Below are 57,671 nucleotides of genomic sequence, written 5' to 3'. Positions count from 1 at the left end.
GTCGGCGAAGTGCGGCTGTTCACGCTGTCGGTGCTCGCGTTCACGATCGCGTCGGCGCTGTGCGGCCTCGCGAACAACTTCGAGACGCTGATCGCGTTCCGGTTGCTGCAGGGCCTCGTGTCGGGGCCGATGGTGCCGCTGTCGCAGACGATCCTGATGCGCAGCTACCCGCCCGCGAAGCGCGGGCTCGCGCTCGGGTTATGGGCGATGACGGTGATCGTCGCGCCGATCTTCGGCCCGCTGCTGGGCGGCTGGATCAGCGACAACTACACGTGGCCGTGGATCTTCTACATCAACCTGCCGATCGGCGTGTTCTCGGCGGTCTGCGCGTACTTCCTGCTGCGCGGCCGCGAGACGAAGACGTCGAAGCAGCGGATCGACGCGGTCGGGCTCGCGCTGCTCGTGATCGGCGTGTCGTGCCTGCAGATGATGCTCGACCTCGGCAAGGACCGCGACTGGTTCAACTCGTCGTTCATCGTCGCGCTCGCGCTGATCGCGGTCGTGTCGCTCGCGTTCATGCTGGTGTGGGAGGCGACCGAGAAGGAGCCGGTGGTCGACCTGTCGCTGTTCAAGGACCGCAACTTCGCGCTCGGTGCGCTGATCATCTCGTTCGGCTTCATGGCGTTCTTCGGCTCGGTCGTGATCTTCCCGCTGTGGCTGCAGACGGTGATGGGCTACACGGCCGGCAAGGCCGGCCTCGCGACCGCGCCGGTCGGGCTGCTCGCGCTCGTGCTGTCGCCGCTGATCGGCCGCAACATGCACCGGCTCGACCTGCGGATGGTCGCGAGTTTCGCGTTCATCGTGTTCGCGGGCGTGTCGATCTGGAACTCGACGTTTACGCTCGACGTGCCGTTCAACCACGTGATCCTGCCGCGGCTCGTGCAGGGGATCGGCGTCGCGTGCTTCTTCGTGCCGATGACGACGATCACGCTGTCGAGCGTCTCCGACGAGCGGCTCGCGAGCGCGTCGGGGCTGTCGAACTTCCTGCGCACGCTGTCGGGCGCGATCGGCACCGCGGCCAGCTCGACGTTCTGGGAGAACGACGCGATCTACCACCACGCGCGGCTCTCGGAATCGGTGAGCATCTACGCGCAGAACACGACCGACTACCAGGGCGCGCTGGCGCAGCTCGGCATCGTCGGGCAGACGGCCAATGCGCAGCTCAACCAGCTCGTCACGCAGCAGGGCTTCATGATGGCGACCAACGACTTCTTCCTGCTGTCGGCGTTCATGTTCGGCGCGCTCGCGGCGCTCGTGTGGATCACGAAGCCGAAGAAGGGCGCGGGGCCGGCGATGGGGCATTGAACGCGTGGCGGGCGGCCATTGCGCCCGTCCGTTCCGCTTGACCGCCCGGCGCCGCGCCCGTCACTCCCGCGCCCGCAACCCGCCGAACGCCAGATCGTCGACGGGCGCGACCGGCAGCGTCGCTCGCGCGACGTCGAGCCACGCGCGCGCCGCGTGCGACAGGTAACCCTTCTTCAACCAGCCGAGCGCGATCGCCCACGTGATTTCCGGCTCGACGATCGGCCGGCACGTGAACTGGTCCGCATCGAGCCGTCGGCAATACGGCTCGGGCAGCAGCGCGATGCCGACCCCCGCATGCACGAGCGCGGCCATGAAATCCCAATGGCCGCTGCGGCTCACGATCGACGGCGTGAAGCCGACCTTCCGGCACGCATCGAGCACCGCGTCGTGCAGCGCGAGGCTTTCCGCATAGAACACGAACGACTCGCGCGCGAGATCCGCGAGCGGCACGGCCGCGTGATCCTCCCAGCGCGACTCGCGCGGCGCGACGAGCCATAGCGGCGCGCGCACCATCGGCAGCCGCTCGAACGTGCCGGGGTCGACCGGCTCCAGCAGCCCGCCGAGCTCCAGCTCGCCCGACATCAGCGCGGCCTCGATCATCCGCGCGCCCTGCTCGAACAGCTTCAGCTCGATGTTCGGATAACGCTGCTTGTACGCGGCGATGATCGGCGTGAACAGCGAGCCGCCCAGCGGCGGGACGCCGATCGTCAGCTCACCGCGCCCGAGCGTGCCGAGATCGTTCAGCTCCGACTGCAGCTGCGCCTGCGCGGCGAGCACGTCCTGGCCGCGCTGGAACACGATGCGCCCCGCATCGGTCAGCACCATCTGCCGGCCGTCGCGCAGCAGCAGCGGCGAGCCGATCTCGTCCTCGAGCGCCTTCACCATCTTGCTGATGGTCGGCTGGGTCACGAACAGCCGGTCGGCCGCCGCGGTGAAGCTCTGCTGGCGGACCACCTCGACGAAGTACCGCAGCGCGCGCAATTCCATCGAAAACTCCCCAAATTGGTGCAACGATCCAAACTGAATTCCAAACTGGAATGTAAAGGATAGAGACAAGTCATTTTATTTATGGTTAGGGGAAACCCTATACTCGCATCATCAACGGAATATCTGTATGGAGCCTGCCATGACCAAGCCGACCGCTACTGCCGCCGCCCGCCCCGCCGCCCCGGGCAGCATGACGCGCGCGGGCCGGATCGCGCTGCAGGCCGCCGCGCTCGGCGCGCTGTGGATGGCCGTCGACTGGGCCGTGCGGACGATCGGGCTGCCGATTCCGTCCGGCGTGGTCGGCCTCGCGGTGCTCCTCGTGCTGCTGTTCTCGGGCCGTGTCGCGCCCGCGTGGGTGAAGGACGGCGCGAACTGGCTGCTGTCCGACATGCTGCTGTTCTTCGTGCCGGCCGCCGTCGCGGCCGTCCAGTACGGCGGGCTGTTCCGCGAGGACGGCTGGCGCATCGCGCTGGTGATGCTCGCGGGCACCGCGTTCGTGATGGTCGCGGTGGCCGTCGCGGTCGATCTCGCCGCGAAGCTCGAGCGCCGGCTGGCCGTGCAGCGCGTGTTCGCCGAACGCCGCCGTGCGCGCCTGAGCGCCGCGCCCGCCCACTGAGCCGGAGCCGCGCATGCCTGCCTTGCTGTCCAACCTGTCCGCCGACCACGTGAATACCGCGATCTCGTTCGGCTGCTTCGTGCTGACGGTCGTGCTGTATGTCGCGTCGAAGCGGCTCTACGCGTACAAGAAGACGCTGCTGTTCTCGCCGCTCGTGTTCGTGCCGGGCGTGCTGGTGCTGCTCGTCCTGCTGACCGGCATCCCGTATTCGGTCTACTTCCGCGACACGCGCTGGCTGATGTGGCTGCTCGGCCCGGCGACGATCGCGTTCGCGGTGCCGATCTACGAATATCGCGACCTGATCCGCCGGCACTGGCTGTCGCTGTCGGTCGGCGTCGCGGTCGGGATCGGCGCGGGCGTATGCGGGTCGCTGCTGCTCGCCAAGCTGCTGCACCTGTCGCCCGAACTGCAGCGCTCGCTGATGACGCGCTCGGTGTCGACGCCGTTCGCGCTCGCCGTGTCCGACAAGATCCATGCGCCGAAGGACCTCACGGCGCTGTTCGTGATCGCGACCGGTATCTGCGGGATGCTGCTCGGCGAGATCGTGCTCGCGCTCGTGCCGATGCGCACGCGGCTCGCGCGCGGCGCGCTGTTCGGCGCGGCCGCCCATGGCGTGGGCACCGCGAAGGCGCGCGAGATCGGCAGCGAGGAAGGCGTCGTGTCGAGCCTCACGATGATGATCGCCGGCGTCGCGATGGTGCTGATCGCGCCGCTGCTCACGCTGCTGCCGATCTGACGGCCCGCGCCGGGCGGCCGACGCCCGCCTGGCATGCCGGGCCGCCCTCGGCCGCGCCCGGCATGACGCGTGGCGCCGCCGCCCGCACCCTGCATCGAGCCGACACCCGGCCGACAATCGGCTGAGATAGCCGCAAATCCCCCCTCTTTTCCGCCCATCGGGCTCGGCCCGGATGCCGAACAATGCATGCTACGAGACATCACGCACGCATTCACATGGCCTCCACGACCGCAAACCCGACCGCCGACAAGCCGGCTTCCTCCGGCAAGTTCAAGCGCATCGCGCTCATCGCCGTCATCGCGCTCGGCGCGGCCGCGGCCGCTGCCGGCGGCATGTACGTGTTCCTGAGCAAGGAAGGCGTCGGCCATGCGAGCGCGCCCGCCGAGCCGGCGCCGCTTGCCGCGCCGGTGTTCTTCCCGCTCGACCCGCTGACCGTGAACCTGCAGTCGGACGACGGCGCGCAGCATTACCTGCGCGTCGGCCTGTCGCTGAAGCTCACCGACCCGAAGGCGCAGGAGCAACTGACCGCGCGGATGCCGGAGATCCGCAGCCGGATCCTGCTCGCGCTGTCGAACAAGCATCCCGAGGAACTCGCGACGCCGGACGGCAAACGTTCGCTCGCGAAGGAACTGCGGGACCTGATCGAGCAGCCGACGCAGCCGGGCAACCAGCGCGCGAAGGTCGACGACGTGTTGTTTACCGAATTTGTCGTCCAGTAACGCGGCCGCGAAAGGAGCGCGCATGGGCCACCAGGAGTTCATGTCCCAGGAGGAGGTCGATGCCCTCCTCAAGGGCGTCACGGGCGAAGCCGATACGGTCGACGAGCAGCGCGACACGTCGGGCGTCCGTCCCTACAACATCGCCACGCAGGAGCGAATCGTCCGCGGCCGGATGCCCGGCCTCGAGATCATCAACGACCGCTTCGCGCGGTTGCTGCGGATCGGCATCTTCAACTTCATGCGGCGCACGGCGGAAATCTCCGTGAGCCAGGTGAAGGTGCAGAAGTACAGCGAGTTCACCCGCAACCTGCCGATCCCGACGAACCTGAACCTCGTGCACGTGAAGCCGCTGCGCGGCACGTCGCTGTTCGTGTTCGACCCGAACCTCGTGTTCTTCGTCGTCGACAACCTGTTCGGCGGCGACGGGCGCTTTCACACGCGCGTCGAGGGCCGCGATTTCACGGCCACCGAGCAGCGGATCATCGGCAAGCTGCTGAACCTCGTGTTCGAGCACTACGCGACCGCGTGGAAGAGCGTGCGGCCGCTGCAGTTCGAATTCGTGCGCTCGGAGATGCACACGCAGTTCGCGAACGTCGCGACGCCGAACGAGATCGTGATCGTCACGCAGTTCTCGATCGAGTTCGGGCCGACCGGCGGCACGCTGCACATCTGCATGCCGTACTCGATGATCGAGCCGATCCGCGACGTGCTCAGCTCGCCGATCCAGGGCGAGGCGCTCGAAGTCGACCGCCGGTGGGTGCGCGTGCTGTCGCAGCAGGTGCAGGCCGCCGAGGTCGAGCTGAGCGCGAATCTCGCCGAGATTTCGTCGACGTTCGAGAAGATCCTGAACCTGCGCGCGGGCGACGTGCTGCCGCTGGAGATCGACGACACGATCACCGCGAAGGTCGACGGCGTGCCGGTGATGGAATGCGGCTACGGAATTTTCAATGGTCAATATGCATTGCGCGTGCAGAAGATGATCAGCGCGGGCGATACGATGAAGGAAGGTGGATATGAGTGAGCTGAACCAGACGCCCGAGGACGACGTGCAAGCGATGGCCGATGCGGCCCTGGCGGCATCGGCCGCCGCCGCTCAGGCGGCACCGGCCGCGGCGGAGGAGGATCCGGGCATCGACGACTGGGCCGCCGCGCTGGCCGAGCAGAACCATCAGCCGGTGCAGCCGGGCGCGACGGGCGCCGGCGTGTTCCAGCCGCTGTCGAAGGCCGCGGCGAGCTCGACGCACAACGACATCGAGATGATCCTCGACATCCCGGTCAAGATGACCGTGGAGCTCGGCCGCACGAAGATCGCGATCCGCAACCTGCTGCAGCTCGCGCAGGGTTCGGTGGTCGAGCTGGACGGCATGGCCGGCGAGCCGATGGACGTGCTCGTGAACGGCTGCCTGATCGCGCAGGGCGAGGTCGTGGTCGTCAACGACAAGTTCGGCATCCGTCTCACCGACATCATCACCCCGGCCGAACGCATCCGGAAGCTGAATCGATGAACGTCGCGAAGCCCGGCCGCCGCGTGCGCATCGCGATCGCGGCGGCGGCTGCCGTCGTCGCGTCGTTCGCTTGCGCGCCGGCCGGCGCCGCCGACATGAACGCGGTGAACCACGCCGGTTCGATCGCGTCGAGCGTGATGGTCGGTTCGGCCGCGCCGTCGCTCGGCATCGGCGCGGTGCTGCAGACGCTCGTCGGGCTCGCGGTCGTGATCGGTCTCGTGTTCGCGTGCGCATGGCTCGCGCGCCGCTTCGGCTTCCAGCCCGCGCGGCGCGGCGGCCCGCTGAAGGTCGTGTCGAGCGTCGGGCTCGGCGCGAAGGAAAGCGCGACGATCGTCGAGATCGGCGACACCTGGCTCGTGCTCGGCGTCGCGCCGGGCAACGTGCGGCTGCTGCATACGCTGCCGGCCGGCACGGCGGCGGCCACCGCGACGGCGGCATCGGCATCGGCCGACGCACCCGCCGGCGCCGCACCGTCCGACGCCGGCCTGCCCGGCACGTTCGGCTCGCGGTTTCGCGACGCGCTCGCGGGCGAAGCCGCGAAACGCCTCGGTCGCGGCAAGGACCGCTGACATGGCGCCGCGCCCTCTTTCCGTTTCCGCATTCCGATGAAACACGAATTCCTGCGTCGCGCGGCGCGCTTCGCGCCCGCGTTGATCCTCTGCCTGGCCCCCGCGCTCGCGTGCGCGCAGGCGAACGGCCTGCCCGCGTTCAACGCGAGCCCCGGCCCGCACGGCGGCACCACCTATTCGCTGAGCGTGCAGACGATGCTGCTGCTCACGATGCTGTCGTTCCTGCCGGCGATGCTGCTGATGATGACGAGCTTCACGCGCATCATCATCGTGCTGTCGCTGCTGCGCCAGGCGCTCGGCACCGCGACGACGCCGCCGAACCAGGTGCTCGTCGGCCTTGCGATGTTCCTCACCTTCTTCGTGATGTCGCCGGTGCTCGACCGTGCGTACAACGACGGTTACAAACCGTTCTCCGACGGCTCGATGCCGATGGAGCAGGCCGTGCAGCGCGGCGTCGCGCCGTTCAAGACCTTCATGCTGAAGCAGACCCGCGAGACCGATCTCGCGCTGTTCGCGAAGATCTCGAAGGCCGCGCCGATGCAGGGGCCCGAGGACGTGCCGCTGTCGCTGCTGGTGCCCGCGTTCGTCACGAGCGAGCTGAAGACGGGTTTCCAGATCGGCTTCACGGTCTTCATCCCGTTCCTGATCATCGACATGGTCGTCGCGAGCGTGCTGATGTCGATGGGGATGATGATGGTGTCGCCGTCCACCGTGTCGCTGCCGTTCAAGCTGATGCTGTTCGTGCTGGTCGACGGCTGGCAGCTGCTGATCGGCTCGCTCGCGCAGAGCTTTACGTAAGCCGCGGAGGAATCGCGCGATGACCCCCGAACAAGTGATGACCCTCGCGCACCAGGCGATGATGGTCGGCCTGCTGCTCGCCGCCCCGCTGCTCCTGGTCGCGCTCGCGGTCGGCCTCGTCGTGAGCCTGTTCCAGGCCGCGACGCAGATCAACGAGGCGACGCTGTCGTTCATCCCGAAGCTGCTCGCGGTCGCCGCGACGCTCGTGATCGCCGGCCCGTGGATGCTGACGACGATGCTCGACTACCTGCGGCAGACGCTGCTGCACGTCGCGACGCTCGGCGCCGGCTGAGCCGCGCTCAACCCCCGGCGGCGATGTTCTCGGTCACCTACGCGCAGCTCAACGGCTGGCTCATCGCCTTCCTGTGGCCGTTCGTGCGGATGCTCGCGCTCGTCGCGACCGCGCCGGTCGTGGGCCACGCGGCGGTGCCCGTGCGCGTGAAGATCGGCCTCGCCGCATTCATGGCGCTGGTCGTCGCGCCGACCCTCGGCGCGATGCCGGACGTCACTGTGTTCTCCGCGCAGGGCATCTGGATCGTCGTCACGCAGTTCCTGATCGGCGTCGCGATGGGCTTCACGATGCAGATCGTGTTCGCGGCCGTCGAGGCGGCCGGCGACTTCATCGGGCTGTCGATGGGCCTCGGCTTCGCCACCTTCTTCGATCCGCACACGAGCGGCGCGACGCCCGTGATGGGCCGCTTCCTGAACGCGGTCGCGATGCTCGCGTTCCTCGCTCTGGACGGCCATCTGCAGGTGTTCGCCGCGCTCGCCGCGTCGTTCCAGTCGCTGCCGGTGTCGGCCGACCTGCTGCATGCGCCCGGCTGGCGCACGCTCGCCGCGTTCGGCACGGTCGTGATCGAGATGGGGCTGCTGCTCGCGCTGCCGGTGGTCGCGGCGCTGCTGATCGCGAACCTCGCGCTCGGCATCCTGAACCGCGCGGCGCCGCAGATCGGCGTGTTCCAGATCGGCTTTCCCGTCACGATGCTGGTCGGGCTGTTGCTCGTGCAACTGATGGTGCCGAACCTCGTGCCGTTCGTGTCGCACCTGTACGACATGGGGCTCGACGCGATGGGGCGCGTGCTGATCGGCTGGCGCTAGCCGAGCCCGGCCCCGTACCCGCCCGTTCCGGCCCCCCGTTGCTGGAAAACCCCTAAAGGAACCACCACTCCGCGAAAGGTTGCAGAAGGTTTCGTCTCCCTATACTCGTCGTGACGATGCAGCAAGCATCGCGCCATACGAATACAACGAACGGAGACGACCCGATGCGACCCATCCTGCGCACCCTCGCCGTTGCAGCCAGCCTGAGCTGCGCGCTTGCCGCTGCCCCCGCTTTCGCCGATGACGGCGGCAAGATCACGATCATGGTCGGCGGGATCGCGAAGCTGATCTACCTGCCCGCGCGGCTCACGCAGGAACTCGGCTACTTCAAGGCCGAAGGGCTCGACGTCGAGCTGCTGTCGCAGCCGGCCGGCGTCGACGCCGAGAACGAGTTGCTCGCGGGCGCCGTGCAGGGCGTCGTCGGCTTCTACGACCACACCATCGACCTGCAGAGCAAGGGCAAGGACGTCAAGGCGATCGCCGTGTTCGGCCAGGTGCCGGGCGAAGTCGAGATGGTGTCGACCAAGGCCGCGCCGACCTTCAAGTCGATGGCCGACGCGAAGGGCAAGACGCTCGGCGTGACGGGCCTCGGCTCGTCGACGAGCTTCCTCACGCAATACCTCGCGCTCGCGCACGGCGTGCAGTCGACCCAGTACACGATGCTGCCGGTCGGCGCCGACGCGAGCTTCATCGCCGCGATCAAGCAGGGCCGCATCGACGCCGGGATGACGACCGAACCGACGGTGTCCGCGCTCGAGAAGATGGGCGACGCGAAGGTGCTGGTCGACATGCGCACCGTCGACGGCACGCGTGCGGCGCTCGGCGGCACCTACCCGGCCGCGAGCCTGTACGTGCAGTCGGCATGGGCCGATTCGCACAAGGAGCAGGCGACCAAGCTCGCGCACGCGTTCGCGAAGACGATGCAGTTCATCCACACGCACAGCGCCGAGGACATCGCCGCGAAGATGCCGGCCGACTACCAGAAGGACAAGGCGCTGTACGTCACGGCACTGAAGGCGTCGCTGCCGATGTACACCGCCGACGCGAAGATGCCGGCCGACGGCCCGGCGACCGTGCTGAAGGTGCTGTCGGCGTTCAACCCGTCGGTGAAGGGCAAGCACATCGACCTGGCGCGTACCTACACGAACGATTTCGTGAACGCGAAGTAAGCATCGGCGCCGGCGGCGGCGATCCCGCCGCCGGGCGCTCCCCGTTCCGGCCCGCTGACCGGCCCGGCGTTGCGTCACGACGCGACGCCTTCCTCACCCGCAGGACGAATGAGATGAATCAGGCTGTCTCCCCGAGCACACCGGCGATCGAGTTTCGCAACGTGTCGTGCCGCTTCATTTCGCCGGAAGGCAAGGCCACCGTCGCGTTGCGCGACTTCAGCATGAGCGTCGCGCGCGGCGAGTTCATCGCGATCGTCGGGCCGACCGGCTGCGGCAAGTCGACGACGCTCAACCTGATCACCGGGTTGCTCAAGCCCGTGTCGGGCGAAGTGCGCGTGATGGGCCGCCCGGTCGACGGGATCGATCCGCGCATCGGCTTCGTGTTCCAGGCCGACGCCGTGTTCCCGTGGCGCAACGTGATCGACAACGTCGCGGCGGGCCCGCTGTTTCGCGGCCGCTCGAAGGACGTCGCGTACGCGCAGGCCGAGGAGTGGATCCGCAAGGTCGGCCTCGACAAGTTCACGAAGCACTACCCGCACCAGCTGTCCGGCGGGATGCGCAAGCGCGTCGCGCTCGCGCAGACCTTCATCAACCAGCCGGAAATCCTGCTGATGGACGAGCCGTTCTCCGCGCTCGACATGCAGACGCGCACGCTGATGCAGGACGAGCTGCTGCAGTTGTGGTCGGCGAACAAGGGCTCGGTCGTGTTCGTCACGCACGATCTCGAGGAGGCGATCGCGCTCGCCGACCGTGTGTTCGTGCTGACCGCACGCCCCGCGACGCTCAAGCGCGTGTACGAGATCGACCTGCCGCGCCCGCGCGTCACGTCGGAGATTCGCTACGACCCGCGCTTCATCGAAATTTCCAAGGACATCTGGCACGACCTGCGCGAAGAAGTGCAGATCGGCTGACGCATACGCCGCACGCAAAGAACAGCAAGGACAGGAGCATGACCGACATGACGCTTCCCCCCACCGCCCTTCCGGCGACGACGCTCGAGGACGACGAGCGCGCCGCGCAACGCCGGCTGCGCCGCCGGCGCAACCTGATCGTCGGGCTGCGGATCGCCGTGCTTGTGCTGGTGCTGGGCGGGTGGGAACTCGCCGCACGGCTCAAGTGGATCGATCCGTTCTTCTTCTCGATGCCGTCGCTGATCTTCGAACAGATCCAGGACTGGTTCGTGAACGGCACGTCGCAGGGCCCGCTGCTCACGCAGGTATGGGTCACGCTCGAGGAAACCGGGATCGGCTTCGTGATCGGCTCGGTTGCCGGCGTGATCTGCGGGATCGTGCTCGGCCGCAACAAGCTGATGGCCGACGTGTTCGGCCTGTATATCCAGATCGCGAACTCGATTCCGCGCGTCGTGCTCGGCTCGATCTTCGTGATCGCGCTCGGCCTCGGGATGGCGTCGAAGATCGCGCTCGCCGTCGTGATGGTGTTCTTCGTGGTGTTCGGCAACGCGTTCCAGGGTGTACGCGAAGCCGACCGCTACCTGATCGCGAACGCGCAGATCCTCGGCGCGTCGCGCCGGCAGATCACCACGGCGGTCGTGATCCCGTCCGCGCTGAGCTGGATTCTCGCGAGCCTGCACGTGAGCTTCGGCTTCGCGCTGGTCGGCGCGGTGGTCGGCGAATTCCTGGGTTCCAAGCAGGGCATCGGCCTGCTAATCTCCACCGCCCAGGGTGCGTTCAACGCAAGCGGCGTGTTCGCGGCGATGATCGTGCTGGCCGTGGTCGCGCTGGCCGCAGACTATCTGCTGACCTGGCTCGAGAAGCGGCTCCTGAAGTGGCGCCCCGCCGCGTTCTGAACGCGGCCGCCGGACGCATGACATGACACCCCCGACCGCGCCGGCGCCCCCGGCGCGGTTCGGCATTTCCGAGAAGGAGCGCAACAGGATGGCGCACAGCCTGCGCGGGCGGCTGCTGTGGTGGCTGCTGCTGCCGCTCGCGGCCTTTGTGCTGATCGCGGGCGCGATGTCGTACGACACCGCGCGGCGCACGGCCGGGCTCGTGCAGGACAGCGCGCTCGTCGCGTCCGCGCGCACGATCGGCGAGGACGTCGAGTGGCGCAACGGGCTGCCGGTCGCCGACGTGCCGCCGGCCGCGCTGGAAATCTTCGAATCGCCGTCGCGCGATTCGGTGTTCTACAAGGTGATCGACGGCCACGACCGCCTGCTCGCCGGCACGCCGGCGCTCGACCTGCCCGCGCGCCACGGCGTCGAGCCGACGCTGTACGACACGGCGCTCGACGGCCTGCCGCTGCGTGCGGTGGCCTACGATCGCCAGCTGTACGACGAGGGTCAGGTCGAGACGGTCACGGTCGTCGTCGCGAAGACGACGGGCTCGCGCAACGCGATGGTCGACACGATCTGGCGGCCGCAGCTCGTGCGCCTGTCGCTGATGCTGATGCTCGCGGTGGTGCTCGTCTACCTCGGCCTGACCTTGGAACTGCGCCCGCTGATGAAGCTGAAGGACGATGTCGCCGACCGCGGGCCGATGGAGCTGGAGCCGATCCGCCCCGAGCGGCTGCAGCACGAACTGCGGCCGATCGTCGACGCGATCAACCAGTGCATCGCGCGGCTCAACATGCACACGGCCACGCAGCGCCGCTTCATCGCGGACGCCGCGCACCAGCTGCGCACGCCGATCGCGGTACTCGATACGCAGATCCAGTACGCGCAGCGGCGCGACCACGACGATCCGGAACTCGCGTCGGTGCTCGACAGCATGCAGCGCAGCAGCCGCAAGATGGCCGACGTGACCGACAAGCTGCTGCTGCTCGCGCATGCGGAGGCGACGCCGTCGACGCTCCTGACCCATCGCGTCGACCTCGCGGCGGTGGTGTCGAGCGTGCTGGAGGAAACGATCGTGCTCGCGCAGCGGCGCGATATCGATCTCGGCGCCGATCTCGGCGAACGGCTCGACGTCGCGGGCAGCGACAGCCTGCTGACCGCGCTGGTGATGAATCTCGTCGACAACGCGGTGCGCTACACGCAGCCGGGCGGCTGCGTGACGGTGGCCGCGCGGCGCGACGGCGACGCGATCGTGCTCGACGTGGTCGACAACGGCCCCGGCATCCCGGCCGAGGCGCGGCCGCACGTATTCAAGCGCTTCTACCGCGTGTCGGCCGATACCGAAGGCTCGGGCCTCGGGCTTGCGATCGTCCGCGAGATCGCGCAGGCGCACGGCGGCAGCGCGTCGCTCGCGCCGGGGCCCGGCAATCGCGGTATCGTCGTAACGGTGCGGTTGCCCGCCTATGATTGAAGAGATGTCGTCATGAAACTCCTGCTGGTCGAAGACAACGCCGAACTCGCGCACTGGATCGTGAACCTGCTGCGCGGCGAGGATTTCGCGGTCGACTGCGTCGGCGACGGCGAACGCGCCGACACGGTGCTGAAGACCGAGCGCTACGATGCCGTGCTGCTCGACATGCGCCTGCCCGGCATCAGCGGCAAGGAAGTGCTCGCGCGGCTGCGGCGCCGCAACGACAACGTGCCGGTGCTGATGCTGACCGCGCACGGCTCGGTCGACGACAAGGTCGACTGCTTCGGCGCGGGCGCCGACGATTACGTCGTGAAGCCGTTCGAGTCGCGCGAGCTGGTCGCGCGGATTCGCGCGCTGATCCGCCGGCAGGCCGGCGTCGGCACGACCCAGCTCGTGTGCGGCGATCTCGTCTATGCGTTCGGCACACGCGAATTCCGCTGCGGCGAAGCGGTGCTCGCGCTGCGCCGCCGCGAGCACGCGATCCTCGAAACGCTGATGCTGCAGCAGAACAAGACCGTGTCGAAGGCGCGCCTGATGGACAGCGTGTTCGCGCTCGACGACGAGCCGAGCGCCGACGCGATCGACATCTACATCCACCGGCTGCGCAAGCATCTCGCGGGCAGCACGGCCGAGATCATCACGCTGCGCGGGCTCGGTTACATCCTGCGCATGAAGAGCGCGCAGGACTGACGGGCGTTCGTCCGCAGTCCCGATCATCGATTCGTAGTACGAAATGGTCAGAACGCCTGCCGGCTGCCCGGCGGGTGCGCTTTCTCGCGCCTGCACGATTTGTGATTGTTGCGCGTTCGGTGTTTTCACCGATCCGATTCTTGCGTCCGGGAAAGCGTCGTGAAGGATTGCACGCTCTACGATGCTATGCGTCGGCCCTCTCGCTGTGGCCGGCAAGAGTCGGCATACATTGCGTACTGCCAACGACCAGATTTCAATGCGGCAGCTCGGAGGAGACGATCTTGAAACGAAAAACCCTTGCCCTTTCCATCGCGGCGGCAGGCCTGTGCGCCGGCACCCAGGCGCATGCGCAGTCGAGCGTGCAGCTCTACGGCCTGATGGACCTGAGCTTTCCGACCTACCGGACCCACGCCGACGCGAACGGCAACCACGTCATCGGGATGGGCAACGAAGGCGAGCCGTGGTTCAGCGGCAGCCGTTGGGGCCTGCGCGGCGCTGAAGACATCGGCGGCGGCACGAAGATCATCTTCCGCCTCGAAAGCGAATTCGTGGTCGCGAACGGCCAGATGGAAGACAGCGGCCAGATCTTCGACCGCGACGCATGGGTCGGCGTCGAGGACGAGCGCTTCGGCAAGCTGACGGCCGGCTTCCAGAACACGATCGCGCGCGACGCGGCGGCGATCTACGGCGACCCGTACGGCACCGCGAAACTGACGACCGAGGAAGGCGGCTGGACCAACTCGAACAACTTCAAGCAGATGATCTTCTACGCGGCCGGCCCGACCGGCACGCGCTACAACAACGGCATCGCGTGGAAGAAGCTGTTCAACAACGGCATCTTCGCGAGCGCCGGTTACCAGTTCAGCAATTCGACGCAGTTCGCGACCGGCTCCGCGTACCAGCTCGCGCTCGGCTACAACGGCGGGCCGTTCAACGTGTCGGGCTTCTACAACCACGTGAACAACGGTGGCTACACGAACCAGACGTTCTCGGTCGGCGGCAACTACACGTTCGACATCGTGCGCCTGAATGCCGGCTACTTCCGCTACAACGGCGACCAGGGCGCGCTCGGCCAGCGTCACGACGATTCGTGGACGGTGTCGATGAAGATCGCGCCGAAGGGCGCGCTCGACTACGAGCTCGGCTACCAGCAGATGCGCATCAAGAACGCCGCGAACAACGCCGACGGCTTCACGCCGAACGCGAACCTCGGCGCGTTCAGCCTGACCAACGGCGTCAGCAACGGCTTCAAGGAGACGATCTACGGGTCGGTGTTCTATCACCTGAGCAAGCGCACCGAGGTGTATCTGGCCGGCGACTACATGAAGCTGCATGGCGGCTACACGGTGTCGTCGACGTTCGGCGCGAAGAACCAGCTCGAACTGACGTCGGGCATCCGTACGCGTTTTTGACGTAAAGCGGGGCTAACTGCGCCCCGCTATTCCCTCCGTCCGGGATTCTCCATGCGGGCACGCCGGCGCTTTGCGCCGACCGTGCCCTTTTTTTCGTCCTCTCCACGGCGCCCCGGGATGCCCGGAAAACCGCCGCCGGCCGGCCGTGCGAGAACCGGCCCGAAGCCGCTTGCGGCCCGTGGGGCGGGCGATCGCGGCCGATGCGCTCGCGTTCGGCTCACATCGGCGCTTGACCTGCGCCGACCGACTCGATAGCGTTTCGGGTTTGCCCGGGTGGCCATTGCCGCCGGTGCCGTGAGCGCGCCCGACGTCCTGGCGCGCGCGGCCGGGCTCCGATGGAAAAGACGATGCAGAAACTCGATGCGGCCAGCCCGCAGGCGATGTCGACGGATTTCACCGCCGACAACGTCGCGCGCCTGAAGGCGCTGTTCCCCGAACTCGTGACCGAAGGCCCCGGCGGCGCGTCGGTCGACGTCGACGTGCTGAAGGCGCTGATCGGCGAACGCACGGTCGGCGACGCCGACGAGCGCTACGGCTTTCACTGGCACGGCAAGCGCAGCGCGCGCCAGGCGGCGCTCACGCCGTCGACGGGCACGCTGCGGCCCTGCCCCGACGACAGCGTCGCATGGGACGACACGCGCCACCTCGTGATCGAGGGCGACAACCTCGACGTGATGAAGCTGCTGCACAAGAGCTACGCGGGCAAGGTGAAGCTCGTCTACATCGACCCGCCGTACAACACGGGCAGCGATTTCGTCTATCCGGACGACTTCAGCGACAGCATCCGCCACTACCTGGCGATGACCGGGCAGACCCAGGGCGGCGTGAAGCGCAGCACCAACACCGAGGCGAACGGCCGGTTCCACACCGACTGGCTGAACATGATGTATCCGCGCCTGAAGCTCGCGCACGCGCTGCTGTCCGACGAAGGGCTGATCGCCGTGCACATCGACGAGCACGAAGTGCATGCGCTCGTGCTGATGCTGCGCGAGATCTTCGGCGAGGAGAACGAGCTCGGCGTCGCCGTGTGGGACAAGCGCAACCCGAAGGGCGACGCGCGCGGCGTCGCGTACCAGCACGAATCGCTGGTGCTGTTCGCACGCAACGCCGAGACGCTGCTCGAACAGGCACCGCTCAAGCGCCCGAAGCGCAATGCGCAGCGCATGCTCGACGCCGCGCACGACGCCGTGTACCGCAGCGGCAACCCGAAGGACGCGCAGAAAGCGTACCGCGCGTGGATGAAGGCGCAGACCAACCTGTCCGGCGGCGAGGTGATGTACGACCGCCTGTCGGAAGACGGCCGCGTGTACCGCCTCGTGTCGATGGCCTGGCCGAACAAGAAGAAGGCGCCGGAAGAGTATTTCACGCCGCTGATCCACCCGGTCACCGGCAAGCCGTGCGCGATGCCCGCACGCGGCTGGCGCAACCCGCCCGCGACGATGCAGGCGCTGATCGAGCGCGGCCAGATCGAATTCGGTGCGGACGAAAGCACGCAGCCGCAGCGGATCTACTACCTCGACGAGAACATGTACGAGAACGTGCCGTCGGTGCTGCCGTTCGCCGGCTCCGACGATGCGCTGCTGAAGACGCTCGGGATCCCGTTCGACCTGCCGAAGCCGGTCGATTTCGCGGCAGCCGTGATCGGCTGGTGCACGCGCGGCGACGACATCGTGCTCGACTGCTTCGCGGGCTCCGGTTCGACCGGCCACGCGGTGATGCAGGTGAACGCGACCGACGGCGGCGCGCGCCGCTACGTGCTCGTGCAACTGCCCGAAGCGCTCGACCGCCGCGACAAGACGCAGCAGAGCGCGGCCGATTTCTGCGCGAAGCTGAAGAAGCCCGCGACGCTCGCCGAAGTCACCAAGGAGCGCCTGCGCCGCGCCGCGCAGCAGGTCGCGCGCGACTATCCGGAAAGCTATGGCGACCTCGGTTTCCGCGTGTACCGGCTCGACACGACCAACGTGATCGAGTGGGACCCGCGCCGCGACGACTTCGACCATGCGCTGTTCGCGTCCGTCGAGCACGTGAAGACCGGCCGCACCGAGGACGACCTGCTCGCCGAGCTGACGCTGAAGCTCGGCCTCGACCTGTGCACGCCGGTCGAGCATCACGCGGTGGCCGGCAAGGCCGTGCACCTGATCGGCCGCGCGATCGTCGCGTGCTTCGACGCGCGGATCTCGCGCGACGACGCGGGCCCGCTCGCCGACGGCATCGTCGCGCTGCTCGACGCGACCGGCGCATCGCGCGACGTCACGTGCCTGTTCCGCGACAGCGGCTTCGTCGACGACGTCGCGAAGCTCAATCTCGCCGCGCTGCTCGAACAGCACGGCGTGAAGCGCGTGCGGAGCCTGTGATGCGGCTGCATTTCGAAGCGGATCTCGACTATCAGCGCGAGGCGATCGACGCCGTCTGCGACCTGTTTCGCGGCCAGGAATCGTATCGCGGCGACTTCAGCGTGCTCGCGAACGCCGCGCCCGGCACGACGGCCGCGGCGCAAGGCTCGCTCGGCTTCGCGGTGTCGGAACAGGGGGTCGGCAACCGGCTGTCGCTGACCGACGACGCGCTCGCGCGCAATCTCGCCGACGTGCAGCTGCGCGGCGGGCTGCCGCCGTCCGGCCTGCCCGGCTCGCGCGACTTCACCGTCGAGATGGAGACCGGCACCGGCAAGACCTACGTGTACCTGCGTACGATCTTCGAGCTGAACCGCCGCTACGGCTTCACGAAGTTCGTGATCGTCGTGCCGTCGATCGCGATCAAGGAAGGCGTGCACAAGACGCTCGCGATCACCGAGGACCATTTCCGCGCGCTGTACGCGGGTGTCCCGTACGACTACTTCCTGTACGACTCCGCGAAGCTCGGCCAGGTGCGCCACTTCGCGGCGAGCGCGGCGATCCAGGTGATGGTGATGACCGTCGCCGCGATCAACAAGAAGGAAATCAACAACCTCTACAAGGACAGCGAGAAGACCGGCGGTGAAAAGCCGATCGACCTGATCCGCGCGACGCGGCCGATCGTGATCGTCGACGAGCCGCAAAGCGTCGACGGCGGGCTCGAAGGCCGCGGGCGCGAAGCGCTCGCCGCGATGGCGCCGCTCTGCACGCTGCGTTATTCCGCGACCCACGTCGACCGTCACCACATGGTGTACCGGCTCGACGCGGTCGACGCGTACGAGCGCAAGCTCGTCAAGCAGATCGAGATCGCGTCGGCGATCGTCGAGGATGCGCACAACAAGCCGTACGTGCGGCTCGTCGGCGTGTCGAACCGGCGCGGCGCGATCAGCGCGCGCGTCGAGCTCGACGTGGCGACGGCGGCCGGCGTGAAGCGCCAGATCGTGTCGGTCACCGACGGCGACGACCTCGAACGCCTGACCAAACGCGCGCTGTACGCGGGGCTGCGGGTCGGCGAAGTCCATGCAGTGAAGGGCGCCGAATACGTCGAGCTGCGCCATCCGGAAGGCGAGGCGTTCCTGTCGCTCGGCGAGGCGTTCGGCGACATCGATACGCTCGCCGTGCAGCGCGAAATGATCCGCCGCACGATCCGTGAGCATCTCGACAAGGAACTGCGCCTCGCGGAACGCGGCGTGAAGGTGCTGTCGCTGTTCTTCGTCGATTCGGTCGAGCGCTATCGCCGGTACGACGAGAGCGGGATGCCCGTAAAGGGCGACTACGCGCTGATCTTCGAAGAGGAATATGCGCGCGCGGCACGCGTGCCGGCCTATCGTGCGCTGTTCGACGGCGTCGACGTGGCGCTCGAGGTCGAGCGCGCGCACAACGGCTACTTCTCGATCGACCGCAAGGGCGGCTGGACCGACACGAGCGAGAGCAGCGCCGCGGCCCGCGAGAACGCGGAGCGCGCGTATGGCCTGATCATGCGCGAGAAGGAAGCGCTGCTGTCGTTCGACACGCCGCTGAAGTTCATCTTCTCGCACTCGGCGCTGAAGGAAGGCTGGGACAACCCGAACGTGTTCCAGATCTGCACGCTGCGCGACATCCAGACCGAACGCGAGCGCCGCCAGACGCTCGGCCGCGGGCTGCGCCTCGCCGTCGACCAGGACGGCGACCGCGTGCGCGATGCGGGCGTGAACACGCTCACCGTGATCGCGACCGAGCGCTACGAGTCGTTCGCGGAGAACCTGCAGAAGGAAATCGAGGCCGATACGGGCATCCGTTTCGGGATCGTCGAGGAACACCAGTTCGCGGCGCTGCCCGTGCAGGAAGACGACGGGCCCGCGCATGCGCTCGGCATCGAGCTGTCGCGCGTGCTGTGGACCCATCTGCACGAGCAGGGTTACGTCGACGCGCAGGGCAAGGTGCTCGACCGGCTGAAGGATGCGTTGCGCCAGAGCGCGCTCGTGCTGCCGGATGCGTTCGAGATGCTGCGCGCGCCGATCGTCGCGACGCTGCGCAAGCTGTCGGGCCGCTTCGCGGTGCGCAACGCGGACGAGCGCCGCGAGATCGCGTTGCGGCGCGATGCGTCGGGCAAGGCCGTCGTGTTCGGCGAGGACTTCCGCGCGCTGTGGGACCGGATTCGCCATCGCACCGTATACCGCGTCGAGTTCGACAACGCGAAGCTCGTGCGCGACTGCACGGCCGCGTTGCACGACGCGCCGGATATCGCGCGTGCGCGGCTGCAGTGGCGCAAGGCCGAGATCGACATCGGCAAGGCCGGCATCGAGGCGATCGAGGTGGCCGGCGCCGGCACGGTGCTGATCGACGAAGGCGAGCTGCCGCTGCCCGACCTGCTCACCGAGCTGCAGGACCGCACGCAGCTCACGCGCCGTTCGCTTGCGACGATCCTGGCCGACAGCGGCCGGCTCGACGATTTCCGCGTGAATCCGCAGCAGTTCATCGCGGTCGCGGCCGACGCGATCAACCGCTGCAAGCGGCTCGCGCTCGTCGCGGGCATCGCGTACCGCAGGCTCGGCGAGCGCCACGTGCATGCGCTCGAATCGTTCGAGAGCGAGGCGCTGACCGGCTATCTGCGCAACCTGCGGCCCGATGCGCGGAAGTCGATCCACGAAGCGGTCGTATGCGAGACGGATGCGGAGCGCGCGTTCGCCGATGCGCTCGAAGCGCACGACGGCGTGAAGCTGTACGCGAAGCTGCCTGCGTGGTTCCGCGTGCCGACGCCGCTCGGCAGTTATCACCCGGACTGGGCCGTGCTCGCGGAACAGGACGGCGGCGAGCGGCTGTACTTCGTCGTCGATACGCCGAATGCGGACGGCAACGTGCCGAGCGAGCACGAGCGGGCGAAGCTCGCGTGCGGCGAAGCGCATTTCCGTGCGCTGGTGGACGGCGACGGCGCGGCGCGCTTCGTGCGTGTCAGGCAGGCGGACGCGTTGTTCGAACCTGCGGCGCCGCTGGCAGGCGCCGGGCGCTGAAACGAAGGGCGGCGATGAGCCGCCCTTTTTTATCGACCGGAGGAAAGTGCGCGGGCACCGTTGCGACACCTGCTGCAGGTGTCGAATTTCCGTTTGTTATCCGCGTGAAAGCGAGTCGCATTCTCGCGCGTTTGCCGCGCGGTTACGGCTGGTTGCAAATCGGGTCGGCACGATGTTTTCGCGCGACAGCCGCGTGGCGCCGCCACCATGAAAAAAGGGCGCCGAGGCGCCCTTCTGCCGCATTCTCGTGCCGCGCTTACAGCGTACGGCCGAATGCGTTGTGATGCGAATGATGCGTGGACGTCGACGCATGGGTGGTATGGCCATGCGCATGCCCGCGCGCGTGACCGTGGCCCGGCTGCACGCCGGCGCGATCGGCGATCGTATCGGAGCGGTCGGCCGCGCGCGACAGGCCCTTGTCGCGGTCGCCCGCATGCATGCTGTTCGAGTTGCCGAACGCCGAGCTGCTCATGTGGCCGCCGGACATGCCGCCCGCGTTGCCGCCCGAGCCGCCTGCGCCATGACCGCCGCCGTTGCCCCCGCCATTGCCTCCGGCCGCCGCATACGCGGAAACCGTGCCGAGCGCGAGCAGCGCGGCCGTCAGTACGGACAGATATCGTTGATGTTTCATCTTGTGCTCCCTGGAGCGCGTTCGTGTGATTGCATTCTAAGAACGCGCGGCCTTCGCGCCACACGACGTTGTAAATGATCGTAACGATGCGCGCGGCATGCATTCGTCAGATCAATCCGGACGACACCGCGATCCGGTCATGCGTGAACGGGGAAACGAAGCGGGCGGGTGCGGCGCCGCAGCGCCGCCCCGGTGACGATGGCGCTTACTGCGCCGGCTGCATGCCCTGCATGGAGGCCTTGTGCTGCGCGGCCTGCTCTTCCGCGTGCTTCTTGGCCATGTGGTGGCCGACGATACAGCCGCCGACCGCGCCGACGACGGCGTGGTGCCCGGCGTAGTGGCCGGCAACACCGCCGACCACCGCACCCTTCATGCAGCCCGCCGCGTGCGCGCTGCCGATCGTTGCGAGCGCAACGATGGCGGCGGTCGCGCACAGCCTGATGTGTCGAATAGGCATCATGTTTTCATTCTCCCCTTGTTGTGATCAGCCGAACCGCTTAATCCCAGCGGCCGCCGCGCCAGCCGCCGCGATCGTGCCACTCGTGCTCGCGCCATTCACGGCGGCGCCACTCGTGTTCGCGCCATTCGCGCGCACGCCAGCCGTCATCGCGATAGCCATAGTCGCGATAGCCGACCGGCGCATACATGACCGGCGGAGGCGGCGCCACGTAGACCGGTGCCGGCGCCGCGTAGACGCCCGGCACGCCGATGCCGACCGACAGGTCGACGTGGGCCGATGCGACGCCCGAAGCTGCCAGCGCCGCTACACCGAGAACTGCACCGAGAATAAGTTTCTTGTTCATCTCGCGACTCCCTGCACGTGTCGTGCGTCATGTGAATACGGTTCGGAGTCTAGGCACGCGGTGCGGACACAGGTGAAACGGGTATGCGAGACCGGTAACGGACGATTACGGCCCGCCGCAAAGCCTTGCGGGACAAGGCGGAGGCGGCACTCCACGCACCGTTGCAACGGCGCATCGAGTCGGTAAAAGGGGGATTTTCGGCACGAAACCGGGCGGTCGGAACGCGCCGGCGTGCGCGGGAAGCGAACCGCCCGCACTGTGCGCGAGCGGTTCGCGAGAGCGGGCGTTACGCGCGGATATCGTCGACGCTGCGCAGCCAGTGCACGCTGAACAGGTTGTCGGCGTCAGTCCACACGGTATCGGGCTCGAATCCCGCGCGGCGCGCGATCGCGTGGAAGCCGTCGATCGTGAACTTGTGCGAGTTCTCCGTGTGGATGCGCTCGCCGGCTTCGAAGCGGAACGCGTGGCCGCGCACGTGCACTGTTTGCGCGATGTCGCTGACGAGGTGCATCTCGATGCGCTGCCGCTCACGGTCGTAGAACGCGCAATGGGAGAACGCGTCGACATCGAAATTCGCGCCGAGCTCGGTGTTCGCGCGCACCAGCAGGTTCAGGTTGAACTGCGCGGTCACGCCCTGCGCGTCGTTGTACGCGTGATGCAGCGTGCGCTCGTCCTTCACGAGATCGGCGCCGACCAGCAGGCCGCCGCCGCGCAGCAGCCGCGCGGCGTCGCGCAGGAACGCGTCGGCCTCTTCCGGCGAGAAGTTGCCGATCGTCGAGCCCGGAAAGAAGCCGATGCGCCGCCGCGGCGTCGCGGTCAGCTCGGCCAGCTGCTCGGCCTTCGTGTAGTCGGCCGCGATCGGCGCGACGTCGAGCCACGGATAGGCCGAACGCAGCCGCGCGGCCGCGCCGTGCAGGTAGTCGGCCGAGATATCGACCGGCACGTAGCGCGCCGGCGCGTTCGCGTAGTTCCCCGCGAACGCGTCGAGCAGCACGCGGATCTTCTCGAGCGAGCCCGCGCCGAATTCGACGATGTCCGCATGCGGGCCGACGCGCCGCACGATCTCGGCCGCGCGATCGCGCAGGATGCCGAGCTCGGTGCGCGTCGGATAGTACTCGGGCAGTTCGCAGATGCGGTCGAACAGCTCGGAGCCGGCCGCATCGTAGAAGTATTTCGGCGAAATGCTGCGCGGCGTGCGCGACAGTCCGTCGATCAGGTCGCGCTCGAACGCGCTCGGCCGCGAATCGCGGGCGGGTTGCTGGCCACCGCTCGTGGCCGTGAGGTCAGACGTCTCGCGCAAGTCGCACCCCCGTGAATTGCCAGCGCGCGGCCGGCGGAAAGAAATTGCGGTACGTCGGCCGTTCGTGCCCGGGCGGCGTCGCGATGCTGCTGCCGCGCAGGACCTGCTGGCCGACCATGAACTTGCCGTTGTATTCGGCCGCGACACCCGCGAGCGGCCGAAAGCCCGGATACGGCTCGTAGGACGAACGCGTCCACTGCCACACGTGCCCGAGCATCTGCGTGATGCCTTCCGCCGCGAACGCCGCTTCCCATTCGAACTCGGTCGGCAGCCGCGCGCCGGCCCATTCCGCATACGCGGCCGCTTCGTAGAAGCTCACGTGGCACACCGGCGCGTCGGGCGCGAGCGGTTCGACGCCGTGCAGGCCGAACGTGCGCCGCACGCGCGTGGCTGCCGCGTCGTCGTCGTCCGGCATCCAGTACGCGGGCCCTTGCCACCCTTCCCGCTGCACCGTCGCCCAGCCGTCGGACAGCCAGAATTCGGGGCGCATGTAGCCGCCGTCGGCGACGAACGCCGCGAATTCCGCATTCGTCACGAGGCGGTTCGCGATTTCGTATGGCCGCACGAGCGCGGTGTGGCGCGGGCGTTCGTTGTCGAACGAGAACGCGTCGCCGTCGTGGCCGATCTCGACGAGCCCGCCCGGCTGATGCAGCCAGCGCGGCGCACCGGCATCGCCCGCGGCCATCGCCTGGTTGCCGTCCGTCCCGTTGCGCGGCCGGAACGCCGGCTTCAGCGGGTTGCACGAGAACGCATGCAGCATGTCGGTGACGATCAATTCCTGGTGCTGTTGCTCGTGATGCAGGCCGAGCACGACCTCGGGCGCGATCGCCTCGAGCAGCGCCGGATCGGCGCCGGCCAGCGCACGCAGCATCGCGTCGTCGACGTGCTGCCGGTACGCGTGCACGTCGTCGAGCGACGGACGCGTGAGCAGTCCGCGCTGCGGCCGCGGATGGCGCGGGCCGAGCGCTTCGTAATAGGAATTGAACAGGAACTGGAATGCGTCGTTGAACGGCGCGTAGCCGGGCACGCGTCGCATCAGCACGACGGTTTCGAAAAACCAGGTCGTATGCGCGAGATGCCATTTCGTCGGACTCGCATCCGGCATCGACTGCACGGCCTGGTCTTCGGCGGACAGCGTCGCGGTCAATGCGACGCTATGGGCGCGCACGTCCTGGAAACGGCGCTGAAGCTGTGATGCAAGGAGGCTCATCGGTTAACCGTCCACGTCGCGATTCGCTGCGTTGCGTTGCCGGAAAAAGGAAAGCCTTGCGCGTGATGCGCGCGGCTGACGTGCGACCTGCTGCTGCGTCGTCGGGCAGCCGGCGCGCGCGCCGGGCCGCAGATGCGGCGTCACTTCATCTGCCCGTGCAGAACAGTATGGGCCAGAAATGTGAATGCTGCGAATCGGGATGTCGATGCAGCGCGTTCGAAAGAAAAATGAAAGTGTTGACCGTGCGCGTGTCGCATGTGTGGCAAGCCGACGATGCCTGTCGGGGCGGGCGGATGAAGGCGTTCGTAACGCGCTTGCCGGCGCGCGCGGCTACTGACGGCCCATGACATCCGTGCGGCGATCGCGAGTGACGGCTCCGCGACGCGCAGTTTGTCTGACGAACGCGACTGCGCGCCGTCATCGGTGCGGCAACCGCCCCTCCCTTCATCCGCGATCCGCATCCACGCGCGCTTCGAAAAAAATTTTTGCGTCGATGTCACACATGCGGGGGGCTCGCTCGTCATATCACCGGAACCCACACGAAAGGAGAAGGAACCATGACTGCGAAACTCAATCCGTTTGCCGCCGCTCCCGCACTGATGAAGAACTGGATGACCGTGTCGGTCGCCGCCGCGAAGAGCCTCGAGCCGACGCTGATCGAGCTGGTCAAGATCCGCGCATCGCAGATCAACGCGTGCGCGAACTGCATTAACATGCACACCGTCGAAGCCCGCGAGCAAGGCGAGACCGAGCAGCGCATCTATCTGCTGTCCGCGTGGCGTGAAGCGCCCTGCTACACCGACCGCGAACGCGCGGCGCTCGGCTGGACCGAGGCACTCACGCGGCTGTCCGAGGGCCACGCGGCGCACGAAGCGGCGTATGCGGCGCTGAACGACCACTTCAGCCAGGAGGAACAGGTGAAACTCACGCTGATGATCAACGTGATCAACGGCTGGAACCGGCTTGCCGTCGGCTTCGGGCTGTGGATCGATCCGGCCGACGCGAAGGCCGCCACCGCGCAGATGGTGGCCTGATGACGAACCTCGATCCGGCCAAGGGCAGCCCCGAAGAACGGGCCGACGCGGCGGCGAGCTTCGACCCGCTGCGTCGCACGCTGATCCGCGTCGCGTACCGGATGCTCGGTTCAGTCGCGGATGCCGAGGACATGGTGCAGGAAGCGTTCATCCGCTGGATGGACGTCGACCGCACCGAGGTGCGCGTACCGGAGGCGTTCCTGCGCCGCATGGTGATGCGCATGTGCCTCGACCAGCTGAAGTCCGCGCGGCACCAGCGCGAGACCTATATCGGTCCGTGGCTGCCCGAGCCGGTCGTCGAGGAAGATGAACAGGAGGATGTCACGCTGCCGCTGATGCTCGCGCTCGAACGGCTCTCGCCGCTCGAACGCGCGGCATTCCTGCTGCACGACGTGTTCGGCCTCGAATTCGACGAAGTCGCCACGACGATCCAGCGCGACCCGGCCGCGTGCCGGCAGCTCGCCGCGCGGGCACGCACGCATGTGCGCGAGGCGCGGCCGCGTTTTCATGTCGAGAAGCAGCGCGGGATCGAGCTGGCCGAAGCATTCTTCGCGGCGTCACGCAGCGGCGACATGCGCGCGCTCGGCGCGATGCTCGCCGAGGACGTGAGCCTGCATTCGGACGGCGGCGGCAAGCGCACGGCCGCCGGCAAGCCGGTGTTCGGCTTCGAGCGCGTGATGAAGGTGCACGAATATCTGGCCGAGCTGTTCGCCACGCACGCGTCGAAACTCGTGCGGGCCGGGTTCATCAACGGGCTGCCGGGTTTCGTCACGCTGGAATCCGACGGCGAGCTGCAGACCACGGCGCTTGAGATCGAGAACGGGAAGATCGTCGCGATCTATGTCGTGCGGAATCCTGACAAGTTGAAGCATCTGCATTGATGGCGGCGGAATCGTGCGCCGCGTGCCGTGCGGATGCACGGCGACGGCGCCCTCCGCCCGCTTCTTTCCGCCCTGCTTTCCCGGTCGCCGGTTACCGCAGTCAATACGTCCCGACCACAAGGGTGCGGACCATGATCATCAGGAAACCGAGCAGCGGCGTCGCGACGGCGAACCCGGTTGCCGCGAGCCAGTTCGTGCCGCCTTGCGCCTCCAGCAGCGCGAGAAACGATTCGCCGGACGTCGCGTTCGGGCGCAGCTTGTCGATCTTGCGTTCGACGTGTGTCTTGTAGATGCCGTTCCCGTACCAGCCGAGCGAGACCGCGATCGCGATCGTGACCGGGTCGAGCGTGCTCGATTCGAAGTATTTCGGGAAGTACAGCAGTTCGACCAGCGTGATGCCGAGCGTGACGCCCAGCACGGCGGCCGCTTGCCAGTACATGCATCGATACGCCATCCAGACCGGACCCAGGAAGCACGCTGCCCAGTTCCAGGACTGCCGGCTCTTGCGCGATTCGGCGATCGTCCATTTCCGCTCGTACCAGGCGGCTTTCTTGCCGACGTAAGCGGCAATTTCGTCGTTGCTCGCCGACGGCGTGGTGGTCGTGACCTCGGACATGGTCGTTTGCTCTCAATCGCGCGGATCGCGCGTCGTTGTTCTGATGCGGTTTGGGTGCGCTGGAGATCGGGAGGCTTGCCGCGCAGCGCGCTTCGATGCGCACACGATTCTACTCGGTGTGTATTGCGGGTCGATATGCAGGTGAGGATGCGATGCCGTGGATCGCACAACGCATCGGGGCAACATGCGCTGTTTCGGCCGGAAAAAGAAAAACGCCACGCGAGGTTGCCGCGTGGCGTTTGTATGTTTGGCGAGCCGCATTACCTGTAGGCAATGTGTGCTGCCGGACCCCTTCATTTTGTTCGTTGGTAGGCTCGATTGGATTCGAACCAACGACCCCCACCATGTCAAGGTGGTGCTCTAACCAACTGAGCTACGAGCCTAAGAAGCCGCGAATTATAGAGAGGGTTTTTGAGGAGCACAAGCCCCTTCGTGAAAATTTTTTGAATCGGGGGTGCGTGTGCGGGTGGATGGTCTTGTTGGTTGCTGCGCGTGCGTGATGCCTCGTGTCACAGCGAAACGTGTCGGTGCCGCGAAGTTATCCACATTCCCCTCTGGATAACCGTCTTGCAAGCCTCTGGATTCACAGTGGAGCGATTGAGGATATGTCGTCGCGGCTGTGAATCGACGAAAAGTTGTTCTGTGCTCCGCGGAGCTGTTCACGTGAGGTGCCCATGGTTATGCATCCTGCTTCGTGTTGATAATTCAGTGCGTTAGGGAGGTTATCCACTGTGAGGCACAGGGCTTGTTAACTATCACTACGTATGTATACGAACCCTGTTAACACCTTTGGATAAGCACAGTCCGTCGACTGTGATTCGCGCGGGATATGCACTGCGTGCGGTGAACGGATGGACCAAGCCGCAGCCCGTGAGGCATGTGGGCAAGGTGCGAACCTCCGTGTCTGTAGAATCGCCGGCATTCAGGATGTGAAGGCCTCGCGACATGGCACAGGCGATTCGGGTTGACTGGCAAAGCGGTTCGGTTCATGCGGACCGTGCTCGCATCGAGGTCGGAAGCGACGGGCAGTTGGGTGAGGACATTCGTCGCTTGTGTTCGTCGGCGCAGCCAGCGGCGAACGGTGAGGTGCGTTATCACTTGTTGCAGAAGGTCACCTTCGGCGGTCACACAGGCGAATGCGTGATCGACGTGAACGAAGGGCGACTCGCTAGCGTGACGATCCTGTTCGAGACGATCCGCTTTTTCGACGAAAGCATCATCGAGTCGAAGATCGTGCGGTCGATTGCGAAGTCAGCGGGCTTGACGGTGGTGAGCGAGCATCCTGCGGTAGCACAGCTCGAACCGTGTGCGTGGGGAGTTGCCGAGTTTCGCTACGATCCGAGGCAAGGGGATTTGAGTTTCGAGGTGCAGTTCCGTAACGACTGAATCACGCGAGGCAAAGCAATGACGTACAAGGTCCTGACGGTGTCGCGCGGTGCGATTGAGCTGTCCGATGGCAAGCGGCCGGTCCGGGTGCTTGGCGAAGCGCTGCTGCCGGTCGCGGACAACGGTCCCGCATTTGTCGTCTACGTCGATTCAATGAAGTACGTGGAGCCGAGACACGACGAGGCGATCGATGTCGTCACGCGACAGGCCGTGATTTCGGCGATTACTGCGCATTTCTCGTTGCGACGGACGACGGTCGACTTTGAATCCTGAGTTAGCGACGATGAAAACCGACGCGATGAAACCGAAGAAAGTACAGGGCGACCCGAGCGGCGCTCGCAACTGGGGCAAGTAATGGGACCAAGCGTTTGCCATCGGCACGGACATGCTTCCACGGCGACAACGTCGACGGGCGTTGCCGCACGCATCAAACTGCGCGGGCAGTGTGTGCCCGGCGAACTCGTGAAGGTCTCGCTCGACCGGCCGAGATACAGCCGGGAGATGTGGATGTTGCGCGCCGAGCTCGACGAGCACGAGGTCGATGCGACCTTTGTCGATCAGGTCGCGCACGTGACGGCATTTCCGAAGATCGCGGCGCTGGAGCGCTTGCGCGCGTATGAGTGTTTGGCGTGCCTGGACGAACTGCTCGTGCGCTCAGGCGAAACGCCTTATCAACCGACGACGAAAGAGCAGGCGTTCGACACGTCCGTCGTCGCGGCGAATGCAAAGTGGCCTCGCAATCACGCGCGATGCGAGCTTCACGGGCTGATCTGGCCGACGCGCACGTCGCCGGATATCGAGGCCGCGATCCTGACGATCGACGTGATTCGCGATTGCCATGTCGTGCAGGTGACCGATGGCACGATGAAGCACGAACCGAAGCACTGGTTTGACGAAGCGTTTTTGCGCAAGGTGCTCGGGCCGGATATCGACATCGTCGAATCGGCGTTCCGGATCGACGATCGGGCCACGTTCGTGAAGCTGTGGGATGCCGGTGAGTACGTGTGTCCGGTGTGCCTGCGGGAGGTGTTGACGCGAAGTGGCTTGAGCGACGATGGCACGCCGGCGTGAACGCAGCAACACGACGACGGTCGACTGATCCGCATGACGGATCGCAGAGCGCGTGTTCCAGCCATGTCCTTTCTCATGATCGGACGAATAATCTTAGTGCCCTGATTAAACGGTAAAATCCCGCCCGACAGAGTCACAGACACCATCCGAGGGTGCTGAAATAAAAAAGGGCTGCATCATGAACGTGCCGGACGTCGGCGCCGCGCTTCGCGGTGGTTTGCTTCAGCAGGATCGTTTGCTCAAGTTGGATACTCCGCTGGGAGCCAACGCACTCGCCGTACAGCGTGCGGTTGGCCGATCGCGGATCGGACGAGACTATTCGTTCACGCTCGACGTCATAGCGGGCAATGACGGTCTTGAGCTCAAGAAGCTGATTGCCCAACCGGCAACGCTGTGGATTCAGCAGGCGAACAATGCATATCGGCCCATCAGCGGCTACATCTACACCGCGCGTCGGCTTGGCGCGAATGGCGGTCTGACGACTTATCAACTCGAGCTGCGCACGTGGATGCACGTGCTCCAGTTTCGCCGCGACGAGAAGATCTGGATCGACAAGAGCGCAGAGGACATTATTTCCGATGTGCTGGGCATGCATCCGGAAGCGCGCGGGCGGTTCCGGTTTGCGGTGTCGCAACCTTTGGCAAACCGGTCGTACACGCGACAGAGCGAAACGGACTGGAATTTCGTGCACCGGTTGATGGAGGACGAGGGTCTTTACGGCACGTGGCAGCAGGCCGACGACGGCAAGTCGCATACGCTCGTCATCACCGACAACCTGCAGGTGTTCGCGCCGCTGTCGCCCGAAACCGTGCGCTTCTACCATGGTGGTGTGGCCGGCGAGGCCGACGCGTTCACGCAATGGTCGGGCACGCGTACGCTGCAGAGCGTGACGTTCACGACGCGCACGTTCGACTACAAGAACCCTTCGCAGTCGGCGAACCCGAAGGGCACGTCGTTGCCGACGATGGGCGGCCAAGGCGAGTTGCCTGACCAGCTCGAAGTCTACGAGTACACAGGCGCTTACACGTATCTGGACCAGACGCGCGGCGACCATCTGACGAAGGTCCGGATGGAGGAGTGGGAGTCGCAGGCCAAGCGCTTCCGTGGCACGGGCGGTGTGCGCGCGATCGACGCCGGCCGGCGCTTCACGCTAGCCGATCATCCCGAGCATGATCGCGATCCCGCCGATCAGCGCGAGTTCGCCGCGATCGAGGTGGCGTGGTGGATCGAGAACAACCTGCCCGTACCCGGCACCGATTCGGATTTCCCGCATAGCCTGGCGCGTCCGCTTGATCAGGCGCGTGCGCGATACGAAAACACCCCCGGCCTTCAGATCTCGCATGGCGACGGTTCGGTCGGCTTCTATCTCGTCGAGGTCGAAGCGCAACGCGCGAGCGTGCCGTATCGCAGCCCGTTCGAACATCACAAGCCGAAGATGCATCTCGAGACGGCAATCGTCGTCGGGCCGCAAGGCGAGGAAGTCTATACCGATGAACTTAACCGGATTCGCGTGCAGTTCGTGTGGGATCGCCTGAATCCGGGTAACGAGAACGCATCGTGCTGGGTGCGCGTCGTGCAGTCGGATACGGGCGGCGGCTACGGCGGCGTGCACGTGCCGCGCATCGGCGAGGAAGTGCTGATCGACTACGTCGGCGGTGACTGCGACCGGCCGCTGGCGGTCGGGCGCGTGTACAACGGCGCGAACCAGCCGCAGTGGCATACCGACGGGATCCTGTCCGGATATCGGTCGAAAGAGTATTCGGGCGGCGGCTACAACCAGCTCGTGATGGACGATGCGACCGGGCAGAACCGCGTGCAACTGATGAGCAGCAGCGCGAACAGCCTGCTGCATCTCGGCTACATCATCGACCAGAGCGGCAATTCGCGCGGGTCGTATCTCGGCAGCGGGTTCGACTTGCGCTCCGATGCATATGGCGCGGTGCGGGCGAGCCAGGGCTTGTACGTGACGACGCATCCGAAGTCGGCCAATAGCCAGCCTCTCGATGTGAAGGAAGCTCAGCAACAACTCGTGACGGGCGAGAGTCTTGTCGAAGCGATGTCGGGCGTGAGCGAGCAGCATCAGGCGGAAAGCCTGAAAGACGCGCAGGACACGATGCGTGCGTTTGCCGATGCGACGCAGAGCAGCGCATCGGGTAGCGCGTCCGGCGGACGCACGGCAGGCGGCGGCACCAGCAACGCGAACGCGTTCAAGGAACCGGTGATGCTGTTCGGCAGCCCGTCGGGGATCGGGATGTCGACGCAGCAGTCGGTGCACGTGGTTGCGAACGATCACGTGAACGTCGCGAGCGGGCAGAGCGTGCATGTTGCCGCGGGCAAGTCGCTGCTGGCGAGTATCGGGCAGAAGCTGAGCCTGTTCGCGCAGAACGCTGGGATGAAGCTGTTCGCGGGCAAGGGCAAGGTCGAGATCCAGGCGCAGTCGGACAACATCGAGGTGACCGCGCAGAAGGCGGTGAAGGTCGTATCGTCGACGGACCGGATCGAGATCGCGGCCGATCAGGGGATCCTGCTGACGAGCGGCGGCGCGTACATCCGGATCAAGGATGGCAACGTCGAGGTTCATGCGCCCGGAAAGGTCGATATCAAAGGCGCGTCGCACACGTTCGCGGGGCCGGCGAGCATGGCTTATCCGTTGCCGGCGATGCCGACTTCCACGCATGCGGCGGCGCTGCAATACCAGTATCACGACAACGAGCCGGTGCAGGGCGCGAAGTATGTTGCGACGCTGTCCGATGGCGCCACGCGCGAAGGCGTGCTGGATTCGCAAGGCCGGATGCATCTGGAGAACGTGCCGGCCGGCGCCATCAAGGTCGAACTCGGGCCGGACGCGCGCGCGTATGCGCGCAAGGATACGACCGCCAATCCCGACTACAAGGGAGAGCGCCTTTCCGATGCCGACATCGATTCAATCATCAACAAGCACGGGGGAGCGTGAGCGTGAGCTTGACGATCGAGGATTTCAAGGCAACGTCGCTGGAAGTCGGGCAATGGTGCTGGGGAACGCTGGAAGGCGCATTCAATGAAAAACAGACTATCAGCCAGATCATCGTCGATGCGGTGATCGGCATGATTCCGCTGGTGGGTGATGCAACCGCCGTTCGGGATCTGCTGGCCGTCAGCATCGGCATGAGCCAGGATCCGGTCAAGCGCGCCGACACGATGCAGCGCGTGCTGCTGGTAGTACTCGTCTTCGCGCTGATCCCGGTGGTGGGCGGTGTCATCAAGGGGGTCGGGCGCTTGCTGCTGAAGGTCACCGGAGATGTCGCGAAAGATGCCGAACTGCTCAAGGCGGTTGTGCAGTTCCTGAACCGGATGGGGCACGGCGATGCACCGAAGTGGTTGAAGGCGCTGGACCTGGGCCAGTACCAGGCGCAAGCGATTTCCCGGCTGAAGGATTTTTGCGCGACGGTTCGCGTGGCCATTCAGCGTTCACTCGAAGCACGCGTCGGTCGAATGCTGCCGGACAAATGGCGAGCTGCGCTCGAGCGTGTCAGCAGCGGTTTTCACGCGATTCAGGACATGGCCGACAAGATCGTGCCGGATGCGATCAAGGAGCTGAACGCGAAGCTCAAGGTGCTGCAGAACATGGTCTATCGCGGCGAGGTGCATGAAATCGCGACAGGCGGTGTACCGAAGCTCCAGCGCGAGGCAGAGGCGTATCTGCAGGAGCGCAGGTTTGCCCGCGATATTCGCCGGGGCCGCTTTCCGTCGGCAGAATGCCTGGCTGACGACGGTAAGGTAGAAGCGTGGCTCAAGTCGCAATACGGCGAGAAAATTGGCGAGGGATGGCCGGACATCCTCAAGAGGAGAGGCAAAATGCCTCTGTTCGGCAAGGAAGACGTGTTTCTCGACGTTGCCTCGTTCAGTGGCCCAATCAAGGCGCTGACTGCGAAGGAACTCGCGGGCAAGAAGGTCTATCGCGTGTTCGGTAACCCGTCCGAACTGGCTAGCTACGAGAAAGGCAGCACGGCGGGTGGCAGGAATCCCGCGTTCTGGGGCGTCGGCGAGCCGCCGAAGACCGCGGAGGAGTGGCGCAGGCTCTCCGCGGTGCTGGATACCTGGAACGGCAACGGGTTCATTGTGGTCATGCAGTTGCCACACGATTTCGGCGAGCGTATGCCGACGGCCAATGCATGGGCCGGAAAGATTGCCGAACAGTACGGCACGGCGACGCCCGTGCAGTATCTCGAAGGCGGGGCCGATCAGTTGGTCGTCGATTTCGGAAAACTGTCGGAATACGTGACCGAAGAAGGAAACAAGATCAAGGAGAAGTTCAAGAATTTCACCGGGCACGCGAACCTGCACGTCGAGCGGGAGTTCGACGGCGTCAAGATCGAGTTCCACAAGACGAACTGGGAGAATGTCGAGAAGGTGTACGGCTACAGCAAGTACGAGGACGACATCCACTATTCGACGAAGACGCGCCGGCTGGCGAGTGACGAAATCCAGACCAAGGCGACCAACAGCAAAGTGACCGCAGCGACTCGATCGGCAGCGAATTACGAAGGTCAGAGATGACGGATACGATCAAGCAGTACGATATGACGGACGACGCGACGCGACGCAGGATTTTCTGGCTGCTTCAACGTCTGACCAGTTTTTCGCTCTGGAAGCGCAAGCGCGATGCGTTTGCGATCTTCGCGAATGAATACGAGAACGCGGTGAAGACCTGGCCCGAAGATGGTCCGGAGACCATGCCGGCAGACAATTTGCCGACCATTTTCGAGATTCTCGCCGCTTACGATCGAGGATTGTCCGAGCTGGCCCGCGGGTATCGCTTCGTCTGGCAGCTCGGGGAGCCGCTGGAATACGCGATCGATCGGTATAACCATTTGAACGCGTATTTCTTCCCTGATCCCGATTACTGGGATCGCGGTGCCCAGGCTGCGCCGTACCCGCCGAAGGTCGATGCGCTGGCTCAATTGCTACACGCATCGGAGTACCAGATGGAATATGCGCCGCTTGAGCCGGAACCTTCGAACAACTGCTTCGCACAACTGCGCTCGGTAGGGTTGCTGCTGTCCCCGAATGCATACAAGCACAGCTTCTACACGCTTCCGTATCCGGTGTTTCCGGAGGACTTGCCGGAGGTTCCGGAAGCCGTCGGCCCGGTGATCAAGTCCGGAGACAAGGTACCTTGTGACGGCATCTGGGAACCCGTTGCCGTCGAGCAATCGAAGTTGCTGGGTGTCGTGCCGGTCGGCAATCGCAGTCTGCGTAGCAACGGCTGCTTCAATTATTTCATTCGGGACATTCGCGCGCCGAACCTCAGGGATGACGAGACACGCGCGGCCGTCAAGACGCACTGGCGACTGTTGTGGGAAGACAAGCGATATGCGGACGGCATCATCCCCGACGAATCGCAGTATTTCCTCGAGCCGCCGCAAGCGCCACAGTCGGACCGCGAAACCGTCGCGCAGGTCCGGACTGGCGATCGCTGCCCGGTTACCGGCGAATGGCAGACGGACGAATACGGCGGCAAGACACTGCGTGTCGAAGCCGGTGCGGCGATGCCGGACATGCTCGTCAGGGACAATCTGGGCGAACTCAAGGTGCACTGGGTGACGTGGCATCTGGTGAAGCGTTCGTAGCGCGGGCGGGTGGCGAAATCCAGACCAGGGCGTCCAACAGAAAAGTGACCGCGGCTACTCAATTGGCGGCGAACAACGAAGGTCAGCGATGACCGACACGATCAAGCTGTACGACCTGACGGACGACGCGACGCGGCGCAAGATTTTCTGGCTGCTTCAACGCCTGACCAGCTTTTCGCTTTGGAAGCGCAAGCGCGATGCATTTGCGCGATTCGCGAACGCGTACGAGCACGCAGTGAACACTTGGCCCGATGACGATCCGGATGGAATTCATGACAAGCACTTTCCGCTCATCGCCGAGATTCTTGCCGCTTACGATCGAGGGCTGACCGAGTTGGCCCGAGGGAACCGGCTCGTCTGGCAGCACGGTGGGCCGCTGCAGCACGCGTCCAGGCGCTATGACTTTTTAGAAGCGTATTTCTACCCTCATCCCGATTACTGGGACCGCGGCGCGCAGGCTGCACCGTACCCGCCGAAGATTGAAGCGCTGGCTCAACTGCTGCACGCGTCGGAGTACCAGATGGAGTATGCGCCGTTCGATCCGGGGGATAGGTTCGGCGACCTCGCAAAACTCCGCACGGCAAGACTGCTGCTGTCCCCGAATGCCTATAAGCGTAACTTCCACACGCTTCCGTATCCGGTGTTTCCGGAGGCGCTGCCCGCGGTTCCGCAAGCGGTGGGCCCAGTCATCTGGACCGGCCGGAAAGTGCCTTGCGACGGCATCTGGGAGCCTGTCGTCATCGAGTGGTCGAGGCGGCCGGGCATCGTGCCGATCGTCATGCCCGGTTTGCGTAATGGAGGTTGCTTCAATTATTTCACTCGGGGCACGCGTGCGCCGAACCTCACGGATGATTTCCCGGGATTGCTCATCCCGACGTGCTGGAGATTGCTGTGGGAAGACCGGCGTTACGTGAACGGCGTCGTTCCCGACGAATCGCAGTATTTCCTCGAGCCTCGGCAGGTGTCGCTGACAAACCTGGACCGGTGATATTCGGAGAACACCATGAGCAAGCTGAATTTCGGTGCGGTCGATCGATGCTCGGTCACGCTCAACACCGCGACGCTTCTTGGGCTGAAGGCGGCCTACGAAGACTTTGCGACGACCGGGCAGGATCTGCACAACTTCGAGATCTGCATCACGGATGAACATGCCGCCACGGTCGATCCCAAACCAGAGGATCACGTCATCGGCATTACGTTCATGGCGAAACTGATTCCCGGCATGCGGGGGCTCGGCGACGCAAACCGGCTCGGGAAGTCGATCTATTACGTCATTTCGCCGGAGACGGGCGAGATTCTCGGGACTTATTTGACCAAGTGACTTCGGAGGCGGTGGAGGTGATCGGCCTTCGCATGTGGATAACCAAGGCACAAAACGATGCGAAACGCTGTGAAAGCAGAAGGTGAGCGTGCAGCCGGATCGCAGGCCAGGAGTGGATTTCGGTGAATTCTGACCGTGAAGGGCCGATCCGAATGCGCGAGCGCACAACTGGATGGAGACGGTTGACTCGACGACGTGGAGGACGCATGCGGAATGTGCGTCGTGTCTCGTGCGCTTGTCGGCGGCCCGTATGTGGACAACTCACGCACCCGACCAATCGAATCTCTGTGCATCGAACAGGTGAGCACCTTGCATTCGACCACACGAATCAGCCCGAATGCCTCGTCTGATGAGGCTTTGCCGGAACGGAGCAGATGATGCGGATAGCTTTCGCGCGATCCGTCGTGATTGAATGCCTTGTGGATATCGAGGAGTCAAAGCACTCGAAGGCCTGTGCATTCAATGGGTGAGGGTAATTGAATTCAGTGCTGGTGTTTGCGTTATCTCACGGGTTGTGGATATCGCACGCCAAAACAACCCGAAACACTGTGCCGACCAATGGTGAGCGAGTCGATCGATGGCGGCAAGCGTCATCGCCATGACCGATGTGGATATCCTGTTCCGCGCCGACTCAAAACCCTGTGATTTCCAAGGTGAGGGCACCGAACAACGTTCAGATGTGGACAACCGCCCAGCAAAGTCACTCGAAACGCTGTGCATTCAAGCGGTGAGCGTAAGCACGCTCAAGCCAGCCAAGCCGCACCGCGCAGGGCGCTGGCGCCTTGCCAACGCCCCCACCGCGGCGCGCATCGTACCACTCAAGTCTGCTGATCGAGCGCCTGCACGACCGCCTTTTCCCCAAGACTCCCGGCCGGCCCGACCACCGCATAGTTGAGCCCGTTCACCGACCCATACCGTGCCAGCAACGCGCCATCCGCGCGTTGCCCGGCCGGCAGCAGCCGATGTTCCGATTCCGCTGGCCGGAGATAGAAGCTCAGCGTCCGCCCGGCCTCGTCCTCATAAAGCACCATCGCAGCAGTAGCGCCGCTGTCCGTCGTGAACAACCGCCCACCGACCGGCCGGAACCCCGCCGCGCTCAAATCCGGCAGCCTCGCCGACGCTCCCACGCGTTTGGTGAGCCACCCCTGCAAATCGCCCGCACCCGTCGGCCGGTAATCGACCTTCGCCGTCTGATCGACCACCATCATCCGGTAAGCCTCTACCGCATCGCTCATCGGCGCGACAGCCGGCGCCGCATTCCACCCGCGCGCTTGCCACCCGCCAAACGTCCCCAGCCCGACGCAGAACACGAACGAAGCCGCGATCGCGAACCGCATCCGCGAGCGTTCCGCCTGCCGGCCGCGAATCGCCGCTGGATCGAGCGCAGGGTTATCGGCCGGCATCCGCACGCTCTCCAGCGCCGCCCGCAACCGCTGCGCATCCTGCTGCCATTGCTTCACCTGTTCCGCGCGCTCCGGATGCAGCGCGAGATAGCGCTCGACCGCGGCGCGCGCCTCGTCGTCGAGCTGGCCGTCGACGTAGGCCTGAAGGTCGTGTTCGTTAGGTGGAATGTTCATCATGATGTGCTCCGAGAAACCCCGCCGTTTCCCGCAAGGGGACTTCCTTCGGGGCGCATGGCGGGTAGCGCAGGGCGCATTTGACAGGCAGCTTCGTCCACCGGCTAGGATGGCCGGCATGATCCTTGTCTATCGCTACCGGGTAAAGTCGCTCAACGGGCTGCTTAACAAGCAGAGCCGCGCGGTGAACTACGTCTGGAACTTCTGCAACGACACGCAGAAGCATGCCCTCAAGTGGAACAAGAAGTGGCCGACAGGGTTCGACTTGAACGTATTGACGACGGGTTCTAGCAAAGAGCTTTGCATCCATTCCGGCACGATCAACGCAACGTGCGAACAATACGCGAAGTCGCGCAGCCAACACCGGCGCCCTTACCTGCGCTATCGCGGCAGGAAATCGCTTGGCTGGGTACCTCTGAAGGGCCGCGATCTGAAGCGCGAGGGCGATGCGTTTCGTTTCGCCGGCAGCACTTTCCGCGTATTCAGCAGCCGCCCGCTGCCCGATGGCAAGATCAAGGACGGAACGAATTTTGCGCAGGACGCACGCGGCAACTGGTTCCTGAACATCGTGATCGAAGTGCCGGATGTACAGGCCCGACCGATCCGTTCCGGTGTTGGCATCGATCTCGGCCTGAAAGACTTCGCCACACTTTCGACGGGCGAGAAGCTGCCGAACGACAGGTTCGGCCAACGAGCAGCAGAGAAGCTGGCAAAAGCGCAACGCGCGCGAAAGCACAAGCGGTATATCGCGAAGCTGCACGCCAAGGTTGCGAATGCCCGCGCCGATTTTCAGCACAAGCTCGCGCTCGATCTGGTGCGGCGCTTCGACTACATCGCGATCGGCAACGTTTCGGCTGCCAAGCTCGCCAGAACCAGGATGGTGAGAAGCGTCTACGACGCATCCTGGTCGTCCTTCCGAGACAAACTCCGCTACAAGGCGATCGCGCACGGAGCCACGTTCCACGAAGTCGACGAAAGCGGTTCCACCCAGTCCTGTTCGGCGTGTGGGTCGAAAGACAGCACGACGCGGCCGAAAGGTATCGCGGGACTGCGAATAAGAGAGTGGGCCTGCAGTGAGTGCGGTGTCTTGCATGATCGAGATATCAATGCTGCGCTGAACATTCTCCGATGCGGACGTGCATCGCCAGGTGTGGGAATCCTCCGACTTTTGGCGGAGGAGGGCGTCAATTCTTCATCAATCGCAAAGAAGGAGCAGGAAGCTCGCCATCGCTGAGCTGGCGCAGCGCCTGGCGCGCGCGGGAGAGCCGCGACATCACGGTGCCGATCGGCACGTCGAGCAGGTCGGCGACTTCTTGATAGGTGAAGCCCTCGACCGCAACGAGCAGCAGCAGGCTGCGCTGCTCGTCCGAGAGCCGGCCGAACGCTTCGAGCGTCGCGCGCGCCGTGAATTCGCGTTCGGCGGACGGCCAGTGCGCTTCGTCGTCGTCACGAATGCGGCCGAGCAGCCAGCTGTAGCGCTTCGCGCTGCGTTTCCCGTCGAGGAACTGCCGGTACAGGATCGTGAAGAGCCAGCTGCGCAGCGATGCGTCGTCGCGGCGGCTCGTCCAGCGCGACAGCGCGCGCTCGAGCGTCGACTGGACGAGATCGTCGGCCGCGTGGACGTCGCGCGCCAGCCACAGCGCGAAGCGTCGCAGCCTGGGGAGGAGTTCGCGCAACGCGTCGTCGTCGAGGGCGGTGGAGGGCATGGCCGGGCCGGTTGCCGAAAGGGTCGAGATGCCGCGTAGGACGCCGGTCGGCACCGATTATTCCATCAAGCATAGGAAAAAAATTTTCGTGGAATAAAGCGGCGCGGGTGGCGTCCTACGCGGGTTCGACAATGATCTGACGATCGGGAGCACATTCATGGAGCGATCTTCTTCCTCTTCTTCGCCGCAGCGCGAGCCCGGGCGCGGGTGGTGGCGCTGGGCCGCGATCGGCGGCGCGGTGGCCGGCGTGGCCGTCGCGTTCGGGTATGCCGGCGGGTGGCTCGCGCCGGCGCGTCTGACCCCGCAGCGGCTCGTCGACGCGCTGCAGACCAATAGCGGCATCCATCCCGGCTACCGGCGCAATCACGCGAAGGGCGTGTGCGTGACCGGTTACTTCGAAGGCAACGGGGCCGCGAGCGCGTATTCGGTCGCGCCGTTCTTCAAGGCGGTGCGCACGCCGGTGATCGGGCGGTTCGCGCTGCCGGGCGGGAATCCGTATGCGCCCGACAGCAGCGTGCCGATCCGCAGCCTCGCGCTGAAGCTCACCGCGCCGGACGGCGAGCAATGGCGGACCGGCATGAATGCGATGCCCGTGTTTCCGGTGGCGACGCCGCAGGCGTTTTATCAGCAGACGCTGGCGACCCGGCCCGATCCGAAGACGGGCAAGCCCGATCCGGCGAAGGTGAAGGCGTTTTTCGGCGCGCATCCGGAGACGGCCGCGTTCCTGCAGTGGGTGAAGGGTGCGAAGCCGAGCGCGAGTTACGTCACCGAGAGTTATTACGGGTTGAACGCGTTTTACTTCGTCGACGCAGCGGGCAAGCGGCAGGCGGTGCGGTGGCGCGTCGTGCCGGAGCAGACGGCCGGCGCCGGGGACGTCGCGACGGCCGCGAATCCGAACGTGTTGCAGCAGGACGTGACGCAGCGCATCGCGGCCGGTGCGCAGAAGTGGAAGCTGCTGGTCACCTTGGCGGAGCTTGGCGATCCGGTGGACGACGCAACGAAGGTCTGGCCCGCGCAGCGGACGACGATCGATGCGGGGACGCTCGTGCTCGACCGGGTGGAGGCGCAGGACAGCGGGCCGTGCCGGGACGTGAATTACGACCCGACGGTGCTGCCGCAGGGAATTCAGGTGTCGGGGGATCCGTTGCTGGCGGCGCGGTCGGCCGCTTATGCGGATTCGTATCTGCGCAGGACGAGTGAAGAGGCCGGGGTGGCAGGCGTGGCCAAGTTGAGTTCGGAGGGGCGGTGATGAAGACTTCTACGACGTTTGGTTTGCCGGCGCGAGTGCTGCATTGGGTGATGGCCGCGATGATTGTCGCGATGCTGTTCATCGGGGTGGGGATGGTGTCGTCCGTCTCCGAGCGGCATGCGTTTCTGGTGGCGATTCATAAGCCGCTGGGTGTGGCCGTGTTGGTGCTGGTGTGTCTGCGGATCGTGGTGCGGATGGTGTCGAAGCCGCCGGCGTTGCCTGAGGATCTGCCGTGGTGGCAGAAGGTTGCCGCGCATGGGTCGCATCTCGTGCTGTATGCACTGATGGTCGCGATGCCGCTGATCGGGTGGGCGATGCTTTCGGCGGGCGGGTATCCGGTAACGCTGGGCGGTGGCGTGCAGCTGCCGGCGCTTGTTTCGGCCGACCCGGTGACGTTCGCCTGGCTCAGGGTCGCGCATCGGGTGCTGGCTTACCTGTTCTTCGCGACGTTCCTCGCGCACTTCGCGGCCGCCCTGTATCACGGGTTGATCCGGCGTGACGGCGTGGTGAGGGCGATGGTGGGGCGGTGAGCGACGGAGGGTTGGTTGCGATACGGCGGGGCTGTTCACGGGCGACCAAGGCTACTCCTGTCGTGTCGCTTATATATGACCGCGAGGGAGGCTCAGCGGCCCGCGGAACTGCCCGTCAAAAAAATTTCACAAAGGGGGTTGCGGAGATCGGGGCAGATGCTTAGAATCTCGCCTCTTTCGCGCTAACGGAAACACGGCGCGGGGGGAAGAAGGGAAGCGGTGCTGTTGAGGTCGATTATAGCGACCCTGGCGCACACGAAATTAAACCGCAGTCGTCGAAACGAAGTAGTTAAAAAAGTTATTGACGAGTTTTAAAAAACGGTTAATAATCTCGCTTCTCTGCTGCTGAAAACGCAGCGCTGCTGAGAAACACGAAGTTACTCGCAGATTGCTCTTTAAAAATTAACAGCCGATAAGTGTGGGCGCTTGATGGAAGCGAGCTGATCCTCGGATCAGATAGCAAAAGTATCAAGAGTCTCACACTAAAGTAAGTCAGGTTTATGAAGCAATTCATATTCCTGTCAGCTTTGAGTGAGCGACCGGTTCTTAACTGAACCGAAAACAGTAACAGGTTTAAACTGAAGAGTTTGATCCTGGCTCAGATTGAACGCTGGCGGCATGCCTTACACATGCAAGTCGAACGGCAGCACGGGTGCTTGCACCTGGTGGCGAGTGGCGAACGGGTGAGTAATACATCGGAACATGTCCTGTAGTGGGGGATAGCCCGGCGAAAGCCGGATTAATACCGCATACGATCTACGGATGAAAGCGGGGGACCTTCGGGCCTCGCGCTATAGGGTTGGCCGATGGCTGATTAGCTAGTTGGTGGGGTAAAGGCCTACCAAGGCGACGATCAGTAGCTGGTCTGAGAGGACGACCAGCCACACTGGGACTGAGACACGGCCCAGACTCCTACGGGAGGCAGCAGTGGGGAATTTTGGACAATGGGCGAAAGCCTGATCCAGCAATGCCGCGTGTGTGAAGAAGGCCTTCGGGTTGTAAAGCACTTTTGTCCGGAAAGAAATCCTTGGCTCTAATACAGTCGGGGGATGACGGTACCGGAAGAATAAGCACCGGCTAACTACGTGCCAGCAGCCGCGGTAATACGTAGGGTGCGAGCGTTAATCGGAATTACTGGGCGTAAAGCGTGCGCAGGCGGTTTGCTAAGACCGATGTGAAATCCCCGGGCTCAACCTGGGAACTGCATTGGTGACTGGCAGGCTAGAGTATGGCAGAGGGGGGTAGAATTCCACGTGTAGCAGTGAAATGCGTAGAGATGTGGAGGAATACCGATGGCGAAGGCAGCCCCCTGGGCCAATACTGACGCTCATGCACGAAAGCGTGGGGAGCAAACAGGATTAGATACCCTGGTAGTCCACGCCCTAAACGATGTCAACTAGTTGTTGGGGATTCATTTCCTTAGTAACGTAGCTAACGCGTGAAGTTGACCGCCTGGGGAGTACGGTCGCAAGATTAAAACTCAAAGGAATTGACGGGGACCCGCACAAGCGGTGGATGATGTGGATTAATTCGATGCAACGCGAAAAACCTTACCTACCCTTGACATGGTCGGAATCCCGCTGAGAGGTGGGAGTGCTCGAAAGAGAACCGATACACAGGTGCTGCATGGCTGTCGTCAGCTCGTGTCGTGAGATGTTGGGTTAAGTCCCGCAACGAGCGCAACCCTTGTCCTTAGTTGCTACGCAAGAGCACTCTAAGGAGACTGCCGGTGACAAACCGGAGGAAGGTGGGGATGACGTCAAGTCCTCATGGCCCTTATGGGTAGGGCTTCACACGTCATACAATGGTCGGAACAGAGGGTTGCCAACCCGCGAGGGGGAGCTAATCCCAGAAAACCGATCGTAGTCCGGATTGCACTCTGCAACTCGAGTGCATGAAGCTGGAATCGCTAGTAATCGCGGATCAGCATGCCGCGGTGAATACGTTCCCGGGTCTTGTACACACCGCCCGTCACACCATGGGAGTGGGTTTTACCAGAAGTGGCTAGTCTAACCGCAAGGAGGACGGTCACCACGGTAGGATTCATGACTGGGGTGAAGTCGTAACAAGGTAGCCGTATCGGAAGGTGCGGCTGGATCACCTCCTTTCTAGAGCTATCTCGCAAAGTTGAGCGCTCACGCTTATCGGCTGTTGATTAAGAACAGAAACTCTATCTGTCTGCGGTTAAACCGGTTATAATGCCGGCCGCTTTCAATAATCTTCAATGACAAATATTCGAATGAGGTTTGTTCGAGTCTTTTTCATTGGCGATTGAGCCAGTCAGAGTGATACGTAGTACGTATCGGCTGTCGTTCTTTAACAATCTGGAAGAAGTAAGTAATTTGGATAGCGGAAGCGTCTATGAGATGGACGTGGAAACTATCCGGGTTGTGATTGTATCGATGTATCTCAAGATGATTCGAACTCTATGTTTGACTCAATTGGAATACGGCACAACGCGAAAACTCAACCTGTAACGACTGTCGGAGAGACAGACTCGTTATAGGGTCAAGCGAACAAGTGCATGTGGTGGATGCCTTGGCGATCACAGGCGATGAAGGACGCGGTAGCCTGCGAAAAGCTACGGGGAGCTGGCAAACAAGCTTTGATCCGTAGATGTCCGAATGGGGAAACCCACTCCTTTTGGAGTATCCATGGCTGAATACATAGGCCATGCGAAGCGAACGCGGTGAACTGAAACATCTAAGTAACCGCAGGAAAAGAAATCAACCGAGATTCCCAAAGTAGTGGCGAGCGAAATGGGATGAGCCTTGTACTCTTTATTTGTATTGTTAGCCGAACGCTCTGGAAAGTGCGGCCATAGCAGGTGATAGCCCTGTAGGCGAAAACAGTATGAAAGAACTAGGTGTACGACAAGTAGGGCGGGACACGTGAAATCCTGTCTGAAGATGGGGGGACCATCCTCCAAGGCTAAATACTCGTGATCGACCGATAGTGAACCAGTACCGTGAGGGAAAGGCGAAAAGAACCCCGGGAGGGGAGTGAAATAGATCCTGAAACCGCATGCATACAAACAGTCGGAGCCTCGTAAGGGGTGACGGCGTACCTTTTGTATAATGGGTCAGCGACTTACGTTCAGTAGCAAGCTTAACCGTATAGGGCAGGCGTAGCGAAAGCGAGTCCGAATAGGGCGTTCAGTTGCTGGGCGTAGACCCGAAACCAAGTGATCTATCCATGGCCAGGATGAAGGTGCGGTAACACGTACTGGAGGTCCGAACCCACTAACGTTGAAAAGTTAGGGGATGAGCTGTGGATAGGGGTGAAAGGCTAAACAAACTTGGAAATAGCTGGTTCTCTCCGAAAACTATTTAGGTAGTGCCTCGTGTCTCACCTTCGGGGGTAGAGCACTGTCATGGTTGGGGGGTCTATTGCAGATTACCCCGCCATAGCAAACTCCGAATACCGAAGAGTGCAATCACGGGAGACAGACATCGGGTGCTAACGTCCGGTGTCAAGAGGGAAACAACCCAGACCGCCAGCTAAGGTCCCCAAATATAGCTAAGTGGGAAACGAAGTGGGAAGGCTAAAACAGTCAGGAGGTTGGCTTAGAAGCAGCCACCCTTTAAAGAAAGCGTAATAGCTCACTGATCGAGTCGTCCTGCGCGGAAGATGTAACGGGGCTAAGCTATATACCGAAGCTGCGGATGCGTGCTTTGCACGCATGGTAGGAGAGCGTTCTGTAAGCCTGCGAAGGTGTCTCGGAAGGGATGCTGGAGGTATCAGAAGTGCGAATGCTGACATGAGTAGCGATAAAGGGGGTGAAAGGCCCCCTCGCCGTAAGCCCAAGGTTTCCTACGCAACGTTCATCGGCGTAGGGTGAGTCGGCCCCTAAGGCGAGGCAGAAATGCGTAGCTGATGGGAAGCAGGTCAATATTCCTGCACCATTGTTAGATGCGATGGGGGGACGGATCGCGGAAGGTTGTCCGGGTGTTGGAAGTCCCGGTCGCTGCATTGGAGAAGGCGCTTAGGCAAATCCGGGCGCGGAATTCAAGGGTGTGGCGCGAGCTCCTTAGGGAGCGAAGCAATTGGAAGTGGTTCCAAGAAAAGCCTCTAAGCTTCAGTCTAACGATGACCGTACCGCAAACCGACACAGGTGGGCGAGATGAGTATTCTAAGGCGCTTGAGAGAACTCGGGAGAAGGAACTCGGCAAATTGGTACCGTAACTTCGGGATAAGGTACGCCCTTGTAGCTTGATGCCCCTGCGGGCAAAGGGTGAAGGGGTTGCAATAAACTGGTGGCTGCGACTGTTTAATAAAAACACAGCACTCTGCAAACACGAAAGTGGACGTATAGGGTGTGACGCCTGCCCGGTGCCGGAAGATTAAATGATGGGGTGCAAGCTCTTGATTGAAGTCCCGGTAAACGGCGGCCGTAACTATAACGGTCCTAAGGTAGCGAAATTCCTTGTCGGGTAAGTTCCGACCTGCACGAATGGCGTAACGATGGCCACACTGTCTCCTCCCGAGACTCAGCGAAGTTGAAGTGTTTGTGATGATGCAATCTACCCGCGGCTAGACGGAAAGACCCCATGAACCTTTACTGTAGCTTTGCATTGGACTTTGAACCGATCTGTGTAGGATAGGTGGGAGGCTATGAAACCGGAACGCTAGTTTCGGTGGAGCCGTCCTTGAAATACCACCCTGGTTTGTTTGAGGTTCTAACCTTGGCCCGTGATCCGGGTCGGGGACAGTGCATGGTAGGCAGTTTGACTGGGGCGGTCTCCTCCCAAAGCGTAACGGAGGAGTACGAAGGTACGCTAGGTACGGTCGGAAATCGTGCTGATAGTGCAATGGCATAAGCGTGCTTAACTGCGAGACCGACAAGTCGAGCAGGTGCGAAAGCAGGTCATAGTGATCCGGTGGTTCTGTATGGAAGGGCCATCGCTCAACGGATAAAAGGTACTCTGGGGATAACAGGCTGATACCGCCCAAGAGTTCATATCGACGGCGGTGTTTGGCACCTCGATGTCGGCTCATCTCATCCTGGGGCTGTAGCCGGTCCCAAGGGTATGGCTGTTCGCCATTTAAAGAGGTACGTGAGCTGGGTTTAAAACGTCGTGAGACAGTTTGGTCCCTATCTGCCGTGGGCGTTGGATATTTGAAGGGGGCTGCTCCTAGTACGAGAGGACCGGAGTGGACGAACCTCTGGTGTACCGGTTGTCACGCCAGTGGCATCGCCGGGTAGCTATGTTCGGAAGAGATAACCGCTGAAAGCATCTAAGCGGGAAACTCGCCTTAAGATGAGATATCCCTGGGGACTAGATCCCCTTGAAGGGTCGTTCGAGACCAGGACGTTGATAGGTCAGGTGTGTAAGCGCAGTAATGCGTTCAGCTAACTGATACTAATTGCCCGTAAGGCTTGATCCTATAACAAGTCTGTTTCGACAGCCGTTAGCGCTTCAGCGCTTACGGATGTCGAACGCCGAGTGCAAGGCACTCGGCGTACGACGGTTGAGTAACCGCGTACGTGTGAGATACAGCTCACAACCCAAAATTACTGCTTCTTCCAAGATTGGTCGCGCTGCGAAGCAACGCGACAACCCTCTTTGCCTGATGACCATAGCGAGTCGGTCCCACCCCTTCCCATCCCGAACAGGACCGTGAAACGACTCTACGCCGATGATAGTGCGGATTCCCGTGTGAAAGTAGGTAATCGTCAGGCTCCCTAAGCCAGAAACCCCCGCCCGAAAAGGCGGGGGTTTTTGCATTTCAGAGCCGGAAACGTACGCGCAGCACCCGGCATGGGGCGCATCTCGTCCTATAGGTGCGGATGATCACGATGCGGCTGATCGGGTGAGCGATGTTTTCAGCTGGGGGTATCCGGTGATATTGGGTAGTGGCGTGCAGTTGCCTGCTCTTATTTCGGATGACCCGGTTGCGTTTGTCTGGCTCGAGGCGCGTGGCTTATCTGTTCTTTGCCACGTTCCTCAAGCATTTTGATGCTGCGCTTTATCACGGGTTGATTCTGCTTGTGGCATCGTACGAAAACTCAAACCCCATCGAACAAGACCATTCTATTGGTATCCGCAATACTTGCGTCTTAAATGGGGAATTCAGGCATACACCACCCTGTGGTGGTGTCGGAAACTCACTCACGGGAAAAGTTTATTCTTCCCGTGAGGAGGGGCCAAGTCGGGCATCCCTTGGAGGTTATTTCGATGCAGTCGTTATGTGTAATGGATTCAACATAAAAAGCCTCCACCAATACATATCGAGCAAGGAAATCGTGGTGCATACACGCCTACTAATCGAGCAAGAAGCATTCGATGGCTGGTATCTAGCGGGTCATCTTTCTCCGGGGTGCATCTGTAGATCGGACACATTATTCTCCAGGGAATGAGTCAAAAAGGTTCAGTTGCACGAAAGTCCGACCGCCTGTTGCCGGATCGGTGAGATTCGGCAAACGAATGCTGGCCGTACCGATACGTAATTGAGTGATGCGATCTCGGAAAAGATTGCAGAATGGATGTGTTGGGCGACCATTTTCCGCAACACTACGACCACCGTTTGCGTATTCGTGCTTGTGGTCGTACTGAAGCCCTTGTTTGAGGTCGACGACGCCGCCGCAGATCTCACATTTGATTGAAGAATTCAGAAGTTCGCGAACATTGATTTCGATTCGACTTCCTTTAGAAAACGAACGGCTAGTACCAGCTTTTGAGCGGGACGGCGGCTTCGCACCAACGATCTGCCTAATTTTTTCATCTCTATCGGCTGCTAGAGAACCTCGTTCGAGGAGCAGTGTCTCAACGAGCTTTTGAAACAGTGCGCCTACCGAAGATAAGGACTTAAGCCCTGCGCCAGCCCGGTGCTGGACCTCGGCGACTTCGTCTTTATATCGGATGAGTACATCTTCGAGTTCGCCACGTACTGTTGATACCGCAAGTTTTCGTTCTTGTACCTGTGCATCGTCACCTGTCATTAACCAGTGACACCATCCGTAAAAAAGACCTCGAACGAAGTTGGCTTTGCGGTTATACCAGTAAATTAGTGGTACCAATGACAGCGAGAGGGAGCCTGTATTTCTCCCTCCCAAGTGCCCTAATTTCTTTTCCAGCTGAGTTAGTAGCTGGTTTGCGTTAATAATAATTTCCTGAGCCTCCGCATGCGCATCTCTGCTCAATAATTGTGGAAGACGCTCACCACCAACGGCACCATTTTCTGTCAGGAGCGGCAACAGTTCGATAAGGTGTTGGTGGGGGCGGAAATGCCCAGGCGCTACAAGGAAAGGTACATTGATATCAAGAATTTTGGCGTCAAATGGGGGAACGAATAGCAGATTGTGCAACGCGCCGCACCGCTCGTTGAATCCCGCAAGCTTCTCGAGAGCACCTTGTGGCAGGTCTTCCGCATCAGGCGGCTCTGGCCAATAGTGTCCTGAGGTCCCAGCACTCGCAATGCTCATGATGACTCGGCTGAGACTGCCATTCCGGTGCTCGATGAGCAACTGCTCAACGTCGTCCAGTCGTTCACCCTGTCGATTGATTGCCAGGAAGGACTCTTCCGCAGCGTCATAATTTCCGTCTTCCCATTGCGCGTGCAACGTTCGGCTGGAATCGACCATGTCCGAGTGAAACATGGCCATATCAAATTCGCGCGTAGGCATCAATATACGAGGAGCCCCTCCTTTCCGAGCAATTCCCTTCCACTCTGCATGGGCAGCCTCGAACTCTGAAAAAAGACCGATGCTTGCTTTGACAAGCGCTCGTGTTGATTGGGCAGCCGCCTGAATTTCTTCAAAATTCTCGTTTTTCTCGTAGAAATCGCCGGCCCTATCACCCCAATCGTCAATCATCCAAGCTCGGAGCACAGACAGGCGGTGTGCACCGTCAAGCACGTACACCAATCCGTTTTCACTGCTACGCCAAAGAATGATGGACGGAATGATCCGTCTGCGAATCACTGAGTTCAGAAAAGTGACGCATGCCTCCGAATCCCAAGCACAAGTGGCTCGCTGAAAATCAGGCTTAACGAGTCTATCAAACCAGCCATCCTTTTGACGGATGTCATCGAAACGAATACTGCTGTCGGACCGATGTGCGGACGCGCTACCGCTTTGGATTGAACTGTTCACGAGCTTGCTTCTATACCTCAAGCTTTGTCGGTTGATCAGGTGGTCGAGGTGCACTCGGAGACCGGTGGCCATTGTAGTTATTCCGTGAAGCCAAAAAAAAAGGAAACGGCATTGTAGGGCTTGCTGTATCGTAATCCTAGCCTGTTTCCGAGTGGTTCGATTGATGACACGATAGTTTTCATAGATGGTGGGGCGGTACCGTTCATCCGATGGACTTCAAGCTCTTGAAAAATCATTGCCGCTTTCCTGTCGAAGCTCTCCAATGCACTGGGTTTTCTTCATGGCATGCGGCGAGCCGAATGCAGGCAACTGCCGCTGGCCTACGGCCTCGCATCACTACCCGTAACTTCTACCCTGTCCCCGTCTACGAAACGATACAATTGCCTCGGCAGCTAGGCGCGGAGGGACCGCCTTGGACAGTTTGACACCTGCTGAGCGCAGTGAACGCATGTCACGTATCAAGGGCAAGGATACGAAACCGGAACTCGTCGTCCGGAGCCTGGTTCACCGGACCGGATATCGATACCGGCTTCACGGAGGGGATCTGCCCGGTCGTCCCGACATGGTGTTCGCCAAGAGGCGCAAGGTAATATTCGTCCATGGATGCTTCTGGCATCGGCACGAGGGATGTCGGTTGGCGCGCTTGCCGAAAACGCGACTGGATTTTTGGCGACCGAAGCTCGACGCGAACGCCGCGCGGGATAGAGATGTCGAGCGGCGACTTGCCGAGCTTGGCTGGAAAGTATTGACCGTTTGGGAATGTGAAGTGAAGGACGAGGCAGCCCTGATGCCGCGCATCAAGGCCTTCTTGGACGACACGGAGAGTAATTAATGAAGGCTGTTGAGCTTTATGCAGGCGCTGGCGGCCTCGCGATGGGGGTTAGTCTCGCGGGGTTCAAGTCGCTGGCTGTTGTGGAATGGGACAAGTGGGCTTGCGACACGATTCGTGAGAACAAGCGGCGTGGATTCCCACTTGTGGCGGATTGGCCGGTTTATGAGGGTGACGTTCGAAAATTTGATTGGTCGAGTCTCGAAAACGAGGAGATCGACTTGTTGGCCGGCGGCCCGCCGTGCCAACCGTTTTCAATGGGCGGCAAGCACCAGGCGCACGACGACACGAGAGATATGTTCCCAGCGACAGTCGACATTGTTCGCCGCTTGCGCCCGAAGGCTTTCATTGTCGAGAACGTGAAGGGGCTGACTCGCTCGACGTTCGCCAACTATTACCAATACATTCTTTTACAGCTGGAGTTTCCCGAAGTCCCGGCCCGCAGGAATGAGGATTGGTTCGACCATTTGCTGCGTCTCCAAGTTGAACGGACGAGTGGTCGACAAAAAGGGAAGAAGTTGACCTACAACGTTGTTCCGACTTTGGTTAACGCAGCTGACTACGGTGTTCCGCAAAAGCGTGAGCGTGTGTTCATAGTTGGCTTCCGCTCGGACCTCGGCGTCGATTGGAGCTTTCCGCGTCAGACTCATAGCTACGACCGCTTGCTGCATGACCAATGGGTATCTGGCGAATACTGGGAGCGCCATGGCGTTGCCCGACGCAGTCGCCCGACCATGCCGGGTGCCGTGGAATCGCGTGTGCGCCGGCTGGCGAGCTCGTTGTTGTTTGCTGATGAATTGCCTTGGCGTACGGTTCGCGACGCGATCGCCGGACTTCCCAACCCGCAGTCGAGGACGGCGAACAATTATTCGGATCACCGGTTCCAGCCGGGCGCGCGCGTCTATCCCGGCCATACCGGCAGTCCGCTCGATTTACCCGCCAAGACGTTGAAGGCCGGAGATCATGGCGTCCCGGGTGGAGAAAACATGTTGGTCAACACGGACGGATCCGTACGCTATTTTTCAATTCGAGAATCCGCGCGCGTTCAGACTTTTCCTGATGGCTTCGTTTTCCACGGCTCGTGGACCGAAACCATGCGCCAGCTCGGCAACGCAGTGCCTGTCGCCTTGGGGCACGTGGTCGCCCGGAGTGTGGCTGAGAAACTAGCGTTGGTTCAGCTTGACCAGCTTGCCCGGCAACGTGCCAACGCGCGGGGGGCTGCGTGAGGAATCTAAACGGTCACATCATTCCCTTCAACCCGCTCGACAAGAAGAATCTCGGCGCCAGTGTTGCTGAGGCGATGCTCGAACAGCGCCCTCAGCGGTTGGATGAGTTGAAGCAGTTTTTTGGCGTTGGGATTTACGCTATTTACTACGTCGGTGATTTCGAGCCATACGTTCCCTTGGCCGAACGCAATCGGAATGGATTGTTTCAGGTGCCAATCTACGTTGGCAAAGCCATCCCACGAGGGGCGCGGAAAGGGGGCGGGGTTGGTGAAGTCCAAAGTCGCTCGCTCTACGATCGCTTGCGCGAACATGCGGAAAGCGTCACTCTTGCGTCCAACTTGGATATCAAGGATTTTTACTGCCGTTTCCTTGTTGTCGATGACATCTGGATTCCGCTCGGTGAGTCGCTACTGATCGCAAAATTTGCGCCGCTCTGGAATTCGTCCATCGATGGGTTTGGAAACCATGATCCGGGCAGTGGCAGATACAAAGGGCTTCGCCCCCGTTGGGACGTGCTGCACCCTGGCCGCGCTTGGGCTGACAAGTGTCAGCCCCGTGAGGAAACGCAGGAGCACATCGCGCGGGACGTGAGCAACTACTTCATGACCATCGCATTCCCGGCGTCGCACCATATCCTCGGACCGGATCAGCAACCGGACGCTTAAATCTCGGTCGCTTTTTCGCGTCTGGCAGGGCGTGCCTTCACGTTTTTTTGCGGTTTGCAGTTCTTGATATGACCGAGAATAAGACGTTGGTAACCCACAGTGCAAAAAAGGCTCCTCGGAGCCTTTTTTATTTCTGTGTCGCTGACACTACCGAAATGCGTTAAACATCAATATTCCCCGCCCGCAACGCATTCGACTCAATAAACGCCCGACGCGGCTCCACATCATCCCCCATCAGCGTAGTAAAGATCCCGTCCGCAGCAATAGCATCCTCGATCTGCACACGCAACAAACGCCGCACCGTCGGATCCATCGTCGTTTCCCACAGCTGACCGGGGTTCATCTCCCCCAGCCCCTTATACCGCTGCTTCGAAACGTTCCGCTCGGCATCCGCCAGCAGCCACTTCATCGCGCTCTTGAAGTCCGCCACGACCATGCTGCGCTCACCGCGCTTGATGACCGCGCCTTCCCCGATGAGCCCCTTGAACGTATTCGCGGTGGTCACGAGCTGCTGATAATCCGCCGTGTGCTGGAATTCCTGGTCGATGACCGAAACCCGCACGTTGCCGTGATGCGTACGCTCGACATGCAGTGCTCGCTGTTCGCGAACCGGGTCATACGAAGGCACCACACGCACTTCATTCTTCAGCGCTTCATCATGCAACGCAGCGTGCAGCGCCTTAGCCGAAGCCTCAGTCGAAGCCTCATCGGAAAGGTCGATCGCAACCCCATCCATGATCGCCTCAAGCGCGGCCGGGTCATACAACCGGCTCAAACGCTCGATGACGCTCTTCGACAGCAGATACGACCGCGCCAGCTCTCCGAGCGCATCGCCGGAAATCGCCGCCGCGTTCTCGCCCGGCACCAGCTCCGAGCCTTGCAGCGCCAAGCGCAGCATGTGCGCGTTGAGCTCCACGTCGTCCTTCAGATACCGCTCGTCCTTGCCCGCCTTGATCTTGTAAAGCGGCGGCTGCGCGATATACACGTACCCGCGCTCGATCATGTCCGGCATCTGTCGATACAGGAACGTGAGCAGCAGCGTCCGGATGTGCGCACCGTCGACGTCCGCGTCGGTCATGATGATGATGCGGTGATAACGCAGCTTGTCGAGGTTGTAGTCTTCCTTGCCGATGCCGCAGCCGAGCGCGGTCACGAGCGTGACGATCTGCTCCGACGACAGCAGCTTGTCGTAGCGCGCCTTCTCGACGTTCAGCACCTTGCCGCGCAGCGGCAGGATCGCCTGGAACTTGCGGTCACGCCCTTGCTTGGCCGAGCCACCTGCCGAGTCGCCCTCGACGATGTAGATTTCGCACTTCGCCGGGTCTTTCTCCTGGCAGTCCGCGAGCTTGCCCGGCAGGCCGACGCCGTCGAGCACGCCCTTGCGGCGCGTCATCTCGCGCGCCTTGCGCGCGGCATCGCGCGCACGCGCGGCTTCGACGATCTTGCCGCAGATGATCTTCGCGTCGATCGGCGTTTCGAGCAGGAACTCTTCCAGCGCCTTCGCGACGACTTCCTCAACCGGCGCCCGCACTTCGGACGAAACCAGCTTGTCCTTCGTCTGCGAGCTGAACTTCGGCTCCGGCACCTTCACCGACAGCACGCACGACAACCCTTCACGCATGTCGTCGCCGGTCGTCTCGACCTTGGCCTTCTTCGCGATTTCGTTGTCGGTGATGTACTTGTTCATCACGCGCGTCATCGCGGCCCGCAGGCCGGTCAGGTGCGTGCCACCGTCGCGCTGCGGAATGTTGTTGGTGAAGCACAGCACGTTTTCGTTGTAGCTGTCGTTCCACTGCATCGCGACTTCGACGCCCACGCCTTCCTTCTCGCCGATGGCGTGGAAAATCGTCGGGTGCAGGTTGGTCTTCGTCTTGTTGATGTACTCGACGAAGCCCTTCACGCCGCCGGCGAACGCGAAATCGTCTTCCTTGCCCGAGCGCAGGTCGGTCAGGCGAATCCGCACGCCGTTGTTCAGGAACGAAAGCTCGCGCATGCGCTTCGCGAGGATGTCGTAGTGATACTCGACCGTGCCGAAAATGGTCGGATCGGCCATGAAGTGCACTTCGGTGCCGCGGTTCTCGGTATCGCCGGTCACCAGCATCGGCGACACTTCCACGCCGTCCACCTGCTCGAGCACGCGCTCCTGCGCGACGCCGCGATGGAACTCCATGAAATGCTTCTTGCCGTTGCGGCGCACGGTGAGGCGCAGCCAGCTCGACAGCGCGTTCACGCACGACACGCCCACGCCGTGCAGGCCGCCGGACACCTTGTAGCTGTTCTGGTCGAACTTGCCGCCGGCGTGCAGCTCGGTCATCACGATCTCGGCGGCGCTGCGCTTCGGCTCGTGCTTGTCGTTCATCTTCACGTCGGTCGGAATGCCGCGGCCGTTGTCGGTCACGGTAATCGAGTTGTCGGCGTGAATCGTGACGTGGATATCGTTGCAGTAGCCGGCCAGCGCTTCGTCGATCGAGTTGTCGAGCACCTCGAACACGAGGTGATGCAGACCGGTGCCGTCCGACGTGTCGCCGATGTACATCCCGGGGCGCTTGCGCACCGCTTCCAGACCTTCGAGGATCTGGATCGACGAGGCGCCGTAGCTGCTGTTATCGGGTTGCGAATTGTGCTGTTCACTCATGGATATCTTCCGGTTCTGCGAGGCCACTCTAGTGGCGGCGCGGTACGTTTCAGCGAGAGAAATCGCCGGGCCGCTCCAGTTTCCTGGCTCGTCCACGGTGCCGGTCAGGCACCGAAAGGACGGGTTGTCGGTTCGCCATAAAAACGCCAAAGGGGCTTGCCGCCCCCTGGTGTGTGTCGTGATGTCGCGCGCGTCAGATGCGCATCGGCATCACGACATACTTGAACTCGTCGTTCTCGGGCACCGTGATCAGCGCGCTCGAGCTGGCGTCGCCGAGGCTCACCTGCACGGTGTCGACCTTCAGGTTCGCGAGCACGTCGAGCAGATACGTGACGTTGAAGCCGATGTCGACGGTGTCGCCCTGGTAGGCGATTTCCAGTTCTTCCTGCGCCTCTTCCTGATCGGCGTTGGTCGACATGATCTTCAGCTGGCCCGGCGCGATGATGCAGCGCACGCCCTTGAACTTGTCCGAGGTCAGGATCGCCGCGCGCTGCAGCGAACGCTGCAGTTCTTCACGGCCGATCTCGAACGTGTTCTTGTGCGCCTTCGGGATCACGCGCTGGAAGTCGGGGAACTTGCCCTCGACGAGTTTCGACACGAGCTCGACCTGGCCGAACGTGAACTTGGCCTGGGTTTGCGCGATGTCGATGGTGACGGTGTCGTCGATGTCCTCGAGCAGGCGCTGCAGCTCGAGAATCGTCTTGCGCGGGACGATCACTTCCTGGCGGCCGAACGTGCCGCCTTCGAGCTTCATCGACGAGAACGCGAGGCGGTGGCCGTCGGTGGCCACGGCCATCAGCTGGTCGCCGTCGACGACGAGCAGCATGCCGTTCAGGTAGTAGCGGATGTCCTGCTGCGCCATCGCGAAGTGCACCATGCCGAGCAGCTGGCGGAACGACTTCTGCGGGACGGTGAGCGTCGCGCCGAAATCCTTCGCCTGCGCGACGGTCGGGAATTCGTCGGCCGCGAGGGTTTGCAGTGCGAAGCGGCTCTTGCCCGATTGAACGGTGAGGCGCTTGTCGGCGAGCGACAGCGTGACCTGGCCGTCAGGCATCGCGCGCAGGATGTCGAGCAGCTTGCGCGCCGCGACGGTGGTCGCCACCTGGTCGCCGCCGACGCCGAAATCGGCGCGCGTGGTGATCTGCAGCTCCAGGTCGGTCGACAGGAACGAAACGTCCGGGCCGTTCTTGGTGATCAGCAGGTTGGCGAGGATCGGCAACGTATGGCGGCGTTCGACGATGCCGCTGACCGTTTGCAGCGGCCTGAGGAGGGTGTCTCGTTCGGTCTTGACCAGTTGCATAGAGTTCCTTCGTTGAGTAACGGCCTGCAGCGCAGCAGCCTCGCAGCGCCCCGCCGGCCGGGCTCTTGGCCCGCCTCCACCGGGGCGGTCAAACCAGTATTGTGCCTCAAAACCGAACCGCCCCCCTTAATTTGGGGCGGATGCCGAATTATCAAGCGCGCCCGCGCGCTCAGCCCTTCAGCGTCTGTTCCAGCACGTGCAGCTCGTGGTTGAGCTGCGCGTCCTTGCTGCGCTCGTCGGCGATCTTGCGCACGGCGTGCAGCACGGTGGTGTGATCGCGCCCGCCGAACAGCTCGCCGATTTCCGGCAGGCTCTTCTGCGTGAGTTCCTTCGCGAGGTACATCGCAATCTGCCGCGGCCGCGCGATGTTCGCCGGACGCTTCTTCGAATACATGTCGGCGACCTTGATGTTGTAGAAGTCGGCGACGGTCTTCTGGATGTTCTCGACCGAAATCTGCCGGTTCTGCACGGTCAGCAGGTCCTTCAGCGCTTCCTTGGTCAGCTCGATCGAGATCTCGCGGCCGTGGAACTTCGAATACGCGAGGATCTTGCGCAGCGCGCCTTCGAGTTCGCGCACGTTCGAGCGCAGGTGCTTCGCGACGAAGAACGCGACGTCCTCCGACAGGTTCACGCCTTCCGACTGCGCCTTGCGCATCAGGATCGCGACGCGCATTTCCAGCTCGGGCGGCTCGATCGCAACGGTGAGGCCCGAGTCGAAGCGCGAGATCAGGCGATCGTCGATCCCCGAAATCTCCTTCGGATACGTGTCGCTGGTGATGATCACCTGCGCTTTGTTCGCGACCAGTGCCTCGAACGCATAGAAGAATTCTTCCTGCGTGCGCGACTTGCCCGAGAAGAACTGGATATCGTCGATCAGCAGCAGGTCGAGCGAGTGGTAGTAGCGCTTGAAGTCGTCGAACGCCTTGCGCTGGTACGCCTTCACCACGTCCGACACGTATTGCTCGGCGTGGATGTAGCGGATTCGCGCGCCGGCCTTGTCGAGCAGCAGCTGGTTGCCGATCGCGTGGATCAGATGGGTCTTGCCGAGGCCGACGCCGCCGTACAGGAACAGCGGGTTGTACGAGATGCCGGGGTTGTCCGCGACCTGGATCGCGGCGGCGCGTGCCAGTTGGTTCGCCTTACCGGTCACGAAGTTGTCGAACGTGAGCACGGGGTTCAGCTTCGAGCGCTCGTACATCGAATCGGCTTCGCCGCCGGCGGGGGCTGCTCCGGGGCCCGGGCGCCACGTGCGGCGGCCGGCGGCCGCTTCGTGCGCGGGCAGGCTCGGCAGGTCGATGTCGGCGTCGTCGGCGTTCAGGTGGTGCGCGGCGGCGGCTGACGGCGTCATCGGCACGCTGGACGGCGCGGCGGGCGCAGCGGCGGCATTCGCGCTCAGGTTCGCGGCGATCGCGGCCACCGTGGCGGCCGGGCCGGTCGGCTGCAGCGGCGCGCGCGGGGCGCCAGTGCCCGATGCTGCACCGGCTGTGGCGCTGCGCATGCCGGCTTTGGGATCGAGGACGAACTGGACTTCGATCGGCGCATTCCAGAAATCCCGGGCCAGATCGGAGATCCGGCCCGAAAACTGGCTCTTGACCCAGTCCAGCTTGAAACGGTTCGGCGCGGCGATGGACAGCGTGTTCGCCGACGCATCGAAGGCCACCGGGGCCAAGGGTTTGATCCACGTCACGTACTGCTGGGGCGTCAGCTCGCGCTCCAGCAGTGCGGAACAGTGTTGCCAGAAATCGTTCAT

Annotated in this window: 46 protein-coding genes, 1 tRNA gene, 3 rRNA genes and 1 pseudogene (1 of these 51 running past the window's edge); 37 read left to right on the top strand and 14 right to left on the bottom strand. The window is 63.1% G+C overall.

The window, feature by feature from the left end:
- Positions 1 to 1,305, top strand: partial view of a DHA2 family efflux MFS transporter permease subunit gene (locus tag H3H55_RS00255; RefSeq protein ID WP_129513331.1) — the 3' portion only. It extends 258 nt beyond the left edge of the window; the window shows 1,305 of its 1,563 coding nt (coding positions 259–1,563); its start codon lies beyond the left edge, outside the window; the stop codon is at positions 1,303 to 1,305.
- A gap of 60 nt (positions 1,306 to 1,365) precedes the next feature.
- Here H3H55_RS00255 and H3H55_RS00250 read toward each other — a convergent pair whose 3' ends face one another.
- A complete protein-coding gene (locus H3H55_RS00250; protein ID WP_129513330.1) occupies positions 1,366 to 2,292 on the bottom strand; it encodes a LysR family transcriptional regulator in 927 nt (308 codons plus the stop codon).
- A 139-nt stretch (positions 2,293 to 2,431) separates the two neighbouring features.
- Between H3H55_RS00250 and H3H55_RS00245 the strand changes: the two genes are divergently transcribed.
- The 17 genes from H3H55_RS00245 to H3H55_RS00165 all read left to right on the top strand — a co-directional run bounded on the left by H3H55_RS00245 (position 2,432) and on the right by H3H55_RS00165 (position 20,247).
- Entirely contained in the window at positions 2,432 to 2,908 is a 477-nt protein-coding gene (locus H3H55_RS00245; RefSeq protein ID WP_129513329.1) for a CidA/LrgA family protein, read from the top strand.
- 13 nt (positions 2,909 to 2,921) lie between these two features.
- Positions 2,922 to 3,644, top strand: a complete 723-nt coding sequence (locus H3H55_RS00240; RefSeq protein WP_193097370.1) for an LrgB family protein — start codon at positions 2,922 to 2,924, stop codon at positions 3,642 to 3,644.
- A 182-nt stretch (positions 3,645 to 3,826) separates the two neighbouring features.
- Positions 3,827 to 4,363 carry a flagellar basal body-associated protein FliL gene (gene fliL, locus H3H55_RS00235; protein WP_069746340.1) on the top strand — a complete coding sequence of 179 codons (537 nt, stop codon included), beginning with the start codon at positions 3,827 to 3,829 and terminating at the stop codon, positions 4,361 to 4,363.
- A 22-nt stretch (positions 4,364 to 4,385) separates the two neighbouring features.
- Entirely contained in the window at positions 4,386 to 5,384 is a 999-nt protein-coding gene (fliM, locus tag H3H55_RS00230; protein WP_129513327.1) for a flagellar motor switch protein FliM, read from the top strand.
- The gene (gene fliN, locus H3H55_RS00225) at positions 5,377 to 5,868 is read left to right on the top strand and encodes a flagellar motor switch protein FliN (protein WP_193097369.1); all 492 of its coding nucleotides are present in this window, start codon (positions 5,377 to 5,379) and stop codon (positions 5,866 to 5,868) included. Before fliM ends, fliN begins: the two co-directional genes overlap by 8 nt.
- Positions 5,865 to 6,437: a flagellar biosynthetic protein FliO gene (fliO, locus tag H3H55_RS00220; protein ID WP_193097368.1), complete on the top strand. Its 573-nt coding sequence runs from the start codon at positions 5,865 to 5,867 to the stop codon at positions 6,435 to 6,437. The genes fliN and fliO overlap by 4 nt, the downstream gene beginning before the upstream one ends.
- Positions 6,438 to 6,473: 36 nt before the next feature.
- The gene (gene fliP, locus H3H55_RS00215) at positions 6,474 to 7,235 is read left to right on the top strand and encodes a flagellar type III secretion system pore protein FliP (RefSeq protein ID WP_048247991.1); all 762 of its coding nucleotides are present in this window, start codon (positions 6,474 to 6,476) and stop codon (positions 7,233 to 7,235) included.
- A gap of 19 nt (positions 7,236 to 7,254) precedes the next feature.
- Positions 7,255 to 7,527, top strand: coding sequence for a flagellar biosynthesis protein FliQ (gene fliQ, locus H3H55_RS00210; protein WP_006401718.1), 273 nt, complete (start codon positions 7,255 to 7,257; stop codon positions 7,525 to 7,527).
- A gap of 23 nt (positions 7,528 to 7,550) precedes the next feature.
- Positions 7,551 to 8,333, top strand: coding sequence for a flagellar biosynthetic protein FliR (gene fliR / locus H3H55_RS00205; protein WP_193097367.1), 783 nt, complete (start codon positions 7,551 to 7,553; stop codon positions 8,331 to 8,333).
- A gap of 164 nt (positions 8,334 to 8,497) precedes the next feature.
- Positions 8,498 to 9,502, top strand: coding sequence for an ABC transporter substrate-binding protein (locus H3H55_RS00200; protein WP_048247994.1), 1,005 nt, complete (start codon positions 8,498 to 8,500; stop codon positions 9,500 to 9,502).
- A gap of 113 nt (positions 9,503 to 9,615) precedes the next feature.
- On the top strand, positions 9,616 to 10,413 hold the full coding sequence (locus H3H55_RS00195) for an ABC transporter ATP-binding protein (protein WP_048247995.1): 798 nt from the start codon (positions 9,616 to 9,618) through the stop codon (positions 10,411 to 10,413).
- A gap of 38 nt (positions 10,414 to 10,451) precedes the next feature.
- Complete coding sequence (locus H3H55_RS00190; RefSeq protein ID WP_129513323.1) at positions 10,452 to 11,309, top strand: ABC transporter permease; 858 nt, start codon at positions 10,452 to 10,454, stop codon at positions 11,307 to 11,309.
- Positions 11,310 to 11,397: 88 nt separating this feature from the next.
- Complete coding sequence (locus H3H55_RS00185; RefSeq protein WP_193099427.1) at positions 11,398 to 12,765, top strand: sensor histidine kinase; 1,368 nt, start codon at positions 11,398 to 11,400, stop codon at positions 12,763 to 12,765.
- Positions 12,766 to 12,777: 12 nt separating this feature from the next.
- Positions 12,778 to 13,455, top strand: a complete 678-nt coding sequence (locus H3H55_RS00180) for a response regulator (protein ID WP_048247997.1) — start codon at positions 12,778 to 12,780, stop codon at positions 13,453 to 13,455.
- Between the two features lie 281 nt (positions 13,456 to 13,736).
- Positions 13,737 to 14,867, top strand: a complete 1,131-nt coding sequence (locus H3H55_RS00175) for a porin (protein ID WP_048247998.1) — start codon at positions 13,737 to 13,739, stop codon at positions 14,865 to 14,867.
- Between the two features lie 335 nt (positions 14,868 to 15,202).
- A complete protein-coding gene (locus H3H55_RS00170; protein ID WP_129513321.1) occupies positions 15,203 to 17,221 on the top strand; it encodes a site-specific DNA-methyltransferase in 2,019 nt (672 codons plus the stop codon).
- The gene (locus H3H55_RS00165; protein ID WP_193097366.1) at positions 17,221 to 20,247 is read left to right on the top strand and encodes a type III restriction-modification system endonuclease; all 3,027 of its coding nucleotides are present in this window, start codon (positions 17,221 to 17,223) and stop codon (positions 20,245 to 20,247) included. Before H3H55_RS00170 ends, H3H55_RS00165 begins: the two co-directional genes overlap by 1 nt.
- 256 nt (positions 20,248 to 20,503) lie before the next feature.
- Here H3H55_RS00165 and H3H55_RS00160 read toward each other — a convergent pair whose 3' ends face one another.
- From H3H55_RS00160 to egtB, 5 genes are all read right to left on the bottom strand, one after another.
- A complete protein-coding gene (locus tag H3H55_RS00160) occupies positions 20,504 to 20,878 on the bottom strand; it encodes a hypothetical protein (protein WP_193097365.1) in 375 nt (124 codons plus the stop codon).
- Between the two features lie 205 nt (positions 20,879 to 21,083).
- On the bottom strand, positions 21,084 to 21,338 hold the full coding sequence (locus H3H55_RS00155; protein ID WP_193097364.1) for a hypothetical protein: 255 nt from the start codon (positions 21,336 to 21,338) through the stop codon (positions 21,084 to 21,086).
- A gap of 37 nt (positions 21,339 to 21,375) precedes the next feature.
- Complete coding sequence (locus tag H3H55_RS00150; protein WP_048248003.1) at positions 21,376 to 21,681, bottom strand: hypothetical protein; 306 nt, start codon at positions 21,679 to 21,681, stop codon at positions 21,376 to 21,378.
- A 286-nt stretch (positions 21,682 to 21,967) separates the two neighbouring features.
- A complete protein-coding gene (egtD, locus tag H3H55_RS00145; RefSeq protein ID WP_129513317.1) occupies positions 21,968 to 22,981 on the bottom strand; it encodes an L-histidine N(alpha)-methyltransferase in 1,014 nt (337 codons plus the stop codon).
- Positions 22,965 to 24,191, bottom strand: a complete 1,227-nt coding sequence (gene egtB, locus H3H55_RS00140) for an ergothioneine biosynthesis protein EgtB (protein ID WP_193097363.1) — start codon at positions 24,189 to 24,191, stop codon at positions 22,965 to 22,967. The genes egtD and egtB overlap by 17 nt, the downstream gene beginning before the upstream one ends.
- A 557-nt stretch (positions 24,192 to 24,748) precedes the next feature.
- On the opposite strand from egtB, the gene H3H55_RS00135 reads away from it, so the two are divergent.
- On the top strand, positions 24,749 to 25,225 hold the full coding sequence (locus tag H3H55_RS00135; protein ID WP_193097362.1) for a carboxymuconolactone decarboxylase family protein: 477 nt from the start codon (positions 24,749 to 24,751) through the stop codon (positions 25,223 to 25,225).
- Entirely contained in the window at positions 25,225 to 26,106 is an 882-nt protein-coding gene (locus tag H3H55_RS00130) for a sigma-70 family RNA polymerase sigma factor (protein ID WP_193097361.1), read from the top strand. The genes H3H55_RS00135 and H3H55_RS00130 overlap by 1 nt, the downstream gene beginning before the upstream one ends.
- A 100-nt stretch (positions 26,107 to 26,206) precedes the next feature.
- On the opposite strand, the gene H3H55_RS00125 is transcribed toward H3H55_RS00130, so the two are convergent.
- Together H3H55_RS00125 and H3H55_RS00120 are read right to left on the bottom strand one after the other, a co-directional pair.
- Positions 26,207 to 26,722: a DUF2628 domain-containing protein gene (locus tag H3H55_RS00125; RefSeq protein ID WP_193097360.1), complete on the bottom strand. Its 516-nt coding sequence runs from the start codon at positions 26,720 to 26,722 to the stop codon at positions 26,207 to 26,209.
- A gap of 306 nt (positions 26,723 to 27,028) precedes the next feature.
- Positions 27,029 to 27,105, bottom strand: a tRNA-Val gene (locus H3H55_RS00120).
- Positions 27,106 to 27,667: 562 nt separating this feature from the next.
- Here H3H55_RS00120 and H3H55_RS00115 point away from each other — a divergent pair.
- The 8 genes from H3H55_RS00115 to H3H55_RS00080 all read left to right on the top strand — a co-directional run bounded on the left by H3H55_RS00115 (position 27,668) and on the right by H3H55_RS00080 (position 36,109).
- Positions 27,668 to 28,108, top strand: a complete 441-nt coding sequence (locus tag H3H55_RS00115) for a hypothetical protein (protein WP_193097359.1) — start codon at positions 27,668 to 27,670, stop codon at positions 28,106 to 28,108.
- Between the two features lie 18 nt (positions 28,109 to 28,126).
- Complete coding sequence (locus H3H55_RS00110; protein ID WP_193097358.1) at positions 28,127 to 28,381, top strand: Imm74 family immunity protein; 255 nt, start codon at positions 28,127 to 28,129, stop codon at positions 28,379 to 28,381.
- Between the two features lie 234 nt (positions 28,382 to 28,615).
- Positions 28,616 to 29,179, top strand: a complete 564-nt coding sequence (locus H3H55_RS00105; RefSeq protein ID WP_193097357.1) for a hypothetical protein — start codon at positions 28,616 to 28,618, stop codon at positions 29,177 to 29,179.
- Positions 29,180 to 29,357: 178 nt separating this feature from the next.
- Positions 29,358 to 32,132 carry a type VI secretion system Vgr family protein gene (locus H3H55_RS00100; RefSeq protein WP_193097356.1) on the top strand — a complete coding sequence of 925 codons (2,775 nt, stop codon included), beginning with the start codon at positions 29,358 to 29,360 and terminating at the stop codon, positions 32,130 to 32,132.
- Between the two features lie 2 nt (positions 32,133 to 32,134).
- On the top strand, positions 32,135 to 33,715 hold the full coding sequence (locus H3H55_RS00095; protein WP_193097355.1) for a hypothetical protein: 1,581 nt from the start codon (positions 32,135 to 32,137) through the stop codon (positions 33,713 to 33,715).
- Complete coding sequence (locus H3H55_RS00090; protein WP_193097354.1) at positions 33,712 to 34,788, top strand: Imm72 family immunity protein; 1,077 nt, start codon at positions 33,712 to 33,714, stop codon at positions 34,786 to 34,788. Before H3H55_RS00095 ends, H3H55_RS00090 begins: the two co-directional genes overlap by 4 nt.
- Before the next feature lie 88 nt (positions 34,789 to 34,876).
- Positions 34,877 to 35,776 carry an Imm72 family immunity protein gene (locus H3H55_RS00085; protein ID WP_193097353.1) on the top strand — a complete coding sequence of 300 codons (900 nt, stop codon included), beginning with the start codon at positions 34,877 to 34,879 and terminating at the stop codon, positions 35,774 to 35,776.
- 15 nt (positions 35,777 to 35,791) lie between these two features.
- A complete protein-coding gene (locus H3H55_RS00080; RefSeq protein WP_193097352.1) occupies positions 35,792 to 36,109 on the top strand; it encodes a hypothetical protein in 318 nt (105 codons plus the stop codon).
- Positions 36,110 to 36,927: 818 nt separating this feature from the next.
- Here the strand turns inward: H3H55_RS00080 and H3H55_RS00075 are convergent.
- Complete coding sequence (locus tag H3H55_RS00075; RefSeq protein ID WP_413463954.1) at positions 36,928 to 37,686, bottom strand: anti-sigma factor family protein; 759 nt, start codon at positions 37,684 to 37,686, stop codon at positions 36,928 to 36,930.
- 118 nt (positions 37,687 to 37,804) lie between these two features.
- Here H3H55_RS00075 and H3H55_RS00070 point away from each other — a divergent pair.
- Positions 37,805 to 38,854: pseudogene (locus H3H55_RS00070) on the top strand (RNA-guided endonuclease InsQ/TnpB family protein); the annotation flags it as partial.
- Between the two features lie 16 nt (positions 38,855 to 38,870).
- Here H3H55_RS00070 and H3H55_RS00065 read toward each other — a convergent pair.
- The gene (locus tag H3H55_RS00065; RefSeq protein ID WP_193097350.1) at positions 38,871 to 39,392 is read right to left on the bottom strand and encodes a sigma-70 family RNA polymerase sigma factor; all 522 of its coding nucleotides are present in this window, start codon (positions 39,390 to 39,392) and stop codon (positions 38,871 to 38,873) included.
- A 157-nt stretch (positions 39,393 to 39,549) separates the two neighbouring features.
- Between H3H55_RS00065 and H3H55_RS00060 the strand changes: the two genes are divergently transcribed.
- The 5 genes from H3H55_RS00060 (at position 39,550) to rrf (ending at position 46,854) form a co-directional block, all read left to right on the top strand.
- Complete coding sequence (locus tag H3H55_RS00060) at positions 39,550 to 40,641, top strand: catalase family peroxidase (RefSeq protein ID WP_193097349.1); 1,092 nt, start codon at positions 39,550 to 39,552, stop codon at positions 40,639 to 40,641.
- On the top strand, positions 40,641 to 41,171 hold the full coding sequence (locus H3H55_RS00055; RefSeq protein WP_193097348.1) for a cytochrome b: 531 nt from the start codon (positions 40,641 to 40,643) through the stop codon (positions 41,169 to 41,171). Before H3H55_RS00060 ends, H3H55_RS00055 begins: the two co-directional genes overlap by 1 nt.
- Positions 41,172 to 41,746: 575 nt before the next feature.
- Positions 41,747 to 43,279, top strand: a 16S ribosomal RNA gene (locus tag H3H55_RS00050).
- A 398-nt stretch (positions 43,280 to 43,677) separates the two neighbouring features.
- A 23S ribosomal RNA gene (locus H3H55_RS00045) occupies positions 43,678 to 46,559 on the top strand.
- A gap of 182 nt (positions 46,560 to 46,741) precedes the next feature.
- Positions 46,742 to 46,854: ribosomal RNA gene (rrf, locus tag H3H55_RS00040) — 5S ribosomal RNA — on the top strand.
- The 16S, 23S and 5S rRNA genes sit together here, the layout of an rRNA operon.
- A gap of 660 nt (positions 46,855 to 47,514) precedes the next feature.
- On the opposite strand, the gene H3H55_RS00035 is transcribed toward rrf, so the two are convergent.
- Positions 47,515 to 49,266 (bottom strand): HNH endonuclease signature motif containing protein, encoded by a 1,752-nt coding sequence (locus H3H55_RS00035; RefSeq protein ID WP_193097347.1) that lies wholly within the window; start codon positions 49,264 to 49,266, stop codon positions 47,515 to 47,517.
- A 412-nt stretch (positions 49,267 to 49,678) separates the two neighbouring features.
- On the opposite strand from H3H55_RS00035, the gene H3H55_RS00030 reads away from it, so the two are divergent.
- The 3 genes from H3H55_RS00030 to H3H55_RS00020 are packed head-to-tail and all read left to right on the top strand — an operon-like array spanning position 49,679 to position 51,986.
- A complete protein-coding gene (locus H3H55_RS00030; protein WP_193097346.1) occupies positions 49,679 to 50,098 on the top strand; it encodes a very short patch repair endonuclease in 420 nt (139 codons plus the stop codon).
- Positions 50,098 to 51,321 carry a DNA cytosine methyltransferase gene (locus H3H55_RS00025; RefSeq protein ID WP_193097345.1) on the top strand — a complete coding sequence of 408 codons (1,224 nt, stop codon included), beginning with the start codon at positions 50,098 to 50,100 and terminating at the stop codon, positions 51,319 to 51,321. The genes H3H55_RS00030 and H3H55_RS00025 overlap by 1 nt, the downstream gene beginning before the upstream one ends.
- Positions 51,318 to 51,986 carry an Eco29kI family restriction endonuclease gene (locus H3H55_RS00020; RefSeq protein WP_193097344.1) on the top strand — a complete coding sequence of 223 codons (669 nt, stop codon included), beginning with the start codon at positions 51,318 to 51,320 and terminating at the stop codon, positions 51,984 to 51,986. The genes H3H55_RS00025 and H3H55_RS00020 overlap by 4 nt, the downstream gene beginning before the upstream one ends.
- A gap of 160 nt (positions 51,987 to 52,146) precedes the next feature.
- Here H3H55_RS00020 and gyrB read toward each other — a convergent pair whose 3' ends face one another.
- The 3 genes from gyrB to dnaA form a co-directional block, all read right to left on the bottom strand.
- Entirely contained in the window at positions 52,147 to 54,621 is a 2,475-nt protein-coding gene (gyrB, locus tag H3H55_RS00015; protein ID WP_193097343.1) for a DNA topoisomerase (ATP-hydrolyzing) subunit B, read from the bottom strand.
- Between the two features lie 193 nt (positions 54,622 to 54,814).
- On the bottom strand, positions 54,815 to 55,921 hold the full coding sequence (gene dnaN, locus H3H55_RS00010; RefSeq protein WP_006756934.1) for a DNA polymerase III subunit beta: 1,107 nt from the start codon (positions 55,919 to 55,921) through the stop codon (positions 54,815 to 54,817).
- A gap of 169 nt (positions 55,922 to 56,090) precedes the next feature.
- Positions 56,091 to 57,671 (bottom strand): chromosomal replication initiator protein DnaA (gene dnaA, locus H3H55_RS00005; protein WP_193097342.1); only part of this gene is annotated, 1,581 nt, incomplete at its 5' end.

The organism is Burkholderia sp. Z1, assembly GCF_014893795.1.
Lineage (GTDB): Bacteria > Pseudomonadota > Gammaproteobacteria > Burkholderiales > Burkholderiaceae > Burkholderia > Burkholderia theae.
Note: the sequence above shows the minus strand (reverse complement) of the source record. Positions and strands in the feature narration are given on the sequence as shown.

Coding starts and splice junctions, on each gene's coding strand:
- H3H55_RS00075 (WP_413463954.1), bottom strand. CDS start 37,686: ATGAACATTCCACCTAACGAACACGACCTTCAGGCCTACGTCGACGGC.
- H3H55_RS00060 (WP_193097349.1), top strand. CDS start 39,550: ATGGAGCGATCTTCTTCCTCTTCTTCGCCGCAGCGCGAGCCCGGGCGC.
- H3H55_RS00055 (WP_193097348.1), top strand. CDS start 40,641: ATGAAGACTTCTACGACGTTTGGTTTGCCGGCGCGAGTGCTGCATTGG.
- H3H55_RS00090 (WP_193097354.1), top strand. CDS start 33,712: ATGACGGATACGATCAAGCAGTACGATATGACGGACGACGCGACGCGA.
- H3H55_RS00085 (WP_193097353.1), top strand. CDS start 34,877: ATGACCGACACGATCAAGCTGTACGACCTGACGGACGACGCGACGCGG.
- H3H55_RS00250 (WP_129513330.1), bottom strand. CDS start 2,292: ATGGAATTGCGCGCGCTGCGGTACTTCGTCGAGGTGGTCCGCCAGCAG.
- H3H55_RS00190 (WP_129513323.1), top strand. CDS start 10,452: ATGACCGACATGACGCTTCCCCCCACCGCCCTTCCGGCGACGACGCTC.
- H3H55_RS00195 (WP_048247995.1), top strand. CDS start 9,616: ATGAATCAGGCTGTCTCCCCGAGCACACCGGCGATCGAGTTTCGCAAC.
- H3H55_RS00105 (WP_193097357.1), top strand. CDS start 28,616: ATGTTGCGCGCCGAGCTCGACGAGCACGAGGTCGATGCGACCTTTGTC.
- fliP (WP_048247991.1), top strand. CDS start 6,474: ATGAAACACGAATTCCTGCGTCGCGCGGCGCGCTTCGCGCCCGCGTTG.
- fliQ (WP_006401718.1), top strand. CDS start 7,255: ATGACCCCCGAACAAGTGATGACCCTCGCGCACCAGGCGATGATGGTC.
- H3H55_RS00155 (WP_193097364.1), bottom strand. CDS start 21,338: ATGATGCCTATTCGACACATCAGGCTGTGCGCGACCGCCGCCATCGTT.
- H3H55_RS00125 (WP_193097360.1), bottom strand. CDS start 26,722: ATGTCCGAGGTCACGACCACCACGCCGTCGGCGAGCAACGACGAAATT.
- H3H55_RS00200 (WP_048247994.1), top strand. CDS start 8,498: ATGCGACCCATCCTGCGCACCCTCGCCGTTGCAGCCAGCCTGAGCTGC.
- fliO (WP_193097368.1), top strand. CDS start 5,865: ATGAACGTCGCGAAGCCCGGCCGCCGCGTGCGCATCGCGATCGCGGCG.
- H3H55_RS00110 (WP_193097358.1), top strand. CDS start 28,127: ATGACGTACAAGGTCCTGACGGTGTCGCGCGGTGCGATTGAGCTGTCC.
- H3H55_RS00150 (WP_048248003.1), bottom strand. CDS start 21,681: ATGAACAAGAAACTTATTCTCGGTGCAGTTCTCGGTGTAGCGGCGCTG.
- H3H55_RS00240 (WP_193097370.1), top strand. CDS start 2,922: ATGCCTGCCTTGCTGTCCAACCTGTCCGCCGACCACGTGAATACCGCG.
- egtB (WP_193097363.1), bottom strand. CDS start 24,191: ATGAGCCTCCTTGCATCACAGCTTCAGCGCCGTTTCCAGGACGTGCGC.
- H3H55_RS00165 (WP_193097366.1), top strand. CDS start 17,221: ATGCGGCTGCATTTCGAAGCGGATCTCGACTATCAGCGCGAGGCGATC.
- H3H55_RS00025 (WP_193097345.1), top strand. CDS start 50,098: ATGAAGGCTGTTGAGCTTTATGCAGGCGCTGGCGGCCTCGCGATGGGG.
- fliN (WP_193097369.1), top strand. CDS start 5,377: ATGAGTGAGCTGAACCAGACGCCCGAGGACGACGTGCAAGCGATGGCC.
- fliR (WP_193097367.1), top strand. CDS start 7,551: ATGTTCTCGGTCACCTACGCGCAGCTCAACGGCTGGCTCATCGCCTTC.
- H3H55_RS00180 (WP_048247997.1), top strand. CDS start 12,778: ATGAAACTCCTGCTGGTCGAAGACAACGCCGAACTCGCGCACTGGATC.
- gyrB (WP_193097343.1), bottom strand. CDS start 54,621: ATGAGTGAACAGCACAATTCGCAACCCGATAACAGCAGCTACGGCGCC.
- H3H55_RS00135 (WP_193097362.1), top strand. CDS start 24,749: ATGACTGCGAAACTCAATCCGTTTGCCGCCGCTCCCGCACTGATGAAG.
- H3H55_RS00115 (WP_193097359.1), top strand. CDS start 27,668: ATGGCACAGGCGATTCGGGTTGACTGGCAAAGCGGTTCGGTTCATGCG.
- H3H55_RS00130 (WP_193097361.1), top strand. CDS start 25,225: ATGACGAACCTCGATCCGGCCAAGGGCAGCCCCGAAGAACGGGCCGAC.
- H3H55_RS00065 (WP_193097350.1), bottom strand. CDS start 39,392: ATGCCCTCCACCGCCCTCGACGACGACGCGTTGCGCGAACTCCTCCCC.
- H3H55_RS00185 (WP_193099427.1), top strand. CDS start 11,398: ATGGCGCACAGCCTGCGCGGGCGGCTGCTGTGGTGGCTGCTGCTGCCG.
- dnaN (WP_006756934.1), bottom strand. CDS start 55,921: ATGCAACTGGTCAAGACCGAACGAGACACCCTCCTCAGGCCGCTGCAA.
- fliM (WP_129513327.1), top strand. CDS start 4,386: ATGGGCCACCAGGAGTTCATGTCCCAGGAGGAGGTCGATGCCCTCCTC.
- H3H55_RS00170 (WP_129513321.1), top strand. CDS start 15,203: ATGGAAAAGACGATGCAGAAACTCGATGCGGCCAGCCCGCAGGCGATG.
- H3H55_RS00080 (WP_193097352.1), top strand. CDS start 35,792: ATGAGCAAGCTGAATTTCGGTGCGGTCGATCGATGCTCGGTCACGCTC.
- H3H55_RS00160 (WP_193097365.1), bottom strand. CDS start 20,878: ATGAAACATCAACGATATCTGTCCGTACTGACGGCCGCGCTGCTCGCG.
- fliL (WP_069746340.1), top strand. CDS start 3,827: ATGCATGCTACGAGACATCACGCACGCATTCACATGGCCTCCACGACC.
- H3H55_RS00245 (WP_129513329.1), top strand. CDS start 2,432: ATGACCAAGCCGACCGCTACTGCCGCCGCCCGCCCCGCCGCCCCGGGC.
- H3H55_RS00100 (WP_193097356.1), top strand. CDS start 29,358: ATGAACGTGCCGGACGTCGGCGCCGCGCTTCGCGGTGGTTTGCTTCAG.